This is a genomic window from Curvibacter sp. GW821-FHT01G03, from assembly GCF_059422285.1.
On record NZ_JBWKWP010000030.1, the window covers coordinates 1 to 49857 of the forward strand.

At 65.5% G+C, this 49857-nt stretch carries 46 protein-coding genes and 1 pseudogene; 36 read left to right on the forward strand and 11 right to left on the reverse strand.

Translation table 11 applies throughout. The annotated features are described in order from the left end of the window. The 3 genes and pseudogenes from garD to AC07VS_RS27295 form a co-directional block, all read left to right on the forward strand. Positions 1–544, forward strand: a pseudogene (garD, locus tag AC07VS_RS27285) (galactarate dehydratase); the annotation flags it as partial. Between the two features lie 44 nt (positions 545–588). Further along, positions 589–1647: an SMP-30/gluconolactonase/LRE family protein gene (locus tag AC07VS_RS27290; RefSeq protein WP_494752531.1), complete on the forward strand. Its 1059-nt coding sequence runs from the start codon at positions 589–591 to the stop codon at positions 1645–1647. Between the two features lie 113 nt (positions 1648–1760). Next, the gene (locus AC07VS_RS27295; protein ID WP_494752532.1) at positions 1761–2498 is read left to right on the forward strand and encodes a FadR/GntR family transcriptional regulator; all 738 of its coding nucleotides are present in this window, start codon (positions 1761–1763) and stop codon (positions 2496–2498) included. A gap of 33 nt (positions 2499–2531) precedes the next feature. Here the strand turns inward: AC07VS_RS27295 and AC07VS_RS27300 are convergent, their stop codons facing one another. The 4 genes from AC07VS_RS27300 to arsA form a co-directional block, all read right to left on the reverse strand. Further along, positions 2532–3479 carry a 2-hydroxyacid dehydrogenase gene (locus tag AC07VS_RS27300; RefSeq protein ID WP_494752533.1) on the reverse strand — a complete coding sequence of 316 codons (948 nt, stop codon included), beginning with the start codon at positions 3477–3479 and terminating at the stop codon, positions 2532–2534. 30 nt (positions 3480–3509) lie between these two features. Next, complete coding sequence (locus AC07VS_RS27305; protein WP_494752534.1) at positions 3510–4508, reverse strand: Bug family tripartite tricarboxylate transporter substrate binding protein; 999 nt, start codon at positions 4506–4508, stop codon at positions 3510–3512. Between the two features lie 28 nt (positions 4509–4536). Continuing rightward, on the reverse strand, positions 4537–4674 hold the full coding sequence (locus tag AC07VS_RS27310) for a hypothetical protein (RefSeq protein WP_492346073.1): 138 nt from the start codon (positions 4672–4674) through the stop codon (positions 4537–4539). 221 nt (positions 4675–4895) lie between these two features. Further along, positions 4896–6656 carry an arsenical pump-driving ATPase gene (gene arsA / locus AC07VS_RS27315; protein ID WP_494752535.1) on the reverse strand — a complete coding sequence of 587 codons (1761 nt, stop codon included), beginning with the start codon at positions 6654–6656 and terminating at the stop codon, positions 4896–4898. A 113-nt stretch (positions 6657–6769) separates the two neighbouring features. On the opposite strand from arsA, the gene AC07VS_RS27320 reads away from it, so the two are divergent. From AC07VS_RS27320 to arsB, 4 genes are read left to right on the forward strand one after another with little or no spacing between them, the layout of a single operon-like run. Next, entirely contained in the window at positions 6770–7093 is a 324-nt protein-coding gene (locus AC07VS_RS27320; protein ID WP_494752536.1) for an ArsR/SmtB family transcription factor, read from the forward strand. A 21-nt stretch (positions 7094–7114) separates the two neighbouring features. Continuing rightward, the gene (locus AC07VS_RS27325) at positions 7115–7687 is read left to right on the forward strand and encodes an ArsI/CadI family heavy metal resistance metalloenzyme (protein ID WP_494752537.1); all 573 of its coding nucleotides are present in this window, start codon (positions 7115–7117) and stop codon (positions 7685–7687) included. 7 nt (positions 7688–7694) lie between these two features. Then, on the forward strand, positions 7695–8201 hold the full coding sequence (locus tag AC07VS_RS27330) for an arsenate reductase ArsC (protein ID WP_494752538.1): 507 nt from the start codon (positions 7695–7697) through the stop codon (positions 8199–8201). 1 nt (position 8202) lies between these two features. Then, positions 8203–9285: an ACR3 family arsenite efflux transporter gene (gene arsB, locus AC07VS_RS27335; protein WP_494752539.1), complete on the forward strand. Its 1083-nt coding sequence runs from the start codon at positions 8203–8205 to the stop codon at positions 9283–9285. Positions 9286–9403: 118 nt separating this feature from the next. Here the strand turns inward: arsB and AC07VS_RS27340 are convergent, their stop codons facing one another. Further along, positions 9404–10657, reverse strand: coding sequence for a D-alanyl-D-alanine carboxypeptidase family protein (locus AC07VS_RS27340; RefSeq protein WP_492346079.1), 1254 nt, complete (start codon positions 10655–10657; stop codon positions 9404–9406). 323 nt (positions 10658–10980) lie between these two features. Between AC07VS_RS27340 and AC07VS_RS27345 the strand changes: the two genes are divergently transcribed. The 4 genes from AC07VS_RS27345 to AC07VS_RS27360 all read left to right on the forward strand — a co-directional run bounded on the left by AC07VS_RS27345 (position 10981) and on the right by AC07VS_RS27360 (position 14248). Further along, positions 10981–11112, forward strand: coding sequence for an LPXTG cell wall anchor domain-containing protein (locus tag AC07VS_RS27345; RefSeq protein WP_492346080.1), 132 nt, complete (start codon positions 10981–10983; stop codon positions 11110–11112). Positions 11113–11272: 160 nt separating this feature from the next. Continuing rightward, positions 11273–11974 carry an enoyl-CoA hydratase/isomerase family protein gene (locus AC07VS_RS27350; RefSeq protein ID WP_494752540.1) on the forward strand — a complete coding sequence of 234 codons (702 nt, stop codon included), beginning with the start codon at positions 11273–11275 and terminating at the stop codon, positions 11972–11974. Between the two features lie 161 nt (positions 11975–12135). After that, positions 12136–13167, forward strand: coding sequence for a biotin synthase BioB (bioB, locus tag AC07VS_RS27355; protein WP_492346082.1), 1032 nt, complete (start codon positions 12136–12138; stop codon positions 13165–13167). 73 nt (positions 13168–13240) lie between these two features. Further along, positions 13241–14248: a LacI family DNA-binding transcriptional regulator gene (locus AC07VS_RS27360; RefSeq protein ID WP_494752541.1), complete on the forward strand. Its 1008-nt coding sequence runs from the start codon at positions 13241–13243 to the stop codon at positions 14246–14248. Between the two features lie 51 nt (positions 14249–14299). On the opposite strand, the gene AC07VS_RS27365 is transcribed toward AC07VS_RS27360, so the two are convergent. After that, positions 14300–15397: an NAD(P)-dependent alcohol dehydrogenase gene (locus AC07VS_RS27365; protein ID WP_494657134.1), complete on the reverse strand. Its 1098-nt coding sequence runs from the start codon at positions 15395–15397 to the stop codon at positions 14300–14302. A 290-nt stretch (positions 15398–15687) separates the two neighbouring features. Between AC07VS_RS27365 and AC07VS_RS27370 the strand changes: the two genes are divergently transcribed. The 8 genes from AC07VS_RS27370 (at position 15688) to AC07VS_RS27405 (ending at position 26608) form a co-directional block, all read left to right on the forward strand. Next, positions 15688–15903: a hypothetical protein gene (locus AC07VS_RS27370; RefSeq protein ID WP_019572347.1), complete on the forward strand. Its 216-nt coding sequence runs from the start codon at positions 15688–15690 to the stop codon at positions 15901–15903. Positions 15904–15913: 10 nt separating this feature from the next. Then, positions 15914–16897, forward strand: coding sequence for a DUF6976 family protein (locus tag AC07VS_RS27375; RefSeq protein ID WP_494657135.1), 984 nt, complete (start codon positions 15914–15916; stop codon positions 16895–16897). 319 nt (positions 16898–17216) lie between these two features. Continuing rightward, positions 17217–19523: an AMP-binding protein gene (locus AC07VS_RS27380; protein ID WP_492346086.1), complete on the forward strand. Its 2307-nt coding sequence runs from the start codon at positions 17217–17219 to the stop codon at positions 19521–19523. Positions 19524–19538: 15 nt separating this feature from the next. Then, the gene (locus AC07VS_RS27385) at positions 19539–20516 is read left to right on the forward strand and encodes an ABC transporter permease (RefSeq protein WP_492346087.1); all 978 of its coding nucleotides are present in this window, start codon (positions 19539–19541) and stop codon (positions 20514–20516) included. Positions 20517–20600: 84 nt separating this feature from the next. Further along, complete coding sequence (locus AC07VS_RS27390; RefSeq protein WP_492346088.1) at positions 20601–21623, forward strand: sugar ABC transporter substrate-binding protein; 1023 nt, start codon at positions 20601–20603, stop codon at positions 21621–21623. Between the two features lie 127 nt (positions 21624–21750). Beyond that, positions 21751–23946, forward strand: a complete 2196-nt coding sequence (locus AC07VS_RS27395) for an ABC transporter permease (RefSeq protein WP_494752542.1) — start codon at positions 21751–21753, stop codon at positions 23944–23946. After that, positions 23946–25064 (forward strand): SMP-30/gluconolactonase/LRE family protein, encoded by a 1119-nt coding sequence (locus AC07VS_RS27400; protein ID WP_494752543.1) that lies wholly within the window; start codon positions 23946–23948, stop codon positions 25062–25064. Before AC07VS_RS27395 ends, AC07VS_RS27400 begins: the two co-directional genes overlap by 1 nt. After that, positions 25061–26608: a sugar ABC transporter ATP-binding protein gene (locus AC07VS_RS27405; RefSeq protein ID WP_492346091.1), complete on the forward strand. Its 1548-nt coding sequence runs from the start codon at positions 25061–25063 to the stop codon at positions 26606–26608. The genes AC07VS_RS27400 and AC07VS_RS27405 overlap by 4 nt, the downstream gene beginning before the upstream one ends. Positions 26609–26660: 52 nt before the next feature. On the opposite strand, the gene AC07VS_RS27410 is transcribed toward AC07VS_RS27405, so the two are convergent. Next, complete coding sequence (locus AC07VS_RS27410; protein ID WP_494752544.1) at positions 26661–27659, reverse strand: LacI family DNA-binding transcriptional regulator; 999 nt, start codon at positions 27657–27659, stop codon at positions 26661–26663. A 241-nt stretch (positions 27660–27900) separates the two neighbouring features. Between AC07VS_RS27410 and ptsP the strand changes: the two genes are divergently transcribed. Genes ptsP through AC07VS_RS27425 form a run of 3 tightly spaced genes read left to right on the forward strand, consistent with a single transcriptional unit; the run spans position 27901 to position 33260 of the window. Further along, positions 27901–30441 (forward strand): phosphoenolpyruvate--protein phosphotransferase, encoded by a 2541-nt coding sequence (gene ptsP / locus AC07VS_RS27415; protein WP_494752545.1) that lies wholly within the window; start codon positions 27901–27903, stop codon positions 30439–30441. Continuing rightward, entirely contained in the window at positions 30438–31421 is a 984-nt protein-coding gene (locus tag AC07VS_RS27420; RefSeq protein WP_492346102.1) for a 1-phosphofructokinase family hexose kinase, read from the forward strand. Before ptsP ends, AC07VS_RS27420 begins: the two co-directional genes overlap by 4 nt. 42 nt (positions 31422–31463) lie before the next feature. After that, entirely contained in the window at positions 31464–33260 is a 1797-nt protein-coding gene (locus AC07VS_RS27425; RefSeq protein WP_494752546.1) for a fructose-specific PTS transporter subunit EIIC, read from the forward strand. Between the two features lie 31 nt (positions 33261–33291). Here the strand turns inward: AC07VS_RS27425 and AC07VS_RS27430 are convergent, their stop codons facing one another. Beyond that, complete coding sequence (locus AC07VS_RS27430; protein ID WP_494752547.1) at positions 33292–34194, reverse strand: LysR family transcriptional regulator; 903 nt, start codon at positions 34192–34194, stop codon at positions 33292–33294. Between the two features lie 178 nt (positions 34195–34372). Between AC07VS_RS27430 and AC07VS_RS27435 the strand changes: the two genes are divergently transcribed. The 11 genes from AC07VS_RS27435 to AC07VS_RS27485 all read left to right on the forward strand — a co-directional run bounded on the left by AC07VS_RS27435 (position 34373) and on the right by AC07VS_RS27485 (position 42631). Continuing rightward, positions 34373–35092, forward strand: coding sequence for a pirin family protein (locus tag AC07VS_RS27435; protein ID WP_494752548.1), 720 nt, complete (start codon positions 34373–34375; stop codon positions 35090–35092). A gap of 116 nt (positions 35093–35208) precedes the next feature. Then, entirely contained in the window at positions 35209–35862 is a 654-nt protein-coding gene (locus AC07VS_RS27440; RefSeq protein ID WP_492346106.1) for a hydrolase, read from the forward strand. A 6-nt stretch (positions 35863–35868) separates the two neighbouring features. Then, positions 35869–36147, forward strand: coding sequence for a DUF1427 family protein (locus AC07VS_RS27445; RefSeq protein WP_492346107.1), 279 nt, complete (start codon positions 35869–35871; stop codon positions 36145–36147). Then, a complete protein-coding gene (locus AC07VS_RS27450) occupies positions 36147–38036 on the forward strand; it encodes an amidohydrolase (protein WP_494752549.1) in 1890 nt (629 codons plus the stop codon). Before AC07VS_RS27445 ends, AC07VS_RS27450 begins: the two co-directional genes overlap by 1 nt. Positions 38037–38053: 17 nt before the next feature. Beyond that, the gene (locus AC07VS_RS27455; RefSeq protein ID WP_494752550.1) at positions 38054–38482 is read left to right on the forward strand and encodes a DoxX family protein; all 429 of its coding nucleotides are present in this window, start codon (positions 38054–38056) and stop codon (positions 38480–38482) included. A gap of 50 nt (positions 38483–38532) precedes the next feature. Further along, entirely contained in the window at positions 38533–39354 is an 822-nt protein-coding gene (locus tag AC07VS_RS27460) for an AraC family transcriptional regulator (protein WP_494752551.1), read from the forward strand. Positions 39355–39692: 338 nt separating this feature from the next. Next, positions 39693–40523, forward strand: a complete 831-nt coding sequence (locus AC07VS_RS27465) for an alpha/beta fold hydrolase (RefSeq protein WP_494752558.1) — start codon at positions 39693–39695, stop codon at positions 40521–40523. Between the two features lie 22 nt (positions 40524–40545). Further along, on the forward strand, positions 40546–41049 hold the full coding sequence (gene dps / locus AC07VS_RS27470) for a DNA starvation/stationary phase protection protein Dps (RefSeq protein ID WP_492346111.1): 504 nt from the start codon (positions 40546–40548) through the stop codon (positions 41047–41049). After that, positions 41046–41414, forward strand: a complete 369-nt coding sequence (locus tag AC07VS_RS27475) for a helix-turn-helix transcriptional regulator (RefSeq protein ID WP_492346112.1) — start codon at positions 41046–41048, stop codon at positions 41412–41414. The genes dps and AC07VS_RS27475 overlap by 4 nt, the downstream gene beginning before the upstream one ends. 31 nt (positions 41415–41445) lie before the next feature. After that, positions 41446–42123: a YoaK family protein gene (locus tag AC07VS_RS27480; RefSeq protein WP_494752552.1), complete on the forward strand. Its 678-nt coding sequence runs from the start codon at positions 41446–41448 to the stop codon at positions 42121–42123. A 175-nt stretch (positions 42124–42298) separates the two neighbouring features. Beyond that, positions 42299–42631: a hypothetical protein gene (locus AC07VS_RS27485; protein WP_494752553.1), complete on the forward strand. Its 333-nt coding sequence runs from the start codon at positions 42299–42301 to the stop codon at positions 42629–42631. 273 nt (positions 42632–42904) lie between these two features. On the opposite strand, the gene AC07VS_RS27490 is transcribed toward AC07VS_RS27485, so the two are convergent. The 3 genes from AC07VS_RS27490 to AC07VS_RS27500 all read right to left on the reverse strand — a co-directional run bounded on the left by AC07VS_RS27490 (position 42905) and on the right by AC07VS_RS27500 (position 46697). Beyond that, entirely contained in the window at positions 42905–45073 is a 2169-nt protein-coding gene (locus tag AC07VS_RS27490; protein ID WP_494752554.1) for a PQQ-dependent dehydrogenase, methanol/ethanol family, read from the reverse strand. 200 nt (positions 45074–45273) lie between these two features. Beyond that, the gene (locus tag AC07VS_RS27495; protein WP_494752555.1) at positions 45274–46068 is read right to left on the reverse strand and encodes a phosphodiesterase; all 795 of its coding nucleotides are present in this window, start codon (positions 46066–46068) and stop codon (positions 45274–45276) included. Positions 46069–46268: 200 nt separating this feature from the next. After that, on the reverse strand, positions 46269–46697 hold the full coding sequence (locus AC07VS_RS27500; RefSeq protein WP_492346117.1) for a GNAT family N-acetyltransferase: 429 nt from the start codon (positions 46695–46697) through the stop codon (positions 46269–46271). A 14-nt stretch (positions 46698–46711) separates the two neighbouring features. Here AC07VS_RS27500 and AC07VS_RS27505 point away from each other — a divergent pair, with 14 nt between their 5' ends. The 3 genes from AC07VS_RS27505 to AC07VS_RS27515 all read left to right on the forward strand — a co-directional run. Continuing rightward, positions 46712–47578, forward strand: a complete 867-nt coding sequence (locus AC07VS_RS27505; RefSeq protein WP_494657154.1) for an AraC family transcriptional regulator — start codon at positions 46712–46714, stop codon at positions 47576–47578. 235 nt (positions 47579–47813) lie between these two features. Next, positions 47814–48812 carry an alpha/beta hydrolase gene (locus AC07VS_RS27510; protein WP_494752556.1) on the forward strand — a complete coding sequence of 333 codons (999 nt, stop codon included), beginning with the start codon at positions 47814–47816 and terminating at the stop codon, positions 48810–48812. Positions 48813–49315: 503 nt separating this feature from the next. After that, positions 49316–49857: hypothetical protein (locus tag AC07VS_RS27515; RefSeq protein ID WP_494752557.1), on the forward strand; the 542-nt coding region annotated here is incomplete at its 3' end.

The following is a 49857-nucleotide window of genomic DNA, read 5'->3' on the forward strand; positions in this document are numbered from 1 at the left end:
GGCCATGATCCGCGAGATGGCCTGGTACGACGCCTACCTGAACCAGGGCCGCGTGGACCGCAGCGCCAACACCACGCCGGGCAACAAGAAGGGCGGGCTGTCGAACATCGTCGAAAAGGCCATGGGCTCGATCGTGAAGAGCGGCAGCGCCCCCATCAGTGGCGTGATCTCGCCCGGCGAAAAGCTCACGCAAAAAGGCCTGATCTACGCCGCCACCCCGGCCAGCGACTTCATCTGCGGCACGCTGCAGCTGGCCGCTGGCATGAACCTGCATGTGTTCACCACCGGCCGCGGCACGCCCTACGGGCTGGCCGAGGTGCCGGTGATCAAGGTGGCCACGCGCAACGACCTGGCCCAACGCTGGCATGACCTGATGGATGTGAATGCGGGCCGCATCGCCAGCGGCGAGAAAACCATCGAGCAGGTGGGCTGGGAACTGTTCGAGCTGATGCTCGAGGTGGCCAGCGGCCGCCAAAAGACCTGGGCCGAGCAGTGGAAGCTGCACAACGCCCTGGTGCTGTTCAACCCGGCACCCGTAACCTGAGGCGCCAGCCCGACAGCGATTTTTCAACGAAGACGGAGACAAACATGAACGAACCCCAAGCAACCCCGGCACGCCGCCAATTCATGAAGACCGCCACCGGCGCCGGCCTGGCCGCCTTGAGCGGGCTGGCGGCAGCCCAGAAGATCGACTTCAAGCCCAACGCACGCTACCCCGACATGGCCGTCGAGGTGCTGGACCCGAGCTTTCTCAAGTACCGCCTCTACAGCAGCTCGGTCGAGCAGTTGGCCAGCGGCATGCGCTGGGCCGAGGGACCGGTGTACTTTCCAGCCGGGCGCTACCTGCTGCTGAGCGATATCCCGAACAACCGCATCATGAAGTACGACGAAACCAACGGCGCCTTCAGCGTGTTCCGTGAGCAAGCCAACTATGCCAACGGCAACACCCGCGATCGCCAGGGCCGGCTGCTGACCTGCGAACACTCACTCACCCGCCGCGTGACGCGCACCGAGTACAACGGCAAGATCACCGTGCTGGCCGACCAGTACGAAGGCAAGCGCCTGAACGCACCCAACGACATCGTGGTCAAGTCGGACGACAGCGTGTGGTTCACCGACCCGCTGTTCGGCATCAATGGCGAATGGGAGGGCTTCAAGGCCAAGCCCGAACAGGCCACCACCAACGTGTACCGCATCGACCCCAACGGACAGATCCGCGCCATCATCACCGACCTGGTGAACCCCAACGGCCTGGCCTTTTCGCCGGACGAGAAAAAGCTGTATGTGGTGGAGTGGAAAGGCACGCCCAGCCGCAGCATCTGGGCCTATGACATCGCGGCCGACGGCAGCGCCTCGAACAAGACCAAGTTGATTGATGCCAACGGCCCGGGTGCTCTCGACGGCTTCAAGGTGGACCGCGACGGCAACCTGTGGTGCGGCTGGGGCTCGGATGGACGCCTGGGCGTGAACCCGGCCGACCACGACGGCGTGCGGGTGTTCAACCCCCAGGGCAAGGCCATTGCCCACATCCACCTGCCTGAGCGCTGCCCCAACCTGACGTTTGGCGGCCCCAAGGGCAACCGCCTCTACATGGCCAGCTGCCACTCGCTCTACGCGTTGTACGTGGAGGCCGAGGGCGCAGCCTGAGCCGCAGTTGCTTTTAATCAGGCCCGGGGCGGGTGGCGAGGTCGCCGCGTCATGCAAAATCGAGGCTGAGCTGGCACCAGCCCGCTTGACCTCAACCCGGCCCGACCTTGACCGTGACTTCACCTCGCCCGCAGCCTCCCCGCAAAGCCCCAGCCCGTGCGCTGGAGTTGGTTGAACAGTTGGCGGCCCGCATCCAGGCGGGCCAGCTGCGCGCTGGCGACAAACTGCCCGCCGAGGCCGATCTGATGGTGCAGTTCGGCGTCAGCCGCACGGTGGTGCGCGACGCACTGACCAGCCTCAAGGCCCGGGGCTTGATCTATGCGCACCAGGGTCTGGGGACCTTTGTGTCTGCGCTGCAAGACGCCCGCCCTTTTTCGATCGACCCGGCCAGCATGCACTCCCTGCCCGACCTGCTGGCCGTGCTGGAGCTGCGCATGGGCCTGGAGCCCGAGGCCGCCGCCATGGCGGCCCAGCGGCGTACCGAGGCCCATCTGCAGCAACTGCGCCAGTCGCTGGATGCGGTGTCCCAGGCCTGGCTGGCCAATACCGACCCGGTGGGGGCCGATTTTCGCTTTCACTGCGAGATTGCCCGTGCCTCACAAAGCCCGCATTACATCGCGATGATGGGCACACTGAGCCCCGGCAGCCTGCCGCGCTGCTGGCAAACCACACAAGACCCGGTTGAGGAAGGCCGGCGCAACTACCTCGACCACGTGGCCGATGAGCATGAAGAGATCTACTCGGCCATCCTGCATCAACAGCCCGAGGCGGCGCGCGCCGCCATGCGCCTGCACATCGCCAAAAGCCGCGAACGCCACCGGGCGCTGGAGGCCCGCAACACGGCGGGTTGAGGCAGCCACCCGAGGGGCCCACCTCACGGCGGATCAGTGCGCCTGCGACACCAGCGGCCGGCCGGCAAAAAACGCCTCCAGGTTCTCGATCACCCGGTCAGCCATGGCCTGCCGGGTTTCGTGGGTACCACTGGCCACATGGGGCAGCAGCACCACCTGATCCATCTGGCGCAAGGCCTCGGGCACCTGGGGCTCGGCCTCAAACACATCCAGCCCTGCGCCGGCAATGGTGCCGTCGGCCAGGGCCTGCACCAGCGCGGCCTCATCGATCACGCTGCCCCGGGCCACGTTGATGATGAAGCCCTTGGGGCCCAAGGCCTGCAGCACAGCCCGGTCGACCAGGTGGTGGGTGGCGGCGCCACCGGCAGCGGCGATCACGAGAAAGTCACTCCAGCGCGCCAGTTCGATCAGGCTGGGCTCGAAGGTATGGGGCGAGCCCGCCACCGGATGCCGATTGGTGTAGCGCACGCTCATGTCAAAGCCGCTGGAGCGCCGGGCGATGGTGCCGCCAATGCGCCCCATGCCGAAGATGCCCAGCTTCTTGCCACTGACACGGGTGGTCATGGGGTACTTGGCCGACACCCAGGCGCCACGGCGCACAAAGCGGTCGCCGGCTGCAATCTGCCGGGCCACATCGATCAACAGGCCGAAGGCCAGGTCAGCCACGCAGTCGGTCAGCACTTCGGGGGTGTAGCCCACCTGCACCCCCCGTGCGCTGGCGTAGGCCACATCGATCTTGTCCAGGCCGACGCCGAAGCTCGAAATCACCTTGAGCTGAGGCAACGCTGCGATGACGGCGTTGTCCACCCCGATGGCGGCCGAGGTGACCAGGCCGGCGAAAGTGTGGCCCTGGGCCTTCAGGAAAGCGGCCGGGTCGGCCTCGTCGGCCAGGCGGTGCACGGTGTAGCGGGCCGCCAGCGCGGCTTCAAGCTGGGGCATCTGACGGCCGATCTGGATCAGGCGGGGTGAGGTGGTGGTCATGGGAGAAGCTCGGGTCGTTCAGGGAAAAAGTCAGTCGACGTGGATGTTCTTATCGGCAATGATTTGCGCGTAACGCTTGCGGTCGCTGGCAATGAGCGTGGCAAACGCGTCGGGGGTGCTGCCCACGGGCAGTGCGCCCAGTTCGGCCAGCCGGGCCTTGACCTCATCCAGCGCCAGCACCTGCCGGATGTCGGCTGAAATCTTATCGGTGATCTCCCGCGGGGTGCCGGCCGGCGCCAACAGCCCCACCCAGGAGATGGAATCAAAGCCCGGGATGGCGCCTTCGGCCAGCGTCGGCACCTGTGGCAAGGCGGGCACCCGGGTCTTGCCGGTGACGGCCAGCGCACGTACCTTGCCACTCTTGAGGTGCCCACTCGATTCAAGCACCGTGGCAAAACAAAGTTGCACATGGCCGGCCAACAGGTCGCCCACGGCCGGGCCACCCCCCCGGTAGGGCACGTGTTGCACAGCGGTTCCGGAGCCACTCTTGAACATCTCTGCCGCCAGGTGCATCGAACTGCCCGCACCCGAGGTGCTGTAGCTCATGGCATCAGGCTTGGATTTGGCCAGTGCGATGAACTCTTCCACCGTCTTGGCGGGCACCTGGGCATTCACCATCATCACCAGGGGCAGTTCCGCCACCAGGGACACGGGCACGAAGGCCGTGTCGGGCGAATACGGCATCGACTTGTACAACGAGGGGTTGATGGCCTGGGTGCCGATGTTGCCAAACAGCAAGGTGTAGCCGTCGCTTTTGGCCTTGGCCACGAAGTCAGCGCCGATCATGCCGGCAGCGCCGCCCTTGTTGTCGACGATGACCGACCTGCCCCACTTCTGACTCAGGCGCGTGGCGATCAGGCGGGCACTGGTGTCGGTGCCGCCACCGGGTGGAAACGGCACCACCAGGGTCACCGGTCGGTTCGGGAAATCATGGGCCTGGGCATGCACGGCCGTGCCCAGAACACAGGCACTGAGCGCGGCCAGGCCCAGGATCCAACGACGGCCTGAAAGGTGGGGTGGTGTTTTCATGCGGGTCTCCTGAGGTTGTTGTGGGGCTTCATCCGGGCTCGATGCCGGCTGGCTGGATCAACATCGATGCGGCGCCGGCGTGCACCCGCGTGATCGACCACTGCAGCTCACTGGCCAGCACTGGCAGGCTGGGCAGGGCCGGTCTGGCCAACAGCAGGGAGGTCATGTCGTCTCCATGTGCGTTCGCTCATGGCGAGCGCTTCATCAATGATTGTCGTTGTCATTACCGTCACATTTTTTTGAAAACCCACCCTGCAAATAAGATGTTGCAAGGGGATTTTTCTATTTGAACAGCAATGACAACGATACCATTTTTAAAAACGACTGAACAGAAGCCGCCAGGCGGCCCTGCCCCCCCCATGCCCACTCAAACCCGCCGGACGGGTATCAGGGCCTGACAAGCTCCTGCAAGGCCGCCACGCCCACCGGCGGCTTCGCGGTCCAGGGAACGCTGTAGACCGAATGCCCGGCCAGCCCCAGGACACGCTCGATTTGCCGGTGCTCACTGAGCAGTCGCGCCTGGAGCAAGGGATCCTGGGTGGCCGTGGCCAGCAAGGATTTGTTGATCACCCACGCAAAGGGCTCGATCTGGGCGCGCCGCAGGTCATCCTGAAGAGCCGCCGCCTGCGAGACCGGTGTTGCCTCAGGCAGGGTCACCAGGATGATCTTCGTGTAGTCGGCATCTTGCAGGCGCATCAGCGGGGTCACGATGCGCCCTGCCCCTTTGCCTTCAAACTCTCTGAGCATCTGACGGTGGTAGGCGCCGGTGGCGTCCATGAGCAACAAAGAATGCCCGGTTGGAGCGGTGTCCAGCACAACAAAAGCACTTCTGGCCTGCGAAACCACATGCGAGAAGGCATGAAATACCGCCACCTCTTCTGTACAGGGTGAGCGCAGGTCTTCGATCAACAGGTCTTTTTCGGCAGCCGTCATGCCGGGCGACTTGGCCGCCACGATTTTGTCCACGTATTTTTGGGTCTCGGCCTTGGGGTCGATCCGGCCGACGCTCAAGCCAGGCACCTCGCCCTCGAGGGTGACCGCCAGGTGAGCGGCAGGGTCGGTGGTGCTGAGGTGAACCGATTTGCCATGTCGGACCAGGCCCAGGGCCAGCGCAGCTGCCACGGTGGTTTTACCCACGCCGCCCTTGCCCATCACCATGATCAAGCCGTGCTCGCCCTGGGCCAGTTCGGCCACCAGACCCCCCAGACCGGGATGCGCCCGGGCCAGATCAAGCGCCAGGGGTGGAGGGGCATCGACCGGATTGCCCGACAGCAGCGCCCTGAGCGCCGCCAAGCCCACGGAATCGACAGGACGCAAGGCCACCAGATCGCAAGGCAAGTGGCGAAGTGCATCGGGCATCGCCCGCAGCGCCTGCTGCCCCAAGTCCTCCAGTGCCATGGCGATGGCGTCTTGCCGGTCGCTGGCCTTGAACACGGCATTGACCACCAGGCGCTGCCGAGTCAGCCCCAGCGTCAGCAGTTCGACCGAGGACCTGGCGGCCTCCTGCAGGGCGCTGGCCTCGGGGCGGGCCACCAGAACCAGGCTGGTCAACGCCGGATCGTTCAGCGACTTCAAGGCCCGGTTGAAAAGTTGCTCCTGCATCTTCAAGCCCGAATGCGGGCCCAGGCACGAAGCCCCCCGGTCATTGCCGCCCAGAAACCCGCTCCAGGCCTTGGGCAGGCTGAGCAGCCTCAGCGTGTGGCCCGTGGGCGCCGTGTCAAACACCACGTGGTCAAAGGCCTCGCCCCCATCCGAGAGAAGGCTGGCAAATTCGTCGAACGTGGCGATCTCGGTGGTGCAGGCACCCGAGAGCTGTTCGCGCACCGTGGACACGTCCTCCGAGCTGGCCTGAGGCCCCATCTGCTCGATGACGCGCACGCGGTAACTCCGGGCAGCGGCCTCGGGGTCGATGTTCAAAACCGAGAGGCCGGCCACACCCGGCACGGTGACCGGTTGATTGCGCAACTCGACCCCCAGCATCTCGTCCAGGTTGGAGGCTGAATCGGTGCTGACCAGCAAGACCTTTTTACCTGAATCTGCCAGGGCAATGGACACCGCTGTGGACACTGAGGTCTTGCCCACGCCGCCCTTTCCGGTGAAGAAAAGGTACTTGGTCGGGGCATCCAGAAGACGGATGGATGACGGCATGAATTTCCTGTTTCAGAAGGCCAGCGAGGTGTCTGCGCGCAGCGCGACAAGTTGGAAATCACCTCGACAGGCTTAAATTTACAACATTTCCAATATCGTTGTATAGTTGATGCATGAAAGAACAAGATGTCGTCCGCTCCCTGGCAGCACTGGCCCAAGAAGTGCGCCTGCGGGTTTTTCGAGCCCTGGTGGTCGCCGGCCAGGCGGGCATGACCCCGGGGGTTCTGGCAGAGCAACTGGCCGTTCCGCCCAACACGCTGTCGTTTCACCTCAAAGAGCTGGCCCACGCGGGGCTCATCAGCCAGGAGCGCCAGGGACGCAATCTGATCTATCGAGCATCGTTCGAAACCATGAACGAGTTGTTGAGCTACCTCACCGAAAACTGCTGCCAAGGCACGGACTGCACGCTGTCAACAGCGCGCCCGTGCGATTGTTGAACGTCCATTCAGGAGAGCCCCATGAAACGATTCCATGTTCACATGCATGTTGAAGACCTGGCCAAGAGCGTCGGCTTCTACACCCAGCTGTTCGCTGCCGAGCCGACCAGGGTAGAGGCTGACTACGCCAAATGGATGCTGGAGGACCCTCGGGTGAACTTCGCCATCTCCACCCGCGGCAGCAAGCCGGGGCTGGACCACCTGGGCTTTCAGGTGGATGAGGCGGACGAACTGGCCGAGCTCAAGGCCCGGGCCCGATCGGCTGACCTGGCGTTGCTCGACGAAGGCAGCACCACCTGCTGCTACGCCCGCAGTGAAAAACACTGGGTCACAGACCCCCAAGGCATCGCCTGGGAGCACTTTCACACGCTGGGTGACATCCCCGTGTTCAACGAGAACCCGCCAGCCACCGCAGCCGGCGCCTGTTGCAGCCCATCGACACCGACAGCCGCGCTGCAATCCGGGCAGGCTGCCGTCCAGGCGGCCCGCAGCGACCGGGCCGCATCGGCTTGCTGTGCCCCCGCTGCAGTAGCGCACGCCCCTGATCAAGCGGCCTGCTGCACCCCCAACACCACCCGATCCACCTGCTGCTGAGCCTGTCATGACCACCGAAACCACCCCCCTGAATGTCTTGTTTCTCTGCACCCACAACTCTGCCCGCAGCGTGTTGGCAGAGGCCTTGCTGAACGCCATGGGCCAAGGCCGCTTCAAGGCCTTCTCCGCCGGCAGCAGCCCACGCGAGAACCAGAAGCCCAATCCGCTGGGCTTGCAAGTGTTGCAAAAGGCCGGCATCTCCACCGAAGGCCTGCGCAGCAAGAGCTGGGATGAATTCGCCGCGGCAGACGCCCCCAAGATGGACCTGATCATCACCGTGTGCGACAACGCCGCGGGCGAGGTCTGCCCGATCTGGCCGGGGCACCCGGCCACCGCCCACTGGGGCTATGCCGACCCTTCCGAAGGCGAGTCCTCGGACGAGGAAAAGCTGGAGGCCTTCCGCCAGACCCTGCACCTGATCAAGCGTCGCCTGGAGTTGCTGATCAACCTGCCAGCCGACAAGCTGGCAAAGGCCATGCTGCAGACGACGGCCCGTGAACTCTCCAAGGACTGACATGAGCGCCCCCTGCGAAACCACTGCCCAACGAGCGGCCAGCGCCCCCATGAGTGTGTTTGAGCGCTACCTGACGGTCTGGGTCTTTCTTTGCATCGTCGCCGGCATCGCCCTGGGCCAACTCATGCCGGGCGTGTTCCAGGCCATCGGCCGCCTGGAAGTGGCCCAGGTCAACCTGCCCGTGGGCCTGCTGATCTGGGTGATGATCATCCCGATGCTGGTGAAGGTCGATTTTTCTGCGCTCGGCGAAGTCCGCCAACACGTCAAGGGCATCGGCGTCACCCTGTTTGTGAACTGGTTGGTGAAGCCCTTTTCAATGGCCTTTCTGGGGTGGCTGTTCATCCGCCACTGGTTCGCGCCACTGCTGCCGGCCGATCAACTCGACAGCTACATTGCGGGGCTGATCCTGTTGGCAGCCGCACCTTGTACCGCCATGGTGTTTGTCTGGAGCCGCCTGACCGGCGGCGACCCCTTGTTCACGCTGTCCCAGGTCGCCCTCAACGACAGCATCATGGTGATTGCCTTCGCACCGCTGGTGGGCTTTCTGCTGGGGCTTTCCGCCATCACCGTGCCCTGGGACACCCTGCTGACATCCGTGGCGCTCTACATCGTGATTCCGGTGATCCTGGCCCAGTGGTTGCGCAGGTCGCTGCTGGCCAGAGGCCAGGCCGCTTTCGATGCGGCCATGGCCCAAATCGGGCCCTGGTCGATCACGGCCTTGCTGGCCACGCTGGTGCTGCTGTTTGCGTTCCAGGGCGAAGCCATTCTGAAGCAGCCATTGGTGATTGCACTGCTGGCCGTGCCGATCCTGATCCAGGTGTTTTTCAACTCGGCGCTGGCCTACTGGCTGAACCGCGCCGTGGGAGAAAAACACAACATCGCCTGCCCATCGGCCTTGATCGGTGCCTCGAACTTTTTCGAACTGGCGGTGGCAGCGGCCATCAGCCTGTTCGGCTTCAACTCAGGTGCGGCACTGGCCACCGTGGTGGGCGTGCTGATCGAAGTGCCGGTGATGCTGCTGGTGGTGAGCATCGTCAACAACAGCAAGCGCTGGTATGAACGCTCGCCCGTGAAGGCGGCATGAACCCGACCGCGGTATCGCACTCCGGTGCGACACCGCACCGCCGGCCACGGCTCTCTGCACGCGTGGCCCTTGGCGCCGCCGAAGCGGCACGCTGAGCGCCCTGCAGACCCGCCTGGCTTTACTTGCCAAACAGCTTGGCCAGGCCCTGCCAGGCGCGCAGCATCAGGCCGGCACGCTCCACTTCAGCCTGCGCCACGAGCGGGGCTTCACCCACTGGCTTGCCATTCGAGGTGGCGACCACCTTGCCGATCACAGCCCCTTTGGCCACCGGAGCCTCCAGATCAGCCTTCAACTCAACCGCCGTCTGCACCTGCTGGCCCCGCGGCACGGTCAGGGTCCAGGGGGCCCCCAGGCCGGCGGCCACGGTATCGGCCTTGCCGTAGCCGACCTTGGCCGTGGCCACCACCGCGTCCGGCTGGATCGGGGTGGCCTTCTCGAAGGTGCTGAAGCCCCAGCCCAGCATGGCTCGCGTCTGGTCAGCACGGGCCTGGGCACTGCTGGTGTTGAGGATGACGGTGATCAAACGCATCCCGTTGCGCTTGGACGAAGTGACCAGGCAGTAGCCAGCCTCTTCGGTGTGGCCCGTCTTCAGGCCGTCCACGGTGGGGTCGGTGTACAGCAGGGCGTTGCGGTTGCCTTGCTTGATGCCGTGGTACTTGAACTCGCGCTCCGCGTAGATGGGGTAGTAGTCGGCACTGTCTCGGATGATGGCGCGCGCCAGGATCGCCAGGTCACGCGCAGACGACTTGTGATCCGGATCGGGCAGGCCCGTCGGGTTCATGAAGTGGGTGTGCGTCATGCCCAGGCGCTGGGCTTCGGCATTCATCAGCTTGGCAAAGCCCTCCTCGGAGCCGGCCATGTGTTCGGCAATCGCCTTGGAGGCGTCATTGCCCGACTGGATGATGATGCCGCGCAGAATATCGATCACCGTGGCCTGGCTGTTCAGCGGCAGGTACATGCACGACTCGGTGCTGGAGCCACGGCACCAGGCGTTCTGGCTGACCGAGACCAGATCGTCCTGCTTGAGCTTGCCTGAGCGCAGCGCCTGCTCGACCAGGTAACTGGTCATCATCTTCGTGAGCGATGCGGGCGGCAGGGGTTCGTCGGCGTTGGCCGAGGCCAGCACCTCACCGGAGTCAAAGTCCATCAGCAGCCAGGCCTTGGCTGGCAGCGCGGGTGGGCTGCCGGCCAGGGTGGTCTGGGCAGCCAGGGGCGGCAGGGCGTTGGCCGCAGCAGCGGCGGCGGCCTTCTTGGGAGAGGCAGCCTTGGCGGCATGGTGTCCACCCGCAGCAAATGACGCCGAACTTGGCACCAGAGCGCCCGCAGCGATGGCGAAGATGACAGGAAGGATGGAGAGAGTCTTGGTTTGCATGGCGTTTTCAATCGGTTCGCCGATTGTCGCGAATCGGCAGGGTGGATTGTCCACCCGGCGAGCGGCCCCCCCACGCTGAAAGCGGGCCGCCCCGCGAAGAATTTGCCTCGTGCGCCACTGCATCAGTGGGGTTTTGTGAGTCGATGCGTTGATGGGAACAGGGGCAGAAAATTGTGACAAATCATGACAAGCGGTGCCAAGTCAGGTTTTGGTCAGTCGACGCCCTCTAAGTTACGACACAAGTCCACTCCAAAAGGTGCCTGATGAAACTACCTGCCGCGCCCTACTTCAGTGACTCCCTGATTGCACAGGAAACACGCCCCATGGAGCCCTTGCCCCGAGGCCTGAACCCAAACCCGAACACTGGATCGCACTGGAACAAGGCATTGCTTGCGGGCGTGTTGCTGGGTGCCGCGATCGCCATGATCGGGTTCTGGCTCGACACCATTGGCTAAAGGCCGCCCTGGCCGTCGGCCCGCGTGCTGCCCAGACTGTCGAAAATCTGCCTCCCCCAGCTCAGACGCCGAGGGGGCCGCCGGCGCAAGGAACGGCGCAGGCCCGGGTGATGCCCTGGTTCTGGCACCATGGGCAACCCGTCTCAAATTGCGCCACGCCATGCCCCCATCGCCCAAACTGCTGCAGCAACTCGACGAGGGTGTACTGACCCTGACGCTGAACCGCCCCGACAAACTCAATGCCATCGACAATGAGCTGGCCAGTGCGCTGCTTCAGGCGCTGGAGAACGCGGCGAAGGCCCCTGACGTGCGGGCCATCCGGCTGCGCGGCGAGGGTCGCGCCTTCTGTGCCGGGCGGGACGTCTCGGCGCCCCCCACGGAACAAGACCTGGTGCTGGTTCAGGCCGTGGCCCACGCCATCGTGCACAGCCCCCGGCCGGTACTGGCCGAGGTGCATGGCTGGACCGTCGGTGCCGGCCTGGAATGGATGCTGGATGCCGATGTCGTCGTGGCGGCAGAAGACACGCGTTTCAAGCTGCCGGAAGCCTCACTGGGCGTGTTCGTCACCGGCGGGCTGACCGCCACGCTGCCTGCCCTCGCCGGGCTGGCTCGGGCCAAAGCCCTGATGCTGCTCGGCGATGAATTCAATGCCGTGCAAGCCCAAGCCTGGGGACTGATCTGGCAGGTGGCCCCTGCCCCAGCGCTGCCGGCCCAGGGGTTGCAGATCGCCAGGCGTCTGGCCGATCTGAAACCCGAGGTGGCCGCCAGCTTCAAGCGCGTGCTCAACCAGATCGGCCTGCCGGACTTTGATCGCGCTGTGACCGAAGAAAGCCGCGCGCAACGCCTGCTGCAAGGGGGCTGAGAGTCGACGCAGGGGTCCATCCCGGACTCGGAGGTTGCGATTTGAGCCGGGCACCGAGCGCCGGGCTGATCCGGTCGGGTTGACCCAGCACAGCTTCTAGAATGCCCGACCAAGAAGCATTACCCCCAGATCGACGGCCTTCAGACGGCGACACGCAAACCATGAACCCGAACCAGATCCAAACTCGCACGCCCACCACCGACGCCGACCGCATCAACCACCAGCCCTGGAGCGTGGCCCAGGTGCTGGAACTGCTGGAACTGCCTTTCAACGACCTGATGTACCGGGCCCAGCAAGTGCATCGCCAGCACTTCGACCCCAACGCGATCCAGCTCTCCACGTTGCTGTCGATCAAGACCGGCGGCTGCGAAGAGGATTGCAAGTACTGCCCCCAATCGGCCCACTTCGACACCGGTCTGAAGGCCGACAAGCTGCTGCCGCTGGCCGAGGTGCTGGAGGCCGCCCGTGCCGCCAAGGCCAACGGCGCCACGCGTTTTTGCATGGGTGCGGCCTGGCGCTCGCCCAAGGCGCGCCATGTCGAGGTCATTGGCGAGATGATCAGCGAGGTCAAAGCCCTGGGCCTGGAAACCTGCCTGACCGCCGGCATGCTGGCCGACGGTCAGGCCGAGCAACTGCGCGAAGCGGGGCTGGACTACTACAACCACAACCTGGACACCTCGCCCGAGTTCTATGGCCAGATCATCACCACCCGCACCTACCAGGACCGCCTCGACACCCTGGAGCGGGTGCGTGATGTGGGCCTGAAAGTGTGCTCAGGGGGGATCGTGGGCATGGGCGAATCACGCCGTGAGCGCGCGGGCCTGATCGTGCAACTGGCCAATCTGCAGCCCTACCCCGAGTCGGTGCCCATCAACAACCTGGTGCAGGTGGAGGGCACCCCCCTGGCCGGCACCCAGACACTCGACCCGCTGGAGTTCGTGCGCATGATCGCCGTGGCCCGCATCTGCATGCCACGGGCCATGGTGCGCCTGTCGGCCGGGCGCGAAGACATGCCCGAAGCCCTGCAGACATTGTGCTTTCTGGCGGGTGCCAACAGCATGTTCTATGGCGACAAATTGCTCACCACCAGCAACCCGCAGGCCGAAAAAGACCGGCAGTTGCTGCAGCGCCTGGGCATGCACTGCGCCACTGAAGAGCAGAGCAAGGTCCCGTTGGGCGCTGCCGTCAACTGATGGCCGAGGGGCTCAGGCCCTTGGGGCGACCTCAGGTCTGATACCCTGACCGGTATTCCGCAGCAAGCATCCGATGAAGACCACAGCACCCAAGAAAGCGGCCACCCTGCACGACGTTGCCCGTGAGGCCGGCGTCTCTCTGATCACCGCCTCGCGCGCCCTGAGCAAACCTGAACTGGTGTCCGACAAGACACTGGAGCGGGTGAAACAGGCCGTGGCCGCCACCGGTTACCTGCCCAACCTGCTGGCCGGGGGCCTCAAGTCGCGCAAGAGCCAGATGATCGCGGGCATTCTGCCGGCGGTGTCGGTGGCTCAGTTTCTGCCCACGCTGCAGGCCCTGACCGATACCCTGGCCCAGGCGGGCTACCAGCTCATCCTGGGACAGAGTGGCTACAACCAGGATCGCGAAGACGCCCTGATCAACACCATGATCAGCCGCCGCCCCGATGGCCTGTTCATGGCCGGGCTGGTGGGCTCGGCCTCAGCCCGCGAACGGCTGGTGCAGGCCGGCATTCCGGTGGTCGAATCCTGGGATTACAGCGACCGCCCGATCGACATGCTGGTGGGGTTTTCGCACCTCAAGGTGGGCGGTGCGATTGCCGGCTACTTTCTCAGCAAGGGCTGGAAACGGGTGGGCATCGCCAGTGCCGACGACCACCGGGCCCGCCAGCGCTGCGAAGGCTTCGTGGCCACCTGGGGCCGCGAGGTGCCCACCGCCTTCGTGCCCGCCCCCAGCGGGCTGGCCTTGGGGCGCCAGGCCCTGAGCCAGCTGCTGGCGCAGGCCCCCGATCTGCAGGCGATCTATTGCAGCTCCGACCAGATGGCCCAGGGCGTGATGATCGAAGCCCAGGCGCGCGGCCTGCGTGTGCCGCAAGACCTGGCCCTCTGCGGCTTTGGCAATGCCGAGTTCTCGGCCCATGTCGAGCCCGCGCTGACCACGGTGAGCGTCGATGGGCGTCTGATCGGTGAATTGTCGGCCCGCCTGATCCTGGAGCGCTGCGCGGGCCACACACCGCAGCACCCGATCGTGGACATCGGCTTCCAAATCCTGGAGCGTGCCTCGACCGCCCAAGCCGCCTGAGCGCGGCGCGGGGTCGCTGAACCGGCACCTGACCGCCTCAGGGCTTGGTGTTCAGGGCTTGATGGCGACCTTCAACACCCCGTCGCGTTGGTGCGAAAACAGGTCGTAGGCCGCCACGATCTGATCGAGCGGGTAGTGGTGGGTGACCAGAACGCCCAGATCCAGCCGGCCTGAGGCCAGCACGTTCATCAGACGGCGCATCCGCTCCTTGCCGCCCGGGCACAGCGCGGTGTTGATGCGGTGGTCACCCAGTCCAGCGGCAAACGCCGACAGCGGGATCGTCAGGTCACCGGAGTAAACGCCCAGGCTCGACAGGGTGCCCCCGGGTTTGATCACGCGCAGGCCCGCTTCGAAGGTGGCCTGGGTGCCCAGCGCCTCGATCGCCGAATCTGCTCCGCGTCCGCCTGTGAGCTTCAGCACCTCGGCCACCACATCGCACTCATGGATGTTGAGGGTCACGTCCGCCCCCAATTGCCTGGAGATGCCCAGCCGGTGGGCATTGCCGTCCACCGCGATGATGGTGGTGGCACCCAGCAGACGGGCCCCGGCCGTGGCGCACAGGCCGATCGGGCCCTGGGCAAACACCACCACGGTGTCCCCAATGCGGATATTGGCGTTCTCGGCGCCCTTGAACCCGGTGGACATGATGTCGGGGCACATCAGCACCTGCTCATCGGTCAGGCCATCGGGGATCGGGGCCAGGTTCGCCTGGGCGTCGGGCACCAGCACGTACTCGGCCTGAGTGCCATCGATCAGGTTGCCAAAGCGCCAGCCTGCTGTGGCCTTGAAGCCATGGCAGCCGCACAAGCCCTGAGGCACCAGGTAACTACCGTCCTGCGAAGGGGCACCGTCCTGGGCTGCATAGGAATTGAAATTGGGACAGATGGCCCCCGCAATCACCCGCTGCCCTTCCTGGTAGCCCTGCACGGCGCTGCCCAGCTTCTCGATCACCCCCACCGGTTCATGGCCCACGGTGAGACCGCGGGCCACCGGGTACTCCCCTTTGAGGATGTGCACATCGGTGCCGCAAATGGTGGTGGTGGTGACGCGCAGCAAGGCATCGTTGGGCCCGACATCGGGAATGCGCTTGTCGACCAGTTCAATGCGGCCGGGTTCGACAAAGACGGCGGCTTTCATCAAGGTACTCATGGGCTGACTCCTGAAGATGAGGTGCACGCAAGGGCGCGCCTTCCCACTCTAGAGCCGCTCTGCGGCGACACCATGACTCAGCGCAACAAGCACCGCCGATGCCCCCGGCCAGCCACACAGGGAGTGTTCTGGATTTGCGTTTGATCAACACCTTAAAAATCAAATCAATCATTATTTTCAGTCGGCTATTGTTCATTTTGGACTTTTAAATGATCATAGCGATACAATTGACATCGTCCATGGCGAGACAATTGATATTCACGGCAGCCACAAACACTCTGGAGCACAACATGGCCATTCCGGCTCTCAACCATCCCTGCTGGCAAAAGCTGGCCGCAGGCGGGCTCAGCAAAATCCGCACACAGCACCTGGGCACCCAACTGCTGGCCAAGCGCATCGAACGAAGTACCGATCCGCTGCCCGCACGCGCCGCCGAGCTGCATGCCTTCTTCACCAAGTGGGAACGCATTCTCCCGACCGAAGTCGCCCAACTGACCACACTCTGAGGACCGAACCATGAACAATTTGATCTCCGTGCAGGCTGCGGCCGAGCTGATCCGCCAAGGCACGCCGCTGAGCCTGGCCGGCCCCGAATCCGCACTGGACCAATTGCCTGCCGGCAACTGGATTGGCGGCACCATCCCTTATTTCATGGTGCCCAGCGGTGGCGTGGTGGTGCAAGACGGTCAGGTTTTTGCCACCGATCTGTCGCCCGTCGGCGAGGTGAGCTTTGCCAGCTACGGCCCTGAGGCCCTGGGCGACATCAGCCGCAACGGCCCCGACAACGGCTTTGCCGTGACCATCATCCCGGCCGGCAGCAGCTCGCACCAGAAGTTCGCCGCGGGGGCCGCCAACTTCGAAGACGCCTTCATCAAGCCCACGGTGGGCTGGATCGCCGGTGTGCACCTGTCGCAGCTGGGCAGCGCCACCCCCAAGGTCTACGACGGCCGCACCGCCACCAAGTACGAAGACCGCGCCGTGGTGGCCTATGTCAAGCTGCCCGAAGACAAACTGGCTTCGATCGAAATCGTCAACCTGTTTGAGCCCGGCACCGGCGACCTGCTGCAGTTCGAGCAGACCACCTTCGAAGTGGGCCAATGCCTGGTCAATGGCCAGCCGACCAACTTCGCCGCGTATGTGCGCGAACACGGCCTGGAAAACGGCCAGTTGCCCCTGGTGGGTGACTTTGCCGGCGCCCACGTGAATGCGTCGCTGCAAAGCGTGGGCGAGGCGGGCGGCAAGGTGGTGCTGTATGCACCCGTGTTCCCCGGGGTGGACTACCGCTTTGCCAAACCCGTGGGTGACTACGCCGCCGCCTTCCGCGCCCGCCTGGCCGACCAGAGCGCAGACGGCCTGGCCCTGTCGTGCAACTGCATCCTGAACTTCGTGTTCGGAGAGCTCGAAGGCAAGGCCATCGGCGGCATGGCCGGCCCCATCACCTTTGGTGAAATCGCCTACCAACTGCTGAACCAGACCATGGTGAGCGTGCGCGTGCATTGATTGCCGCGCATCCAGCCCCCGTGCCGGTGCTTTTCCGCATCGGCACGGGGGCTTTTTTTTGTCTGTCTGCCGCTGCCGACCCGGCCGCCCAAGGCTGATCCGGAGCCCACCGCCTCCCCTGGCCTGCGTCGTCACCAGTGACTTCCCGGTCCACATCCAGCCGCGCCGCAAGCGGAGGCCAGATGTCGCGCACCAGACAGATGGTGCTTTGCGTCAAAGGGTTTTCCTTAGCTGAAATGCCTTTCAGGAGGTCTATCTTTCCGCCAGTCGACAGGCTTACCCGCCGGTAACCTGATCTCGATCAAGCCAGGAAAGGTCGGTGTCCGTGCCTAAAACTGCTGCTGCAAGCGTCCAAGGGAGCCAACCGCCCGAGCCCAAGGGCTCGCCCTGGGCCACCCGCCATGAGCGGGAACCTGCGCGCCAGGCCAAGAAGGACGCCGTGTTGCTGGCAGCGGCGCGCCTGTTCACCAAGAACGGTTTCCAGCACACCTCGCTCGACGACATCGCGCGCAGCCTGGGGGTGTCCAAGCCAACGCTTTACTACTACGTCGACAACAAGGAGCAGATCCTTTTTGACTGCGTGGAGCGCGGACTGGCCGAGTTTCACACTGGCCTGGCCCAGCTGCAGGGCCAGGGGCTGAGCGGGCGTGAGCGCCTGCGCGCCGCCATGGCCTTGTACGCCAGCGTGGTGACAGGTGATTTCGGCCAATGCGTGATCCGCCTGGGCGAGGACACCCTGCCCGAAGAGCGGCGGCGCGAGTTGCGCCGCCTCAAGCGTCAGGTCGACGCCGATTTCCGGGTGCTGATCGACGAAGGCATGCTGGCCGGCTGGATCGTCACCGGCGATGCCGCCGTCGCCTCATTCACCGTGGTCGGCGCCCTGAGCGGCATCGGTCGCTGGTACCGACCGGGCCAGCACAGCGCCGAAGCCTTGCGCCACGCCGTGGACCATTGCCTGGAGATGTTGCTGCGCGGCGTCTTGAGCGAGCCCGCGGCCCACCCGGCCCGCCCCGACCAGACTGGAGACAGCATGCCCCTGACGCGTCGCGAAACCCATTTCCAGAACCGTGTGATGCGCTGCTACAGCGAACGCCCGATCAGCCTGGGCCACATGCTGCAGCGGGCCGCCCAGGCACACCCTGATGCGCCAGCCCTGGTTTCAGGCGGGCTGCGGCTGAGCTGGCGTGAGCTGCAACACACCGCCGCCCGATATGCCGCCGGCCTGGCACGCCTGGGCGTGCAGCCCGGTGACCGTGTGGCCCTGCACATGGCCAACCGGCCTGAATTCGTCTTGCTGGGGTTGGCCTGCGCCTGGATGGGCGCCGTGCTGGTGCCCATCAGCGACCGGGCCCGGGGGCTTGAGCTGGCCCATGCCCTGGCCGATTCAGCGGCGGTGGTCGTGGTGTGCGCACCCGAGCTGGTCGAGTGGTTCCCACACGACCAACCACCCGAGGCGCTGCGCTGGCGGCTGGTGTGCGGAAGCCAGGCCGTGACCGGCTTCAGCGCCCTGTCCGGCCTGTTGCAAGGCGAGGCCATGACCCAACCCCACGCCGCCCACGAAGACGATCTGGCCGTGCTGCTCTACACCTCGGGCACCACCGGCAAACCCAAGGGGGCCATGATCTGCCAGCTCAACATCATCCACTCGGTGATGCACTTTGCGCAGGTGATGGCCTTGGGCGCCCAGGAGCGCACGCTGGTGGCCGTGCCCCTGAGCCACGTCACCGGGCTGGTGGCGCAGCTCTACACGATGCTCCACTGCGCCGGCTGCCTGGTGCTGATGCCCCCCTTCAAGGCGGGCGAGTTTCTTCGACTGGCCGAGGCCGAGCGCATCACCCACACCATCATGGTGCCGGCCATGTACAACCTGTGCCTGCTGCTGCCCGATCTGCAGAACCACGATCTGCGGCACTGGCGCATCGGGGCTTTTGGGGGCGCCTCGATGTCGACCGCCACCATCGATGCGCTGGCGCAGCGCCTGCCCGGCCTGACACTGATGAACGCCTATGGCGCCACCGAGACCTGCTCGCCCGCCACGATCATGCCGCCCGGTCAGACCGACCACCACCGCGACAGCGTGGGCCAGGCCGTGCCCTGTGGCGAGGTGTGCATCGTCGACGACGAGGGCCGCGAGCTGCCGCGCGGCAGCGTGGGCGAGATCTGGATCGCCGGTCCGATGGTGGTACCGGGTTACTGGCGCAACGAGGCGGCCACCGCCAGCGAGTTCAGGGGCGGCTTCTGGCGCTCGGGCGACATCGGCAGCCTGGACGCCGAAGGCTATCTGCGCATCCTGGATCGCAAGAAAGACATCATCAACCGAGGCGGCTACAAGGTGTATTGCGCCGCGGTGGAGAACGTACTGGCCGAGCACCCTCAAGTCATCGAAGTGGCCCTGGTCGGTGTGCCCTGCGCGGTGCTGGGTGAAAGAGTGCACGCCTTCGTCACCGTGCGTGCGCTGGGTGACGACACCCAGGCCCCGGTGTTGCAGGCCTTCTGTGCAGAGCGCATGGCCGACTACGCCGTGCCCGAGACCTGGACCATCGATACCGAACCTTTGCCGCGCAACCTGAACGGCAAGATCGTCAAGCGCGAGCTGCGTCGCTCGCTCAACGCCGCCCTGACCTGACCCAAGGAGCCCGCCATGACCATCCCCAAACTGCGTGCCACCCAGCAAACCATTGTGTTTGCCCTGTTCATCGTGATGTTCCTGGGCTTCACGGTCCTGCTGCCCGGCTTTTCCAACCTGGACAACCTGCTCACGCTGCTGCAGAACGTGGCCATCCTGGGCATCCTGGGCCTGGGCATGGCGGTGGTGGTCATCGGGCGCGGCATCGACATCTCGATGATTGCCGCGCTGGCCGTACCGGCCGGCCTGATGCTGCAGATGGTCGCCAATGGGCAGTCGATCGCCTCGGCAGGGCTGATGGCGCTGGGTCTGTCGCTGGCTTTTGGCCTGATCAATGGCTGGCTGATCGCCTATGCCGAGGTGCCTTCGCTGTTCACCACCCTGGCCTCGGGCCTGTTTCTGGCCGGCCTGGGGCAGGCGGCCATCTTTCAACTGGAGGTGGTGCAATGGCCCGCGGCGCTGGACGCCGTGGCCGGCATGGGGCGCGGCTCGCTGGGGGGCATCCCCATGCCCGTGGTCATGTTCGCGCTGGCCTCGGCCCTCATGGCCTTGCTGCTGCGCAAGGTGCGCGCCGGCGCCTTCATCTACGCGATAGGCGACAACCCCTTCAGTGCCCGCGCCACCGGCCTGCCCACTCGGCCGGTGATCGTCTTTGAATACGTGCTGGCCGCCTTGATCGGCCTGTTTGCAGGCCTGGTGATGGCCGCCTCGGTCAACAGCATGCCCACCCGCATCTACAACTCGACCATGGTCTATGACGTGGTGCTGGTGGTGGTGTTGGGCGGCATCGGCCTGTCGGGTGGCCGCGGCGGCGTGGCCAACGTGGTGATCGGTACCTTGCTGATCGGCACCATGCTCAACGGCATGACCATCATGGACATTTCTTACTCGGTGCAGAACATCATCAAGGGCCTGGTGCTGCTGGCCGCCATCCTGATCGACTCGGTGCTCAACCCGCGCAACGAAGAGACAGCCCAACAGGGCGACATCTAGAGCCGCCCGCTCCCATTCTGGTTTCGGTATGCCGCACGCCCGGCCTCAGGCGCTTTTGATCCTCAAACAAGCAAGGAGACAAGCATGCACAACGCAGGAAACGCAGGAAAGTGGACGACAACCTTCGCCGGTCTGGCCCTGAGCCTGGGGCTGGCGGGCAGCGCACTGGCCCAGAGCAAGGGCCTGGATGAGCCCTTCCGTGAGGGCTACAAGAAGGCGCTGGCCGGCAAGACCGTGGGCTACATTCCGGTGGCCATGGGCTTTGACCTGGCTCAGGGCTGGTACCAAGGCCTGAAAAAGGAGCTGGAGCCCTCGGGCATGAAAGTGGTGGCCCGTGACCCGAACTGGAACACCAATGCCGGCGCCCAGGCCTTCACCTCGCTGATCGCCGAAAAGCCCGCCGCCATCGTGATCCACAACCCCGATGTGCAAACCTACGCCAAGCTGATCAAGAAGGCCGAGGACGAAGGCATCTACGTGGTGCAGATCAACATGCGCTCGGCCCAGCCCTCCACCGTGTTTGTCGGCGCCGACTGGGTGGACATCGGTGAACGCACCACCACCGCGGTGGTCGAGTCCTGCAAGGGCAAGTCCAACAAGATCGCCATTGTGCAGGGCGCCCCCACGGCAGCCGCCAGTGCCTACACCCTCAAGGGTGTGGAGAACGTGCTGGCCAAGAACCCCACCGTGAAAGTGGTGTCCAACCAGGCCGCCGACTGGGACGCCGCCAAGGCCAAGGCCCTGACCCAGACCGTGCTCAAGCAACACCCTGATCTGTGCGGCATCGTGGGCTTCTGGGACGGCATGGACATCGGCACGGCAGCGGCCATCAAGGAGGCCGGCCTGACGGGCAAGGTGTACCTCGCCACCTCGGGCGGCGGCGAGCAAAAGGGTGCATGCGACATGGTCAAGAGCGGCGGCTTCGACTACGACATCAGCTACGACGTGCCCACGCAGGCCAGCAACATGGCCGCCATGATCAAGTGGCTGGTGCAGAACGGCCTCAAGGCAGGCCAGGCGCGCCAGAACATCTACACCACGCTGATCCCGATCACCAAAGAGAACGCCGGGGCCGACGGCACCTGCTGGAAGCTGGCTGCCAAGTAAGCCGCTGCGCCTGTGCGCACATCAACCGAGCCTTGGCGCCCTCTGGGGCCGCCGGGCCGGCCCCCCAACGCCGGCGCCAGGCCCGCCCTTGCGCCAAGGGCGCCTCACCAATGGATGGAAACCTGCCATGAGTGACCCTTCAAGCACCACCTTGCCCCCCTTGCTGCAGGCCGGCGCGCCGCCGCGCCAGCACGCGGACGCCACCTCGTGGTCCGAGACGCTGACGCGCCTGCGCTATCGCTACTGGCCCGACCACTGGGTGGGCGAAATCCTGTCCAAGCGCTGGACCGAGACGGCCATCCCGGTGATCCTGCTGCTGGCGGTGCTCGTCGCCTCGGGGCAGTTGCTGCCCAACTTCTACAGCCTGGCCGTGATGGCCGACACCTTGCGGCAGGCCGGCGAGGTGGGCTTTGTGGTGCTGGGCCTGGCCCTGGTGATGATCGTGGGCGGCATCGACCTGTCGGTGGGTTCGATCTTTGCACTGACCAACTTCAGCGCGCTGATGATGATGCATGTGCTCAAGTGGCCGGTGCCGGCCGCCGTGCTGGGCACCCTGCTCACGGGCGCGGTCTTGGGGGGCATCAATGGTGTGCTGATCGGCTACCTGCGCCTGCGGGCCTTCCTCACCACCTTGATCACGCTGATCATCTTCCGCTCGCTGTACGAGATCCTGAGCCTGCGCTATTCGACCGAGATCGCCGGCAACCTGCCCGACTCGGCCTGGTGGGATTTCTTGGGCGGCGGCACGTTTCTGGAGATCCCCTCGGTGGCCTGGGTCTATGCCGTGGTGGCCATTGCGGGCCACCTGATGCTGACCCGGCTGCGCTGGGGCTGGCATGTGATGGCCATTGGCGGCTCACGCCGCTCGGCCTACAACTGTGGCATCGCTGTGCGCCGCACCGTGGCCTTGAGCTATGTGGGCAGTGGCGTGCTGACGGCCGTGGGCGGCTGCTTCTTCGCATCGCGGCTGGCCACGGCAGGCGCCGACATCGGCGTGGGCATGGAGGTGCTGGTGCTGACCGCGGCCGTGCTGGGCGGCATCAGCCTGGGTGGTGGGCGCGGCTCGGTGACCAAGGCCCTGGTCGGCACCCTGGTGGTGCTGCTGATCACCAACGGCCTGACCTCCCTGTCGGCCCCCGGCGGCGTGACACGCATGGTGTTGGCGGCCATCCTGATCGCGGCCGCCGCGATCGACGTGCGCTGGCTGAAAAACCGCCACCGCATCATCAGCAAGGTGTACGTGAGCCCCACCTACCTGCGCCTGCCAGCCGCCCCCGACTGCAGTGCCCAGGCGCCCACCGCCTGGGCCGTCAACAACAAGCTGCGCGATGTGGACCTGATCGGACTGGGCCGCATCGAAGCCCCCGAAGACGTGATCCTGGACCGCGACAACCACCTGTATGCGGGCTCGCGCCATGGCGACATCATCCGCTTCAAGGCGCCCGACTACCAGGAGATGGAGGTCTTTGCCCACATCGGCGGCCAGCCGCTGGGCATGGCGTTCGACCGCGACTGGAACCTGCTGGTCTGCGTGGGTGGCATGGGCCTGTACAAGGTGACGCCAGAGCGCGAGGTGCACTGCGTGACCGACGAGACCAACCGCAGCTGGGCCTCGATCAACGACGACAGCCGCCTGCGCCTGGCCGACGACCTGGACATCGCGCCCGATGGCCGGATCTTCTTCAGCGAGGCCACCACCCGCTATGAAATGCACGAATGGCCGGTGGACGGCTTGGAGGCCCGCGGCAACGGCCGCATCGTGTGCCACGACCCGCGTGACGGCAGCACCCGCACCCTGCTGCGCGGGCTGAAGTTTCCCAACGGCATCTGCGTGGGCAGCGACGGCCAGTCCATCCTGTTTGCCGAGACCTGGGGTTGCTGCGTCAAGCGCTATTGGTTTGACGGGCCACGCCAGGGCCAGGTCGAGGTGGTGCTGGACAACCTGCCGGGCTACCCCGACAACATCAACCTGGCCTCTGACGGGCACTACTGGATGGCCCTGGTGGGCATGCGCGCGCCGGCCTACGACCTGGCCATGCGCATGCCGGGCTTCAGGCGCCGCATGGCCAAGCGGGTGCCGGTGGACGAATGGCTGTTCCCCAACATCAACACCGGCTGCGTGCTCAAGTTCAGCGAGCGCGGCGAAGTGCTTGAAACCCTGTGGGACCTGGGCGGCGAGAACCACCCCATGATCACCTCGATGCGCGAGCACCGGGGCTACCTGTACCTGGGCGGCATTTCCAACAACCGCATCGGCCGCTACAAGCTGCCCGACGCCAAGGCGGATTTCGCCCACTACGAACAACGCTGGGAGCAACGCTGATGCTGGCCACCTTCAGACAACTGAGCGACCGTTTTCTGGGCCGGGGCGATGCTGCCATCACCGTGCCGGTGATGGATGGCGCCCTGAAGCCCAACCGGGCCCTGGACGAGGCCCAGGTGGTGGCCCATCTGCCGGGTCTGAACGACCTGGCCAGCGACGGGCGCCAGCTTTGGATGAGCGCCGGCAATGCGCTGTATCGCCTGGACCAGGACGCCGGGCCCGTGGAGCAACTGCGCTTTGACCGCCCCATCACCGCGTTGGCCCTGCAAGGGCCTGAACGCCTGGCCGTGGCCCTGGGCGGCAACGAGTTGCGCATCCTGTACCGCCCCAACCAAGACCCGGTGTGGCACACCGAAGCCAGCCTGCAGACACTGGCGGGCACGCCGCTGCTCAGCGTCAACGCGTTGAGCTTTGACACCCAGGGGCGGCTGTTGTTCAGTGAAGGCTCCTCACATCACGGCACCGAGGCCTGGTGCCATGACCTGATGGCCCTGGGCCGCACGGGTCGGGTGGGCTGCTGGACACCGGGCACACCGCAGGCCGACCTGCTGGCCCAGGGGCTGCGTCATGCCTTTGGCGTGCTGGCGCTGGGCTCGCGGGTGCTGGTCAGCGAAAGCTGGCATCACCGGGTGCTGGACCTGAGCGGCGCCGGCCCGCGCCAGGGCCACTCGCTGAGCGCTGAACTGGTGGGCTACCCCTCGCGCATGGCGGTGGATGACCGTGGCGGCTTCTGGCTCAGCTGCTTTGTGTGCCGCTCGCAACTGGTCGAGTTCGTGCTGCGCGAGCCGGCCTACCGCCAACGCATGATGGCCGAGATCGATCCACGCCACTGGATCGCACCTGCGCTGTCATCGGGCCAAAGTTTTCTGGAGCCGCTGCAGGGTGCAGGCGTCAAACAGATGGGCGTGCTCAAACCCTGGGCCCCTCCGCGCTCCTATGGGCTGGTGCTCAGGGTGGCGGCCGATGGCCGGGTGCTGTCGTCCCTGCACAGCCAGGTGGACGGACAGCACCACGGCATCACGGCGGTGGCCCAGGTGGGCATGGTCTTGTACGTGGCCTCGCGCGGTGCGGGGCGCTTGTTGCGGCTGGACGCCCAGCCGACAGGGAGTCAGACATGACGGTTTCTCAGCTGGATTCCACCCACACCCCCTCACCCGCCCCCCTGGCCGACGAGGTGGTGCTGGAACTGCGCCAGGCCACCAAGAAGTACGGCGGTGTGCCAGCCGTCGACGGCGTCAATTTCGATCTGCGGCGCGGTGAGATCCACGCCCTGCTGGGCGAGAACGGCGCCGGCAAATCCACCCTGACCAAGATCATGGCCGGTGTGGTGGCGCTGAGCGAAGGGCAGATGCTGGTAGAGGGGCGCGAGGTCCAGCTCAAGACCCCGCTGGAGGCCCGCGACGCGGGCATTGCCATGGTGTTCCAGGAGACCAGCCTGGTCCCCACCATGACCGTGGCACAGAACCTGTTCCTGGGGCAAGAGCACTTCTTCAACCGCTTGCGCGGGGTGTACATCTCGGCGCAGCAGTTTCTGCAATCGCTCAACTTCGATGTCGACCCCACGGCCACGGTGAGCCTGCTGGGCGCCGCCAAGAAACAGATGGTGGAGATTGCCCGCGCCGTGCTGCATCAGGCCCGAATCATCATCTTTGACGAGCCCACGGCCAGCCTGACCCCCGAAGAGAAGAAATACTTCTTCGACCTGATGCTCAACCTCAAGGCACGCGGCGTGTCGGTGATCTTCATCTCGCATGCGCTGGAAGAGGCGCTGCTGCTGGCCGACCGCATCACCGTGCTGCGCGATGGCCAGCACGTGGTGACTGACCTCAAACAGAACTTCGACCGCGCCCGCATCATCCAGGCCATGGTGGGCCGCGACCTGTCGCAAACCCTGTACGGGCAAAAGAAGACCCAGGTCCGGGCCCAGGGGGACTGCGTGCTGTCGGTGCGCAACCTGCGCATGGCCTCGATGGTGAAAAACAACTCGCTGTCGGTGTTTGCAGGCCAGGTGACGGGTGTGTTCGGACTGGTGGGGGCAGGCCGCACCGAGACCTTCAAGGTGGTGGCCGGCCTGATCAAGCGCGACTTCTTTCACGGCGGCGAGGTGCTGCTGCGCGGGCGCCCGGTGCGCTACCGCGTGGCACGCCAGGCCGTGGCCGATGGCATCGCCTACATCACCGAAGACCGCAAGGTGGAGGGCTTTTTCGAGACCATGTCCATCACCCAGAACATCTACATGGGCTGGCTGGGCAAGCTCGGCTCGATGGTAGGCCTGCTCGACCCGGGCCGCGCTGCCCGCATGGGCGAGCACTGGAGCCAGCTGCTCAATGTGCGCGCCATCAGCCGCGACGTGAAGGTGATCGAACTGTCGGGCGGCAACCAGCAAAAGGTGGTGATCGCCAAATCACTGGTGCAAGACCCCGATGTGATCATCTTTGACGAGCCCACCCGCGGCGTGGACGTGGGGGCCATCACCGAGATCCATGCCGAAATCAACCGACTGGCCGATGCCGGCAAAGCCGTGGTGGTGATCTCGTCCTATCTGCCCGAGGTGATGGCCCTGTCCGACCGCATCCTGGTGGCCAAACAAGGCAAAGTGGTGGTCGAGTTCTCTGCCGAGCAGGCCAGCCAGGAAGCGATCATGTACGCGGCCATCCACTGAGCGCCGGGGCCGGCCACGTCCTGGGGCCCCGGGCGCCAGTCTGGGAATCAATTCAACGCTGGCGGCCCTCCGGCCCGCGGCTCGACCCACGGATCACCAGTTGCCCCTCCAGCACCACCTTGCGGGCCGGGCGGCTCGGGTCGTCGATGCGCTGCAGCATCAGTTCGGCCGCGCTGCGGCCGATGTCGTAGGTGGGCTGGGCGATCACGGTCACGTCGACCGAGGGCAGCGCTGTCCAGTCGTTGTTGTCGAAACCGGCCAAGCCGATCTGGCCGGGCGAACGCCTGCCTGCGGCCTGCAAGGCCTGCACCGCGCCCATCAACAGCAGGCCGTTGGATGCCAGCAAGGCGTCCGGTCCGTCGGCCTGGGCCAGCAAAGCGGCGGCCGCCTCAATGCCGGCCTCGCGGGTGGGCGCCACCCGGTGCACCTCGGGGCGGAGGCCCTGAGCCTGCAAGGCGGCTTCGTAGCCGGCCTGGCGCTCCTGACCGGTGGTGCTGTGGTGGCCCACCAGCAAGGCAATGCGCCGGTAGCCCGCCGCCAGCAGGTGCTCGGTCAGCTGACGTGCTGCCGCCACGTTGTCTAGCAGCACCCGGTCCACCGGGGTGTCGGGCAGGGCACGGTCCACCATCACCACCGGAAACGGCCAGTCCGTGGGCCTGAAGCGCCGCAGGCCTTCCAGTGTGGGTGAGTAGATCACCCCGCTGGCCTGTTCGTCGGCCATCAGTTGCAGGTAGGAGTGCTCTTTTTCAGGGTTCTCGTCGGTATTGCACAAGATCAGACGCAGGCCGTGGCGGTAGGCCATGTCCTCAACCGCCCGCCCCACGTCCGTGAAAAAGGGGCTGCGGATATCGGACACGATCAGGCCCAACAGCGAGGCTCGTTGTTGTCGCAGCCGGCGGGCTGCCAGATTGGGCCGATACCCCAGGGCGGCAATCGCCTGTTCCACCTGGGCGCGCAACGCCGGTCGCACCGCCTGGGGCTGACTGAGCACCCGCGAGACCGTGGTGGTGGACACGCCGGCCTTGGCGGCCACGTCCTTGATGCTGCTCACCTGGAATCCTTTCTTTTACCGGCCTCCATGGTAACGCCCGTGAACCAACTTGGTATCGATTCCAAAAATAAACAAAATTCTGATCTGCACAATCAAATCCAGTAACCCGTTGCTTTTAATTTCTTCGCCAAAATTCGGGGTTTACCCTTGTTTTAGGCCGCTCAATGGCGCAATCATGCCCATTCCTGAGAAACGAGATCGATAATGCCGACCTGAAATCGATACCAATTTGGAGACAGAGATGCCGATCCAGGTCGAAGTCCGTCTGGGGGCTGCCCCCCACAACCGCGAAGATGCCGTGCGTGCCGCCGGCGCCCTGCTGGCCCAGGCCGGCCATGTGCTGCCGGCCTATGTGGACAGCCTGTTGCAACGCGAAAAGCTGGCCAACACCTTTCTGGGCCAGGGGGTGGCGATCCCGCACGGTTTGATCGAAGACCGCCACCTGGTGCAGAGCACGGGCCTGGCGGTGCTGCAGGTCCCGGCCGGGGTGCGCTGGGGGGACGACGCCAAGCAGGCCCACCTGGTGGTGGCCATTGCGGCCGCCTCGGACGAGCACATTGACGTGCTGCGCCGCCTGACCCGCCTGATGCGCAACGAGGCCTTGATGCAGCGCCTGGTCACCACCGACGATGCGCAAGACATCGTGCGCGCCCTGACCACCGATGGCGAAGCCACCGCCACCGCCACCGCCGTCCTGGAAGACTTTGCCCTGGGCCGCGAGGTGGCGCTGAGCTACCCCAACGGCTTGCATGCGCGCCCTGCCGGCCAATGGGCCCAAACCGCACAGCGCTTCGCCGCCCAGGTGCACGTGCGTTACGACCAGGTGGTGGTCGACGCCAAGAACGTGGCGGCCCTGCTGAGCCTGGGCGCCGGCCGCGGGGCCACCCTGCGCCTGTCGGCCCAGGGCCCGGATGCCGAAGCGGCCTTGCGCGCCCTGCGGGCCATCGTCGTACGGCTGGGCGAGGAGGAGGCGCGCCAGGCCCAGTTGGCCAGCTTTCGCCAGAGCCAGGCCCAAGGCCTGGGCCAGGTGCTGGGCGACTGGCAGCCCACGGCGCGCCAGACCTTCACCGGTATCGCGGCCAGCCCCGGCCTGGTGATCGGCACCCTGGTGCAGGCCGCCGGGGCGGTGCTGCAGGTCGAAGACCATTTCCGCAGCGCGCCGCAAGAGGCCGAAGCGCTTGAGCGCGCCCTGCAGGCGGCTTTGGCCGAGCTGGAAGCCGGGGCCAGCCAGGCCCGGGGGCAGGGCCAGGCTGAACAAGCCGGCATCTTCAGTGCCCACGCCGGCTTGCTGCGCGACCCCCGCCTGCTGCAGGTGGTGAGCCGCGGCATCGTGCAGGGCCACGGCGCGGCCTGGGCCTGGCGCCAGTCCCTGAACGAGCGGGTAGCAGCCCAGCGGGCGCTGCCCGACGCCACCCTGGCCGCGCGTGCGGCGGATCTGCAGGATGCCGGCGACCGCGTGCTGCGTCACCTGCTGGGCCTGCCCACGCAGGCGCTGGGCGACACCTGGCCGGGCGACGCCATCCTGCTGGCCGACGACCTGTCGCCCTCTTTCACCGCCCAGCTCGACCCGACCCGCGTGCGTGGCTTCTGCACCGCCAGCGGGGGCCCCACGGCCCACACCGCCATCCTGGCCCGCGCCCTGGGCCTGCCGGCCCTGGTGGCCGGCGGCCCCGATCTGCTGCAGGCCGAGAGCGGCACCCTCGCCATCCTCGACGGCTACCGGGGCCGTTTGTATGTGGGGCCCAGCGCCACCGCCCTGATCGAGGCGCAGGAACAAATCGAGGGGCTGACCCGCCGGCAGGCCGAAGAGGCGCGCAACCGCCTGATGCCCGCCACCACCACCGATGGGCACACCGTGGAAATCGCAGCCAACGTCAACCGCGCCGACCAGGTGGCACGGGCACTTGAGGCCGGGGCCGAGGGCGTGGGCCTGATGCGCACCGAGTTCCTGTTTCTGGAGCGCGACACCGTGCCCGACGAAGAGGCTCAGTACCTGGCCCTGCGGGCCATGGTCGAGGCCCTGGGTGGACGGCCGCTGGTCGTGCGCACGCTGGACATCGGCGGCGACAAGCAGGTACCCCACCTGCAGTTGCCGGTCGAGGACAACCCCTTCCTGGGTGTGCGCGGTGCCCGCCTGGCGCTGCGCCGCGACGACCTGCTGCTGCCCCAGCTGCGCGCCCTGTGCCGCGCCGCCCGGCACGGCCCGCTGCAGATCATGTTCCCGATGATCAGCACTGTGGAGGAGGTGCAGGAACTGCGCCGGCGCATGGCCCAGGTGCGCGAAGAACTGGACGCCCCCGAGGTGCCGATCGGCATCATGATCGAGGTGCCTTCGGCCGCCTTGCTGGCCGACCGGCTGGCCGCCCAGGTCGACTTCTTCTCGATCGGCACCAATGACCTGACCCAGTACGCCCTGGCCGTGGACCGCCAGCACCCCGAACTGGCCGCCATGGCCGACAGCCTTCACCCCGCCGTGCTGCGCCTGGTAGAGCGCACCGTGGCTGGCGCGCGCCGCCATGGACGCTGGGTGGGCGTTTGCGGCGGCCTGGCCGGCGAGCCTCTGGGCGCGGCCCTGCTGGTGGGCCTGGGCGTGGACGAACTCTCCATGAGCGTGGGCGATGTGGGGCCGATCAAGGCCTTGCTGCGACGCCACAGCCTGAGCGAGCTTCAGGCCATGGCCCGCCGGGCCCTGGACATGGACAGTGCCGACGAAGTGCGCGCCCTGGGCGGTGCGCTGCACGGTACGCCAAGCGGGGCTGACAGCCCGGAGGCCCAGGCATGAGCGCCCGCCTGATCACCATCACCCTCAACCCCGCCATCGACCAGACCGTGCGGCTGAGCCGTCTGGAGCCCGGCGCGGTGCACCGCGCGCTGGGCGAGCAGACCGAGGCGGGTGGCAAGGGCATCGGTGTGGCGGCGGTGCTGGCCGCCCTGGGCCGGCCGGTGACTGCCAGCGGCTGGCTGGGGGCCGACAACGACGCGGTGTTCCGCGCCGCGTTTGCCCACCACGGCATCACCGACGCCATGGTGCGCCTGCCTGGCGCCACCCGCACCAACATCAAATTGGCCGTGGCCGAACGCGGCGACAGCACCGACATCAACCTGCCCGGCCTGAGCCTGCCCGCCGAGGCCTTGCAGGCCGCAGAACAGCGCCTGCAAGAGGCCCTGGGCACCGCCGTGGCGCCGGGCGATTGGTGCGAACTGGCCGGCAGCCTTCCGCCGGGCACCGATGTGGCGCTGTGGGAGCGCCTGGCGCGCTGGCTGGCCGGACGAGGCGCCCACTTGGTGATCGACACCGGCGGCGCCGTGCTGGGGCAGTTGCTGCAACGCCTGTCCGACCCGGCCCAGGGGCCAACGGTGGCGCCCGCCTTCATCAAGCCCAACCGGGCCGAACTCGAAGAACTGGTGGGCCGGGCCCTGCCGGATGCCCAGGCCGTGGCCGAGGCGGCCCAGGCCCTGGCCGGCCGGCACGGCGTGCAGCAGATGGTGGTGTCGCTGGGCGCCGAGGGCGCGGTGATGGTCAGCCCCCAGGGCTGCTGGCTGGCCGCGGCACCGCCCGTGCCGGTGGCCACCACGGTGGGTGCCGGCGACGCCTTGGTGGCAGGCACCCTGGCGGCCCTGATGGGCGGGCAGACCATGCCGGTCGCGGGTGTGTTCGGCATGGCCTGCGCCGCCGCCCGCATCCAGCGCATTGCGCCTGGCCTGCCCCCGCTGCACCAGGTGCACGAGCTGGCCAACCACATCCACACCACCCTGATCTGACCCCCGATCTGCCCCCTTTTCACTGAGCACACGGAGACACGCATGGCGCAACTCATTGCCCTCGCGGCCAGCCAGGCTGGCCCTGCCCACAGCTTTGTCACGGGCGAGGCCCTGCGGGCCGCTGCCGAACGCCAGGGCCACCACCTGGCCCTGTGGGTCAAAAGCCCGCTGGGCGACCAAGGTGTCTGGAGCGAGACCGAACGCGCAGGCGCCCTGGCCTGCATCCTGGCCTCGGACCTGGACAGCCCCCTGCCCCCGCATCTTCAGCCCCAGGTGCCCACCCTGCGGGTGACCCCGGCCGAGGTGCTGGCCGATGCCGAGGGCGTGCTGCGGCGCGCCCTGATGCCGGCGACAGACGCTGGCGCGGCCCCAGCCATTGCCGCGACCAAGCCAGCGTCAAACAAGCCCCCAGCCCCGCAAGCCACGGCCCCCACGGCGCCGCTGCGCATCGTGGCCGTCACCTCATGCCCCACCGGGGTGGCCCACACCTTCATGGCGGCCGAGGCGCTGGAACAGGGCGCCAAGGCCCTGGGCCACCTCATCCAGGTCGAAACCCAGGGCTCGGTGGGTGCCCAGAACACCCTGAGCGCCCAAGCCATTGCCCAGGCCGACCTGGTGATCATTGCAGCCGACACCCAGGTGAACCGCGATCGCTTTGTGGGCAAGCGCCTGCATGTGACCGGCACCAAGGCCGCCATCCACGACGCAGGCGCCGTGTTCAACGAGGCGGCACGCCAGGCCGTGGTCTGGAACACCGCCACAGACCCCACAGCGGCGGCTTCGGCCAGCGCAGCACCGGCCGGCCCCCAGGCCCGCACCGGCGCCTACAAGCACCTGATGACCGGCGTGTCGTTCATGCTGCCCTTTGTGGTGGCCGGTGGCCTGTTGATTGCACTGGCCTTTGCGCTGGGCGGCATCTATGTCTATGACGATGCCCACAAAGGCACGCTGGGCTGGGTGCTGTTTCAGGTGGGGGCCAAGGCCGGCTTTGCGTTGATGCTGCCGGCCCTGGCCGGCTACATCGCCTACTCGATCGCCGACCGCCCCGGCATTGCACCGGGCATGATCGGCGGCCTGCTGGCCGGTACCGTGGGGGCCGGGTTTCTGGGGGCCATCGCGGCCGGCTTCATTGCTGGCTACAGCGTGCAGGCACTCAACCGGACCATGCGCCTGCCCCGCGGGCTGGAAGGCCTCAAGCCCGTCCTGCTGTTGCCGCTGCTGGGCGCGGCCATCACCGGCGTGCTGATGCTGATGGTGATCGGCGAACCCATGGCCGCCGTGATGAGCGCCCTCACCCACTGGCTCAAGGGCTTGCAGACCGGCAGCGCCGTGATGCTGGGCCTGGTGCTGGGCGGCATGATGGCCGTGGACATGGGCGGGCCCGTCAACAAGGCGGCCTATGTGTTCTCGACCACCTTGATCGGCTCGGGCGTGACCGAACCCATGGCCGCCGCCATGGCCGGCGGCATGACCCCGCCATTGGGCATCGCCCTGGCCTGCTGGCTGTTCCGCAGCCGCTTTCTGGCCGAAGAGCGCGACGCCGCCAAGGCCACTGCCGTGCTGGGCCTGGCCTTCATCTCCGAAGGGGCCATCCCCTACGTGGCGCGCGACCCCCTGCGCGTGATCCCGGCCTGCGTGCTCGGCTCGGCCGTGGCCGGTGGCCTGAGCATGTTCTGGCACATCGGCCTGCACGCCCCCCACGGCGGCATCTTCGTGCTGGCCATCCCGAACGCCGTCAACCAGGTGCTGCTGTATGCCGCCGCGATTGCCGTGGGCACGGTGGTGACGGCGCTGGCGCTGGGGGTGGTGAAACGGGAAGTGGCGGCCAAAGCCACCTGAACGTTCAAGGCCTGCCCTCCCCGACACCCCCTCACTTGGCAAGGATGTGAGGCAACAGGGGCCGGGAAAGCCGATTCACCCACCACTTCAGCGCCTCGCCCTCGTGGCCGATCTTCCAGCCCAGCCAGAATTGCTCGTCAGGCCGGGATTCCAGGCAGGGCAGTTCGACCAGGGTGCCGCGGGCCAATTCAGCCTGTATGCAGGCCAAGGGCAGAAAGCCATGGCCCAGCCCCGCCACCTGGTAGGCCACCTTGGCCTCCATGGAGGGCACGGTGATCCGCTTCTGGCCCAGTTGCACCCCCACCGTTCGCTCTGACAGGTGGCGTGCGCTGTCACCGACCACGATGGCGGTGTGCTTCAACAGCTGATCCCGGCTCAAGGGCTGCGGAGCCCTGGCCAAGGGGTGGGTTGGCGCCACACAAAAGCCGAAGGCGAGCGAGCCCACGTTGACCGCCCTGTACCCGCCCCCGGCCGGGCCATCCCCGGCCGCGATGACCAGATCGGCACGGTCGTCACGCAGGGCCTCCCAACTGCCGGTCAGGGCCTCGCAGGCGATGCGCAAACGGGTGCCGCAATGCAGGTCTTCGAAGGCACAGACATCTGGCGCCAAGGCGCTGGGGGGGATCAACGAGTCATGCACCAGGCGCAACTCGGACTCATAGCCGGTGGCGATCTGGCACATCCGTGACTCCAGATCGGCAGCGGCATCGAGAAGCCATCGCCCCTCTTTGAGCATCTCCCGCCCCGGGGGCGTGAGGGTGATGCGCGGCCCGTTTCGCACAAACAAGGCCATGCCCAGTTGGGATTCCAGCTTGTTGATGGCATAGGACACGGTCGATGGCACCTTGTGAAGCCGCTCCGCCGCCGCGGCGAACGAGCCATGCCTGTCAATCGCGTCCATCAACTCAATGGCTTCAAGGGTGATCTTCAACATGCGTGCACTGCCCCTCTATGTTCGGATTTTTTGATTATGAAGCATGAAACTCTTCAATCCAAGCAGGCTTTTGGAAGTGGAAACTAGCATCTCTTCATCGGAAATCGCCCACTGACGAGTTGATTCGATGAAATTGATCATCAACCAGATCGAAAGATCAACCAGTCCGGAGAGCAGCATGCTTGAACTTCGCAAAGCCGACCATCGGGGCCTCGCCAACCTGGGTTGGCTTGAGTCTCGTCACACCTTCTCATTTGGTCACTACCGCGACCCCCAGCAGCAGGGCTTTTCTGAATTGCTGGTCATCAATGACGACAGGGTGCAGGCCGAGCAGGGCTTCGGCACCCACCCGCACAACAACATGGAAATCTTTTCCTATGTGCTCGAAGGTGCGCTGGAGCACAAGGATTCGATGGGGACCGGCTCGGTCATCCACCCCGGCGACGTGCAGTTGATGAGCGCCGGCGCCGGGGTGCGGCACAGCGAGTACAACCACTCGGCAACCGAGCCGCTGCACTTTCTGCAAATCTGGATCGTGCCCAACATCCGGGCGGCCAAGCCTGGCTACCAGCAAAAGCACTTCAGCGAAGCGGACAAGCGGGGCCGGCTGGCGCTCATCATCTCGCCGGACGGTGCGGAGGGCTCACTGCGCATTCACCAGGACGCCCGCGTGTATGCCGGCCTGTTCGACGGCGACGAGGCCAGCACTTTGGCGCTGGGGCCCGACCGCTACGCCTATGTCCATGTGGCACGCGGCAGCCTGGAGGTGAACGGCCAAAGGCTCGCCGAAGGCGACGGGGCCCGTGTGCGCCATGAAGATGTGTTGCATCTGAGCGCTGGCCGGCAGGCCGAGGTGCTGGTCTTCAACCTGCCGCCGCGCGAATTGCCCTCGCGTTGACGCCCACCTCGACACCGCCTTGACCACCTGACAAATCTTCAAGACGGCATCGAACAGCCTTGGCACGATCGGTTCGCTTCCATTGATTTTTCCCCCACACCCACAAGGATCTCACCATGACACTCACCGCCACCCCGACACCCGGCGCCACCTTGCTCACGCCATCGGACCACGCCCTGATCCTGATCGACTACCAGTCACAGATGTCGTTTGCGACGCAGTCGATCGATGCCATCCAGCTGCGCAACAACGCGGCCCTGATCTCGCGCGCCGCCAAAGGCTTTGGCGTGCCCACCATCCTCACCACCGTGGCAGAAAAGAGCTTCTCCGGGCCCATGTACGAAGAGATCACCTCTGCCTTCCCGGGCCAGGCACTGATCGATCGCACCTCCATGAACACCTGGGAAGACGCCAACGTGATCCAACAGGTCAATGCCATCGGGCGTGACCGCGTGGTGCTGGGCGGGCTCTGGACCTCGGTGTGCATCGTCGGCCCGGCCTTGTCCGCACTGGCTCAGGGCTATGAGGTGTATGTCATTGCCGACGCCTGCGGTGATGTGTCGGTCGAAGCCCACAACCGCGCCGTGGACCGCATGGTTCAGGCCGGCGCCCGCCCCATGACAGCGCTGCAATACCTGCTGGAACTGCAACGGGACTGGGCGCGCACCGACAGCTACGAGCTGACCACGGGCATTGCCAAGCAGTACGGCGGCGCCTATGGCCTGGGCATCACCTACGCCAAGACCATGTTCGGCGCCCACGAAGGCTGACAGGCCATGAAGCCCTATCTTTTGGCACTGGCCGTCGGTCTGTTGGTGGGTGTCATCTACGGGGCGCTCAATGTGCGGTCACCAGCGCCCCCCGTGATTGCGCTGGTCGGCCTGCTGGGCATCCTGGCGGGCGAGCAGATCCCGTCTCTGCTCAGGCAGGTGCTTCAGGAGCGCGCGCACCGCGTGTCCTGGTTGAATGAGCAGGTCAAACCGCACATGTTCGGGCACCTGCCCAAAGCCCCGGTGAGGGCCCGTGAAACCAACGCCGAAAGGCAGGACAGCTGATGAACCCCGACAACCATCCCGACCTGATCCTCCACCGTGGCCTGTTCACCACGCTCGATCGCAGCCAGCCCCATGCCAGCGCCGTGGCCATCCGGGACGGGCGATTTCAGCAGGTGGGGCGCGATCACGAGATCCTGCCGCTGGCAGGCCCGAACACCCGGGTCATCGACCTGCGCGGCAAGCGCGTCCTGCCCGGCCTGATCGACAACCACATCCACATCATCCGCGGCGGTCTGAACTACAACATGGAGCTGCGCTGGGATGGTGTGCGCAGCCTGGCCGACGCGATGGCCATGCTCAAGCGTCAGGTCGACCTGACCCCCGCGCCGCAGTGGGTTCGCGTGGTGGGCGGCTTCACCGAGCACCAGTTCCAGGAGAAGCGCCTGCCCACGCTGGAAGAACTCAACGCGGTCGCACCGGACACCCCCGTTTTCATCCTGCACCTGTATGACCGGGCCTTGCTCAATGGCGCCGCCTTGCGGGCCGTGGGCTACACCAAGGACACCCAGGCCCCGCCCGGAGGCGAGATCCTGCGCGACGCGGGTGGCAACCCCACCGGTCTGTTGCTCGCCAAGCCCAACGCAGGCATCTTGTATGCCACCCTGGCCAAAGGCCCCAAATTGCCCATCGACTACCAGATCAACTCGACGCGCCACTTCATGCGCGAGCTGAATCGCCTGGGCGTGACCGGGGCCATCGATGCGGGTGGCGGCTTCCAGAACTACCCGCAAGACTATGAAGTGATCCAGACGCTGGCCGATGCGGGGCAGTTGACCCTGCGCCTGGCCTACAACCTCTTCACGCAAAAGCCCAAGCAAGAGAAAGAAGACTTCCTGCAATGGACCGCCACCTCGAAGTACAAGCAGGGTGACGACTACTTTCGCCACAACGGGGCGGGCGAGATGCTGGTGTTTTCGGCCGCCGACTTTGAAGACTTCCGCCAGCCGCGCCCTGACATGGGGCCCGAGATGGAGGGCGAACTTGAGGCCGTGGTGAGTCTGCTGGCGCAGAACCGCTGGCCTTGGCGCCTGCACGCCACCTATGACGAGACCATCAGCCGAGCCCTCGACGTGTTTGAGCGCGTGAACCAAAGCGTGCCCTTGCAAGGGCTGAACTGGTTCTTTGACCACTGCGAGACGATCTCCGAGCAGTCCATCGACCGCATTGCGGCGCTGGGTGGGGGCATTGCGGTTCAGCACCGGATGGCCTATCAGGGCGAGTATTTTGTTGAGCGCTATGGCCGGGGCGCTGCCGAGGCCACCCCGCCCGTGGCCCGCATGCTCGAAAAAGGCGTGAAGGTGTCAGCGGGCACCGATGCCACCCGCGTCGCCTCGTACAACCCCTGGGTGTCCTTGTCCTGGCTGGTCACCGGCAAGACGGTGGGCGGCCTGCAGCTCTACCCGCAGCGCAATTGCCTGGACCGCGAGGCCGCCCTGCGCATGTGGACAGACAACGTGACCTGGTTCTCCAACGAGGAAGGCAAAAAGGGCCGCATCGAAGCCGGCCAACTGGCCGACCTGATGGTGCCCGATCGCGATTTCTTTGCCTGCCCCGAGTCCGAGATTGCCGACACCACCTCCTTGCTGACGCTGGTGGGTGGCAAGGTGGTGTACGCATCGGGCCTCTTCCAGGGTCACGACGAGGCCGCGCCTCCCCCTGCCATGCCGGACTGGTCTCCGGTGCGCACCTTTGGCGGCTACGCGGGCTGGGCTGACGAAGGCGGAGCCCCCTTGCAAGCCAGTTTGAAGCGTCAGGCCGCCGCCTGTGCCTGCAACGTGAGTTGCGGTGTCCATGGCCACGAACATGCCACGGCCTGGAGCCGCAAGCTGCCCATCGCCGACCTCAAGAGCTTCTGGGGGGCGCTCGGCTGCGCCTGCTGGGCCATCTGACCCCGACCGAGACGAGCATGCTCAGATCATCGACAGATCAGCCGCCCCAAGGGCCAGCGCATCACCTGGCATCGGCCATTCAATGGCTGGCCCTGCTCGGGCTTTGCGCGGCCTACCTGCAGGGGGGCGTCAACAAGCTGCTTGATTTTCCGGCAGCGATGCAGGAGATGCAGCACTTCGGACTGGCCCCCGCCCCACTCCTGGCGGGGGGCACCATCGCACTGGAACTGGGGGCGTCCCTCATGGTCCTGACGGGTTGGTGGCGTGGGCTCGCGGCCGCCCTGCTGGCGTGCTTCACCGTCGCCGCGACCTTTCTGGCCAACCGCTACTGGGCCCTGGCGCCACCGCTGCGCGACGGCGTGGCCAACGCCTTCTACGAACACCTGGGCCTGGTGGGCGGCTTCGTGCTCGTGGCCGTACAAGACTGGCGGGCTCGGCAGCGATGACGAACGCGCCCTCCCGCGACGGGAAAGCCCCGTCCAGACCGCAGCACCAGGTGATTGCCTGGCGCACCGATGACATTGGCTTTCAGCGCGTGGCGATCTCCACCGATCAACCGCTGGCCTTCAACCGGGTGTTCCACGATGACATCACCATCCTGGCCTTTCGGCAGTCCTATTGGCGCAGCGAGCAGGACCGGCGCCAGCACGATGAAACGCCTGATCACCTGGTGATTCGCAATGCCGGTCAGGTCTTTTCGGCCTGCCTCATGGAGGCCCATGCCAGCGCGGATACCGAACCCGAATGCCGGGAGATGCACCTGTCCAGCGGGCGGTTGGCGCAGATCTATGAACAGTCGCACGGCGTTCTGCCCGCGGTCGATTTCTCGTCGCCCGTGATCATGAGCCCGGAGCTGGTGCAGCTGTTCTGGGACACACACTGGCTGTTCGAGCATCGCAACGAATGCAGCTTGCTGGCCACGACCTACCTCAGCTGGCTGTTGTCGGCCATTGCCCAGCGCAGCAGCGGGCAGGGCCTGAAGGCGTCGACCGCCCCATGCACCCATCGCCCCATTCGGGCGATCGAATACCTCAGAGCGCATTTCCAGGACAAGATCAGCCTGAACGATCTGGCCCAGGTGTGCCAGACCAACCCTTACACCCTGCTGCGGCAGTTCAAGAAGGCCTTCGGCATCGCCCCGCACGACTACCTGCTGGCCTACCGCATCTTTCGCGCCAAGCAATACCTGCAAGCCGGCTTGCCCTGCTCCGAGGTGGCCCACCTGTGCGGCTTCGCAGACCAAAGCCATCTGAACAGGCGCTTCAAGCAGCGGCTTGGCGTGAGCCCGGGCAGCATCATCCCCAGAACGCGCAGCTGAAAGGCCGTGGGCCCCAGTTGCACGCTGGGCGGGCCGCGGCCCACAAATCAAGCACAGATGGCCAAACGATCGTCGGGTGATCTCCGCTTGATTTCTGCTTGATTTCTCCTTGATGGCGGGGCGCATCAATAACGTCCAAGACGACGCGGGACTTGATCACTACGCTGAACACATTGCCACCGTATTCAACCCACACCGGAGACGCCATGTCCCTCAATGCACCTGTCGATCGTCGCCAAGCCCTGCTGGGGGCGGCCGCTGTTCTGCCCACCCTGGCCATGGCCAAGGACAAACCCGCCACCCAAGCATCCACTCTGTCACACCCAGGAGCCCAGTCCATGACCCAAGGCAATGTCATCGTCACCCAAGACAAGACCCGCATCTTCTACAACGACTGGGGCCAAGGGCAGCCTGTCGTCTTCAGCCACGGCTGGCCCCTGAACGGCGATGCCTTTGAAGATCAGATGCTGTTCCTCGCATCGCGCGGATATCGGGTCATCGCCCATGACCGGCGTGGCCACGGCCGCTCGTCTCAACCCGGCTTTGGCAACAACATGGATCAGTATGCCGACGACCTGGCCGCCTTGACCGAGGTGCTGAACCTCAAAGACGCGGTGCACGTCGGCCACTCCACTGGTGGCGGCGAAGTGGCGCGCTACATCGGCCGGCATGGCACGAAACGCGTGGCCAAGGCGGTGCTGATCGGCGCGGTCACCCCCATCATGGCCAAGACCGACTGGAACCCGGCCGGTGTGCCCCTGTCGGTGTTTGACGGCATCCGTGCCGGTGTGCAGGCCAATCGGGCCCAGTTCTACAAAGACCTGACCCTGCCTTTCTATGGCTACAACCGAGCCGGCGCCAAGGTGTCAGAAGCCGTGCGCGACACCTTCTGGCTGCAAGGCATGACAGGCAGCATCCTGGCCCAGTACGAGTGCATCAAGGCCTTTTCGGAGACCGACCTGCGCGAAGACCTCCAACGCATGACAGTGCCCACCCTCATCATCCACGGCGATGATGACCAGATCGTGCCCCTGGAAACCACGGGGCGGGAGGCGGCCAAACTGGCACCGCGATCCAAGCTGGAGATCGTGCCAGGCGCGCCCCATGGCCTGTGCACCACGCACAAGGACCGAATCAACGAGTTGCTGCTGGCCTTTTTGCAGGCCTGAACAACACCACAGGGAGTTCACCATGGGATATGTCACCAAGATGGATCTGCCGCCGCTGGTGCGTGGGCAGGTTGCACGCTTGTTGCAGCAGCGCCTGAACGACGCCATCGACCTGGACGCGCAACTCAAGCATGCGCACTGGAACGTCAAGGGCCCCCAATTTCTGCAGCTGCACCAGCTGCTGGATTCAGTGCACGACGCGATCGAAGAGGCGGTCGACCTCATTGCCGAGCGCATCACCGCCCTGGGCGGCACGGCCGATGGGCGCCTGAAAACCGCCGTCAACGGAAGCTCTCTGGCGGAGTACCCGCTGGGCCTGAAGGGCGGCGCGGCCCACCTTGACGCCGTCAGCGGGGCCCTGAGCGGCTTCGGGACTGGCGTGCGGCAGGACATTGAGGTGGCCAGCCATCTCGGTGACGCCGGCACGGCCGACCTGTTCACCCAACTGTCGCGCGAAACAGACAAGCTGTTGTGGCTGGTCGAGGCCCACCTGATCGACGCGCCCAACCTGGAGTCTGCCAATTGAATGCCGCCGTCCTGCAGGCATCGGGCGGGGGGCTGTCCCGGCACCATCGCATTCAGGCCTTGTCCATGTTCGAACTCTGCGGGCAGGCCCATCCCCATTGCACCGTGACCGCCGTGGCACGCCAATGCGGCCTGTCGCGGGGCCACTTCAGCGTGGCCTTCAAGGCCTGGACGGGTTACAGCCCGGCGCAATGGCGCCTTGCACGCAAGATTGACATGGCCAAACTGTTGCTCAAAGGCACACTCTCGATCGCAGACATTGCGAACGAATGCGGCTTTGCCGACCAGGCCCACCTGACACGCACCTTCCGCGCTGCGGAAGGCCTCTCGCCAGGCCAGTGGCGCAGCCAGTTCCGTGCCCACTGACACCCTCTTACCGCACCGAGACCACCCCACCATGAGACCCTTACCTGCCCACCACGGCGCCACACTTTTGGCGGGGGTGGCCGGCTTTGTCGACACGCTTGGGTTTGTCGCCTTGTTCGGCCTGTTCACCGCCCACGTCACGGGCAACTTCGTGTTGATCGGTGCCGAGCTGGTGCAGCCCGGGCGGGGCGTTGCGCTCAAGCTGCTGGCGTTTCCGGTCTTTGTGCTGGCGGTCGCGCTCTGCCGTTGGCTGGCTTTGGCACTCGAACGCCAAGGCCGGCCGCCTTTGGGCCCCTTGATGGGCCTGCAAGCCTTGCTCTTGCTGGCTTTCATGGCGGCGGGTGTGGCCTCAGAGCTTGTGCCAGGGCATTTTCAGCCCCTGGCCTACGCTGCAGGCCTGTTTGGCGCTGGCGCCATGGGCATGCAGAACGCCAGCAGCAAGATGCTGCTGGCCAAGCTGACGCCCAACACGGTCATGACTGGCAACGTCACCCAACTGGTCATGGAAGCCAGCGACTGGATTGCCGGGCGCCGGGATGCGGGCCTGAGCCAGCGCATCAGCCGGCTCTTCTACCCGGTTTTGACCTTTGCCCTGGGGTCGATCGCGGGTGCCCTCAGCTATTCGGCCGTCGGCTTTGTGGCCCTGTTGCTGCCGGTGACGGCCATCGCCTGCATCGCCACCGCAGGCTTGCACACCACCGAGCCCTGACGCCCGAACACGCCAAGCCGAATGCTTTGTGCTTGAAATTGACTCAGCCCGTTTTGTGAGCGATACCAGCAGACGGGTGCGCGCCAAATGGGCAAGGCCCTGCAACCGGGGTTCAGACTCTCTGAACCCCATTTTCAACAAGAACCCAACCGTTCTATTTCAAACAGGAATCAACATGAAAAAGCAAATTTTGATCGCCGGTCTTCTGGTCTCGCACGCCTTCATCGGCACCGCCTTCGCGGCCGGCGAGGTCGATGCTGCAGACAGCAAGGCAGCCCCCACCAAAATGGTCACACCGGAAGAGAAGAAAGCCGCACGTGCAGAGCGCAAGGCCAACGGCGCCGCGGCTGCCAAGGCAACACCGATTCCTCAAGGGGGCGAAGTGGCCCTGGGTGACAGCAAGGCGGCGTCACCGGGCAAGGTAAGCGCCGAAGAGAAAAAGGCAGCCCGTGCCAAAAGAAAGATGGAAGGTGCCGCCGCAGCGAAGGCCGAAAAAAACGGCCAGTAAAGCACTGAGCGCTCCAGGTGCGCCGGGATGGGCACACAGGCCAGCGCGTCTATCCAATGTCGACCTGGGCCCAAGGGCCCATCGCGGGTGCCTGAGCCCTTCGGCCGCCAGCTTCATCGCCTGGCGGCTGCCGATGACGCCCATCACCGGCTTCGCCAGCGCAGGCCTGCCGACCACCGCGCCCTGAGGCCACAGCCAGGGAAGCAGCGAACGCAGCGCTGGCACCGAGATCCTCGCCGCCCAAAAGGGCCTGCCAAAGGGGCGATTGAGGGCTCAGCGTTGCCCAGCTGACCCTGCGCCCCCCGCTTGCGCCGCCTTGCCACCCTTGCCGGCCTCCAGCTCCGACGCCAGGTCATGGCTGCGCTTGACCAGGTACTGGCGAATCAGTTCCACCTGATCCATCGTCAGCACGCCATTGAAGCTGGGCATGCCCTTGGGGATGCGGGCGCCGTAAAGGATGCCGGCAAACTGCTGGTGTTTGGCGGGGGTCAGGTAGCGCAGGTCGGGCACCACGCCGCCGCTGATGGCGTTGATGCCGTGGCAAGAGGCACACAGGCCATTGAACAGGGTGCGCGCCTGCTGCACCTGCTCGGCGCTGGCCGTCAGCGTTTGCAGCGGGGGCAGATCGCGGGCCTGTTGAGCCGGTGCGGGCAGCTTGGCCTTGCCGTCGAGCTTGAAGGTGACCACGCGCGCTTCGGGCTGCACCTGCGCACCCAGCGACAGCGGCCCCCCGATCAGGGGCAAGGCACCGCCCCAGCCCACCATGAAGGTCACGTATTGCTCGCCCTTGACCAGGTAGGTGACCGGGCCCGCCATGGCGCCGGAGTTGACGCGCTGCTCCCACAGCTTGCGGCCGGTGTCTGCGGCATAGGCCACGGCCCGGCCATCGGCCGTGCCCTGGAACACCAGGTTGCCGGCAGTGCTGAGGGTGCCGCCATTGCCCGGGGCCTGGTAGTCCACCGTCCAGGCCGGCGCCTTCTTCACCGGGTCCCAGGCGATCAGGCGGCCCTTCCAGGCGTCGCGCACCTGCGCTGTGATCTGCGGGTCTTCAGGCAGGTCGGGGGCATTCAAGCCCAGGTTGACCACCGATTTGGTGGGCAGAAACTCGGGCGCCTTGGCCGCCTCCAGGCCGGCCACCGTCTCTTGCGCCGGCAGGTAGATGTAGCCCGTCTGGGGGTTGAACGACATGGGCTGCCAGCTGTGGCCACCCAGGAACGAGGGCATCACCATTTTCGGGCCCTTGTTGTAGTCGGCCTCGCCCGTCATCACGGGCCGGCCCGTGCTCAGGTCCACATGCGAAGCCCAGTTGGCCGGCACAAACTTGTCGGCCGACAGCAGCTTGCCCGTCTGCCGATCCAGCACATAGAAAAACCCGTTCTTGGGCGCCTGCATGATGACCTTGCGCGGCTTGCCATCGATCACGATGTCGGCCAGCACCATGTGCTGCGTGGCGGTGAAATCCCAGCGGTCGCCGGGCGTGGTCTGGTAGTGCCACACGTACTCGCCGGTGTCCGGACGCACGGCCACGATGGACGACAAAAACAGGTTGTCGCCCTTGCCTTCGCTGCGGAACTCGTAGTTCCAGGGTGAGCCATTGCCCACGCCCACATAGAGCAGGTCAAGCTCAGGGTCGTAGGCCATCGAGTCCCACACCGTGCCGCCACCGCCCCACTTCACCCAGCCATTGCCCGACCAGGTCTTGAGGGCCATCTGCATGGCGGCGTTCTCGGGCGGGTTCTTCGGGTCGCCAGGCACGGTGTAGAAGCGCCAGGCCTGCTGGCCGGTGTCGGCATCGTAGGCCGTCACATAGCCCCGCACCCCGAACTCGGCGCCGCCATTGCCGATCAGCACCTTGCCCTTCACGATGCGCGGGGCGCCCGTGATGGTGTAGCTCTTCTTGTGGTCAATGACGGTATCGACCTCCCAGACCTTGCGGCCGTTGCGGGCGTCAAGCGCGATCAGGCGGCCATCGAAGGCGCCCACATAGACACGGCCCTTCCAGACGGCCACGCCGCGGTTGACGATGTCGCAGCAGCCGGTAGACAGGCTTTCCACCCGCACCTGCGGATCGAACTTCCACAAGGGCTTGCCCGTGCGGGCATCGAGCGCATAGACGATGCTCTTGGCGCCGGTGGTGTACATCACGCCATCCACCACAATGGGTGTGGCCTCGACACCGCGGTCGATGTCGAGCTTGTAAGTCCAGGCCACACCCAGCTGGCCCACGTTGCCATCGTTCACCCGCTTGAGCGGGCTGAACCGCTGCTCATCATAGGTGCGGCCATGGCTCATCCAGTTGCCGGGCTCTTGATCCGCCCTTTGAATGCGCTGCCCATCCACATCCGCCGGCGGGCGCAGGGCCATGGCCGGCGCAGCGGTGGTGAAGAGCCCCCCGGCCAGGAGGGTGAGCGAAAGCAGGCGATGGCGGCGTGAGCTTGACATGGACAGTCTCCGAGTTGTTCTGCCGCGAATTGTCTGAAGTCAAGCCCGTTCGCGCATCGCGAACAATCGTTAAGGGTGAGCCCTAGGCTGGCGGGGGGTGTTGGGGGGTATTCAGACTGCGGTGCTGGCCTGTGAAGAGCCCATTGGCTCAACAAAGACCAGCGCGCAAGCGAGCGGCCCTCCCTCCGACGCGCTTGCGATCAAGCAAACCCGTATGGCCCCTCAAAGTCACCCATGTGGCTCACGTGGCTGATCATGCCGTGGGCCTCGTCCCACAAGTGCAGCATGCAGCCGCGCGGGCCGATGTGAGACTGCGGCTTGGCATCGGGAGCCAGTTGCAAGTCAATTTCCGTGGTGGTGCTAGGGCAAGAGCACAAGACGGTTCCACCCCAACGCCGCACCATGGTGCGATGAACATGCCCACACAGCACAAGCTCGATGTTGGGCGCCGCCCGCACCACCGCCTCCAGGGCCTGTGCCGTCATGTAGCGGTACTTGTCCATGTAATGGATGCCGCTCATGAACGGCGGATGATGGAGCATCAAAAGTGTGGGCTTGACCCTGTCTTGAGCCAGCACGCCGACCAGCCACGCAAGGCCTTGCTCGTCGATCTGCCCGTGGTGTTTCCCTGTTGGGCACGAGTCGAGTCCTATCAGGCGAACTGGATAGTCGTCGTTGCACCAGTGCAGGGGGCCCGTCGTGGGCAAATAGGGCTGATCCTGAAACGCGAGACGGAAATTCTCACGGTGATCGTGGTTGCCCGGAATGACGAAGACGGGTATGCGCGAAGCCGCCAGCAACTCGCGCACCATCGCGTACTCCGCAGGCAGCCCCTCATCAACCAGGTCACCCGTGATCAGCATCAGGTCCGGGAGTTGATCAAGGGCGTGAACATGGGCGATCGCTTCCGCGAACATCCGGTTGGAATCCGCAACGCCTTGGTACAGCTCGCCTTTGGGACGGATGTGCGGGTCTGACAACTGAGCAATGAGCATGAGAATCCCCAATGAACCTGGCGTCAGGCTAAATCAAATCCAAGGAAGGTCTGTAAAACCTCCGCGTCCCGATCCAGATTCGACCCTGAGTTGCGCGAAATCCATGCATTGGTAAATGCCTTTGGAATTGAAGCCCAATCGGAGAGTTACGAGCCTACGGCTGCGCCTGGCCGGCAGCCGAAGCAAGCGTGCAACAGCGCTCAGCGCACCAGCGATTTCCTCATGTAGGCCAGGTAGAAGCCGGGCGCATAGTCCTCGACCCGCGCGTACTCTTCGTAGCCGTGCTTTTGGTAGAACGCGGGTGCCTGCCACTCGAAGGTGTCGAGCTTCGAATTTTTGGCACCCAGCTCGATGGCTTGCCGTTCTGCTTCCGCGAGCAGGCGACTGCCCAAGCCATGGCCGCGTACCTCGCCTTCGACAAACAGCACTTCGATGTTGAGCCAGTAGAGAAACACAAAGCTTCTCAGCCCGCCGACGCATCGGCCGTTCTCATCTCTGGCAGTTAACCGAATGTACTGCTGCTCGGGATATTCACCGACGAAGCCATAGTTGTAGCGGCGCAGCTTCAGGCCGAGCTCGCTGGAGCGGAGTTCATCGGGTGTGGCGGTCGTTATGGTGATGTTTTCCATTCGGAAGAATGGTAGTGGAACTGCTCAGCAAAGGTCGGCTTCTGGCCTTTTTCGGCCCTCCAATCAGGGGATTCGCCTACGATGTCCGCATGGACAAGCAGGCCGCGAGCAAGAGCACCAACCGCCACGACTACGAGCAGGCCGCATCACCCCTGGGCGTGATGCCCAAGGATTATCCAGACGGCTTCGTCGTCGGTTGGCACGCCCATGTCCGCGGGCAGCTCATTCACGCGGTTTCCGGCTTGATGAAGGTGCGTACCGAAAAGGGCTTCTGGCTCGTGCCGCCTTTGCATGCGCTGTGGATGCCCCCGGGCCTGACGCATGACATGCAGGCTTGCGGACCAGTTGCCTTGCGCACGCTATACGTCCACCCGGCAGTGCTGTCCCAACTGCCGGTGGTTCCCAAGGCGCTGGGGATCTCTCCACTGCTGCGCGAGTTGCTCGTACGAGCCTCTGTCATACCCATCGACTACCCCGCTGGCAGCCACGAGGCGCAATTGCTCCAGGTTCTTCTGGGCGAGGTGCAGGGTGCGTGCGAGGCCATCGATTTTCACCTCCAACCGGCCCGGGACAGGCGCTTGGCCCATGTCTGCGATGCGCTGGTCGCGCAGCCCGGCGACACCCGAGAGCTGACGCAGTGGGCCGAATTGGCGGGCTGTTCGAGTCGCACGCTCGCGCGCCTGTTCAAGCAGGAGTTCAGCCTGTCCTTCAGCACCTGGCGCCAGCAAGTGCGTCTGATGGCCGCGCTTACGCGCCTGGCGCGCGGGGAGCAGGTGACGAGCATCGCTCTGGACCTGGGCTACGGAAGTCCTGGGGCGTTCACAGAGGTGTTCCGGCGCTGGCTCGGTACCGTGCCCTCCAGTTACTTCGGCGGGATATAGCACCACCTGCCTGCTGCAGGCGTTCAGTTTGTCTGTTCTGCCGCAGTCATTGTCCATTTGGCCGCAGCGGGTCAAGCGGCGGTCTCCTAACCTTGGCTTGGGCTTTTTCGTATCAGACGCGAGTCCACGACACAAGACACCAGGAGACAACACTTTGACTTTTTTGATTCACCTATCGACAGATCACGTCTCGCTCAAGAGCCGCCGACGCGTCGGTCTATGCCTGATGGCTACCATGCTCTCCACTCTCCACGCCCCATTGGCACAAGCCACACCATCCGTCTCCCCCGATTTGGCGGCCAAAGCCGCCTTCGCGCCGCAGGCCAGTTTCAGCCGCCAGGACGTGGCTTTCGATGCCGATGGTGTTCAACTGAGGGGCTGGCTCTACTTGCCCGCCGGCAGTGGGCCAACGCGACGCGCGCCGGCCGTGGTGATGGCTGGCGGCTACGGCACCACAAAGGAGATGTTCACCGACCGCTATGCCGAAGCCTTCGCGGCGGCAGGGCTGGCCGTGCTGCTGTACGACCACCGCGGCTTCGGAGCCAGCGACGGGGAGCCGCGGCAGGAGATCGATCCCTGGCGCCAGGTGGAAGACCTGCGGCACGCCATCACCCATGCCAGCAGCTTGCCGGCCGTGGACCCGGCGCGCATCGGCGTCTGGGGCAGTAGCTACAGCGGCGGTCATGCGCTGGTGGTCGCCGCCACGGACCGGCGTGTGCGCTGCGTGGCCGTGCAGGTGCCCACCACCCATGGCAGCCAGACAGCCCAGCGTCGGGCATCGGGTGAGGCTGAGGCCGCGTTGCTACGCCGTTTTGCAGAAGAACGCTTGCGCCGCGCCCGTGGCGAAGCCCCGACCCGGCTGCGCCTGATGGGCGACGCGACTTCCAATGCGATCTACCGCAGCCAGGAGGCCGCGGACTGGTACACCGCCGCCTATACACGAGCCCCCGGTGCCGTACCGGAGGTCACGTTGCGGTCGGTGGAAGCGGCACGTGGCTACAACCCAGTGGATTTCATCGACCGCATCAGCCCGACGGCGCTGCTGATGCAGGTGGCCGAACACGACAGCGTCACCCCCACGGATCTGGCGCTGAGCGCTTATGCTCGCGCACTGGAACCCAAGGCTTTGCGTATCGTGCCGGGAGCCGGGCACTTCGACGTCTACGAACGAGACTTCGACAGCACATCCCAGGCGGCGATCAACTGGTTCCAGCGTTACCTCGGTGTACGCTGATCGGCTTACCCGGCCATGTGATGCCAATTCGAGACGGGACCCCCAGTCGTTCCTTCACCCTGCAACCACTTCTTGCAGATCTTGGGCCACCGTCTGATCTGGCGCCCCCAGCGGTCAGTAGGCATCATCGGTCCAAGGTCTGCAACCACACCAGAGCCGACTCCCGTTGCTGGGGGCCGCTTCAGGCTGGTCTGCAGACATACGGGACGCTTCCGCGAATGAGTACTATCGGCCAATTGCCGACGGTCGCCGATGACAGCATTTGACGTCACTGATTAGAGGCATCCGCGGATGCAATTACGGGGTCTCCGCGCATGTCACCAACTATGCTCTTAGTGGCGCGTGCGTGGACCGCAATCCACCAGCTGCTCGCCTGTGATCGGCCGGATCTTGGCGATCGAAGATGTCATCTGCCGATGAACCGGCGAAGATGAATGCGCACTCCTGTGCACCATGACCTGGGGCGCACTCCAGGTCGAGCAACAAAAGAGTCAGGCAAGGACATGAAGTATCAGGACGATAGGGCACAAAAGGCAGCGCCCGAATGCACTAAGCAAGTACCCAGTCCTCGCGAATTAATGCGGGCTCGGCACCCTGACTTGTTTTCGGACTCGGTCGCCCAAACGCACCCCGTTTTGGCTCGCCCGGTGTTCGATCATCACCTCGACACGTTGACTGCGCGCAAAGAGGAGTATCAGTTTGAGCACTTCTGCCGGCTGATCGCCGAGAAAGAGATCTGCCCGAACCTACGTATTCAAACCGGTCCCACGGGCGGCGGCGACAGCAAGGTCGACTCGGAAAACTATCCAGTCGCGATAGAGATTTCTGATCGCTGGTGGTTTGGCGAACAAGCGGGAGGGTCGGAGCGCTGGGCGTTCGCATTCAGTGCAAAGAAGAAGTGGAAGCCCAAGCTGGAGGCCGACGTGGAGAGTGTTCTCTCGACGAAGCGCGACTACAAGCGGATCTACTTCTTCACAAACCAGTTGGTCAGCGACAAGCTGCGTGCCAGCGCCGAAGACGCCCTCACCAAGAGGGCGGGAATCCC

Coding starts and splice junctions, on each gene's coding strand:
- AC07VS_RS27350 (WP_494752540.1), top strand. CDS start 11,273: ATGCCCCCATCGCCCAAACTGCTGCAGCAACTCGACGAGGGTGTACTG.
- AC07VS_RS27310 (WP_492346073.1), bottom strand. CDS start 4,674: ATGACCTCCCTGCTGTTGGCCAGACCGGCCCTGCCCAGCCTGCCAGTG.
- AC07VS_RS27440 (WP_492346106.1), top strand. CDS start 35,209: ATGACACTCACCGCCACCCCGACACCCGGCGCCACCTTGCTCACGCCA.
- AC07VS_RS27390 (WP_492346088.1), top strand. CDS start 20,601: ATGCACAACGCAGGAAACGCAGGAAAGTGGACGACAACCTTCGCCGGT.
- AC07VS_RS27340 (WP_492346079.1), bottom strand. CDS start 10,657: ATGCAAACCAAGACTCTCTCCATCCTTCCTGTCATCTTCGCCATCGCT.
- AC07VS_RS27480 (WP_494752552.1), top strand. CDS start 41,446: ATGAGACCCTTACCTGCCCACCACGGCGCCACACTTTTGGCGGGGGTG.
- AC07VS_RS27485 (WP_494752553.1), top strand. CDS start 42,299: ATGAAAAAGCAAATTTTGATCGCCGGTCTTCTGGTCTCGCACGCCTTC.
- AC07VS_RS27450 (WP_494752549.1), top strand. CDS start 36,147: ATGAACCCCGACAACCATCCCGACCTGATCCTCCACCGTGGCCTGTTC.
- AC07VS_RS27305 (WP_494752534.1), bottom strand. CDS start 4,508: ATGAAAACACCACCCCACCTTTCAGGCCGTCGTTGGATCCTGGGCCTG.
- bioB (WP_492346082.1), top strand. CDS start 12,136: ATGAACCCGAACCAGATCCAAACTCGCACGCCCACCACCGACGCCGAC.
- AC07VS_RS27290 (WP_494752531.1), top strand. CDS start 589: ATGAACGAACCCCAAGCAACCCCGGCACGCCGCCAATTCATGAAGACC.
- ptsP (WP_494752545.1), top strand. CDS start 27,901: ATGCCGATCCAGGTCGAAGTCCGTCTGGGGGCTGCCCCCCACAACCGC.
- AC07VS_RS27370 (WP_019572347.1), top strand. CDS start 15,688: ATGGCCATTCCGGCTCTCAACCATCCCTGCTGGCAAAAGCTGGCCGCA.
- AC07VS_RS27330 (WP_494752538.1), top strand. CDS start 7,695: ATGACCACCGAAACCACCCCCCTGAATGTCTTGTTTCTCTGCACCCAC.
- AC07VS_RS27320 (WP_494752536.1), top strand. CDS start 6,770: ATGAAAGAACAAGATGTCGTCCGCTCCCTGGCAGCACTGGCCCAAGAA.
- arsA (WP_494752535.1), bottom strand. CDS start 6,656: ATGCCGTCATCCATCCGTCTTCTGGATGCCCCGACCAAGTACCTTTTC.
- AC07VS_RS27360 (WP_494752541.1), top strand. CDS start 13,241: ATGAAGACCACAGCACCCAAGAAAGCGGCCACCCTGCACGACGTTGCC.
- AC07VS_RS27345 (WP_492346080.1), top strand. CDS start 10,981: ATGGAGCCCTTGCCCCGAGGCCTGAACCCAAACCCGAACACTGGATCG.
- AC07VS_RS27365 (WP_494657134.1), bottom strand. CDS start 15,397: ATGAGTACCTTGATGAAAGCCGCCGTCTTTGTCGAACCCGGCCGCATT.
- AC07VS_RS27500 (WP_492346117.1), bottom strand. CDS start 46,697: ATGGAAAACATCACCATAACGACCGCCACACCCGATGAACTCCGCTCC.
- AC07VS_RS27430 (WP_494752547.1), bottom strand. CDS start 34,194: ATGTTGAAGATCACCCTTGAAGCCATTGAGTTGATGGACGCGATTGAC.
- AC07VS_RS27495 (WP_494752555.1), bottom strand. CDS start 46,068: ATGCTCATTGCTCAGTTGTCAGACCCGCACATCCGTCCCAAAGGCGAG.
- AC07VS_RS27375 (WP_494657135.1), top strand. CDS start 15,914: ATGAACAATTTGATCTCCGTGCAGGCTGCGGCCGAGCTGATCCGCCAA.
- AC07VS_RS27420 (WP_492346102.1), top strand. CDS start 30,438: ATGAGCGCCCGCCTGATCACCATCACCCTCAACCCCGCCATCGACCAG.
- AC07VS_RS27405 (WP_492346091.1), top strand. CDS start 25,061: ATGACGGTTTCTCAGCTGGATTCCACCCACACCCCCTCACCCGCCCCC.
- AC07VS_RS27465 (WP_494752558.1), top strand. CDS start 39,693: ATGACCCAAGGCAATGTCATCGTCACCCAAGACAAGACCCGCATCTTC.
- AC07VS_RS27395 (WP_494752542.1), top strand. CDS start 21,751: ATGAGTGACCCTTCAAGCACCACCTTGCCCCCCTTGCTGCAGGCCGGC.
- AC07VS_RS27385 (WP_492346087.1), top strand. CDS start 19,539: ATGACCATCCCCAAACTGCGTGCCACCCAGCAAACCATTGTGTTTGCC.
- arsB (WP_494752539.1), top strand. CDS start 8,203: ATGAGCGCCCCCTGCGAAACCACTGCCCAACGAGCGGCCAGCGCCCCC.
- AC07VS_RS27300 (WP_494752533.1), bottom strand. CDS start 3,479: ATGACCACCACCTCACCCCGCCTGATCCAGATCGGCCGTCAGATGCCC.
- AC07VS_RS27455 (WP_494752550.1), top strand. CDS start 38,054: ATGCTCAGATCATCGACAGATCAGCCGCCCCAAGGGCCAGCGCATCAC.
- AC07VS_RS27490 (WP_494752554.1), bottom strand. CDS start 45,073: ATGTCAAGCTCACGCCGCCATCGCCTGCTTTCGCTCACCCTCCTGGCC.
- AC07VS_RS27510 (WP_494752556.1), top strand. CDS start 47,814: ATGCTCTCCACTCTCCACGCCCCATTGGCACAAGCCACACCATCCGTC.
- AC07VS_RS27325 (WP_494752537.1), top strand. CDS start 7,115: ATGAAACGATTCCATGTTCACATGCATGTTGAAGACCTGGCCAAGAGC.
- AC07VS_RS27425 (WP_494752546.1), top strand. CDS start 31,464: ATGGCGCAACTCATTGCCCTCGCGGCCAGCCAGGCTGGCCCTGCCCAC.
- AC07VS_RS27445 (WP_492346107.1), top strand. CDS start 35,869: ATGAAGCCCTATCTTTTGGCACTGGCCGTCGGTCTGTTGGTGGGTGTC.
- AC07VS_RS27400 (WP_494752543.1), top strand. CDS start 23,946: ATGCTGGCCACCTTCAGACAACTGAGCGACCGTTTTCTGGGCCGGGGC.
- AC07VS_RS27435 (WP_494752548.1), top strand. CDS start 34,373: ATGCTTGAACTTCGCAAAGCCGACCATCGGGGCCTCGCCAACCTGGGT.
- dps (WP_492346111.1), top strand. CDS start 40,546: ATGGGATATGTCACCAAGATGGATCTGCCGCCGCTGGTGCGTGGGCAG.